This is a genomic window from Catellatospora tritici (assembly GCF_019083965.1).
Classification (GTDB): Bacteria; Actinomycetota; Actinomycetes; order Mycobacteriales; family Micromonosporaceae; genus Catellatospora; species Catellatospora tritici.
Window position 1 is genome coordinate 229,612 of record NZ_JAHRCY010000011.1, and the last position, 56,929, is coordinate 286,540.

Here is a 56,929-nt window from a genome sequence, read left to right on the forward strand (position 1 = left end):
AGGTGACCCGCGATCTCGCTGATCGCGATCTCCTGGGCGGCGTCGCGGTCGCGTTTCTGCTTCGGCGGCGTCGCGGGCTTGACCGGCTTGGTGGCGGCGCGGCTGGGCGTACGCGGCGCCGCCGGGGCGGCGTGCCGACCGGGCTGCTGCGGAGCGCCCGGCGACAGCGGGCGGCTGCTCAGCGGCACGGTGCTGACCGGCACCGAACTCACCGGCACCGAGCTGACCGGGCGCTGGCGCAGGTCCGGCGGCGGGCGCATCGGGATACCGCTGACGGGCACGCCGCTGACCGGCGCGGTCTGCGGCGTACCGGCGGGGCGGGGTGGTCCGGCGGGGCCGCCGATGCGCTGCCCGGCCGGGCCGGAGGCGGCGGGACGGCCGACGACCGGGCCGCTGGGCGGCTCGGCGCCGGGAGCGCGACCCGGTGCGGTGGGCTGGCCCTGCGGACGGCCCGGAGTGGCCGTGCGACCGGGGGCCGCGGCGCCCGACTGGGCGGTGCGGTTCGGGTCGGGCGGCAGCGGGACGAAGTTCGGGGCCGGATTCGGCGGTGGCGGCGGCACGGGCGGCTGCGCGGCGCGGGTCGGCGCGGTGCGGGGCACGGCGCCGCCGCGGTTCACCGAGCCGGGCTCGGCGGCCTCGGCGTCGAACAGCTCCAGGAACGGCGACTCGATGTCCGGGCCGATCGGCGGGGGTGGCGGCGGAGGCGGTGGTGGCTCGGCGTCGCGACGGGCGCTGGCGAGCCGTTCGCGCTGGGCCTGGGTGGCGCGGTCGGCGGCGGCGCGCAGCTCGGCGGCGCGGCGGTCGGCCGCGCTCTGCAGGTCGCTGCGCAGGTCGTTGCGTCCGCCTTCGGGGCGGTTGCCGTCGGCGCGGGCCTCGGGACGGCCGTCGCCGGTGGCGGTCTGCTCGGGTGCGGCCGGTTCGCGACGCCGGGGCGGCTGGAAGACGGCGACGGGGCCCTGCGCGGCAGAGCCTTCGACGGAGGGGACGACGTCGGAGACGGTGTCGTCCAGGTCGTACTCGGTATCGTGGCTGGTCATGTGATCGCCCGCCGCACGACGACCCGCCGCGCGACCAGGCGCGGGTCATGGTGTTCGGCGCCGGCCTCGCGGGTACGGCGCCAGTCGGTGAGCGCGGTCCGGATCACCATGCGGGCGGGCCGGTCCGGGTCGACGTGACGGAAGACGTACGACGTGCTGACGATCGCCAGCGCTATCTCCCAGGCCGGGAAGACCTCGATCTGCTGGCTGAACAGCCAGTGGATGCCCATGTAAAGCGGCACGAGCAGCACGAACAGGCCGTACTGCGCGTACGGCAGCTGCACCGGGAGGGTGTAGCCGGGCGGTCCGAGATAGACCAGGCGAGCCCGGTAGATGTCGTCGTCCGTACGCAACCGCATGGTTCCGCCTACTCGAACATGATCTTGACGAGGTTTTCCCCGACCAGCAGCAACGCACCGGCGCCGACGATGAATGCGATGCCGATGATGGCGATCGCGGAACTGGTGAGAACCTTCGAGACCTCGCCCTTGCTGGCGCGCCCGATGAAGATCACGCCCAGGATGGCGAGCAGGATCGGGGAGATCTTGGTCGCGAAGAAGGTCAGGATGTTCTGAGTCGCGATCTCGCCCTTGGGGTCGCCTGGGGCGGCCAGGACGGTGTCGGCGAGCGGGCTCAGCGTCGATGCGACGTGCGTCCACGCCGCCTGGGCGAGCTCCATGGCGATCATTCGTTACCTCCCCGCCGCGACCCGGCGCTGCATATTGCTTAAGCCTTACCGATGGGGGTGCTCATCGGTGGGATGCGCCGAGTAACACCCTGCTTCGTGTCGAGTAACTGGTAGTGAGCGCCGGGGATGTTTCGATGTCCTGGACCGGTGTCCGATCCATAGCAGAGAGTACGGTGCCCCCTGCGGCCCGACAAGCCGCGCAGCATGCGGGCGGTGTCGGATGTCCGCGCGTCACCTGCGCCCGGTCACCGTCACGCTCACATCGGCGAAGGACAGGGGGATCGGTGCCTGTGGCTTGTGGACGGTCACCGTGGTCCGCGCCACCCGGTCGTCCTCCATGCAGGCGGCGACCAGTCGCTCGGCCAGCGTCTCCAACAGGTTCACCGGCGGCCCCGCCACGATCACGGCCAGACGTGAGGCCAGCTCGCCGTAGTGCACCGTGTCGGACACGTCGTCGCTGGCGGCGGCCGGGGCCAGGTCCAGCTCCAGCTCCACGTCCACGACGAAGTCCTGGCCGTCGCGGCGCTCGAAGTCGAAGACGCCGTGGTGGCCGCGTACGCGCAGGCCGGTCAGCCGGATCAGACCCATGGTCACCAGCGTAGGCGGGGACTGCCCGTGGCACGCCACACCGCGATCGCGTCGGCGGTGCCGAGTACGTCGTGCACGCGTACCCCCCAGGCGCCCGCCGCCACCGCGAGCAGGCTCGTCGCGGTGGTGGCCGCGTCGCGCTCGGGCGCGGGCCGACCGTCGAGCAGCAGCCCCAGGTACGACTTGCGGCTGGCCGCGAAGAGCACCGGGAAGCCCAGCCCCACCAGCTCGTCCAGCCGCCGCGACAGCGCCCAGTTGTGCTCGGCGGTCTTGGCGAAGCCCAGCCCGGGGTCGAGGATCAACTGGTCGGGTCGGACCCCGGCGGCCAGCGCCTCGTCGACGCGTTCGGACAGCTCGGCCCGCACCTGGCCGACGACGTCGTGATAGGTCGCCAGCTCCTGCATCCGGTCGGAGTGTCCGCGCCAGTGCATGATCACGTATGGGCAGCCGGCCTCGGCCACCACGCGGCGGATGTCCGGGTCGGCCAGCCCGCCCGAGACGTCGTTGACCAGCACCGCCCCGGCCTTCAGTGCGGCGGCGGCGACGGCGGCGCGGGTGGTGTCCACACTGGTCGCCACACCCGCCTCGGCCAGCGCCCGGATCACCGGGACGACCCGGGCGGTCTCGGTCTCGGCGTCCACGCGCAGCGCGCCCGGCCGGGTCGACTCGCCGCCCACGTCCACCAGGTGCGCCCCCTGCTCACGCAGCTCGACCCCGTGGCGCACGGCGCTGTCGAGGTCGGTGTAGAGGCCGCCGTCGGAGAAGGAGTCCGGCGTCACGTTGAGAACGCCCATCACCACCGGCGGCGTCGCGCGCATCAGGTCGAGCACCACGCTGCGAGAATATCGGGCGTGACTTCCGTGGTCTTCTCGATCGGCAGCAACCTCGGCGACCGGGCCGAACACCTGCGCTTCGCGGTGCGCCGCCTGGCCGAATTCGGCGAGGTCGCCGCGGTCAGCGGGGTGTACGAGACGCCGCCCTGGGGCGACACCGAGCAGCCCGCCTACTACAACGCAGTCGTGCTGATGACCGGCGCGCACTCGGTCGAGGAGTGGCTGCTGCACGCCCACCAGATCGAGCACGAGGCGGGCCGGGTGCGCCACCAGGCGCGCCGCTACAGCCCGCGCACCCTCGACGTAGACCTGGTGGCGGCCTGGACCGACGAGGGCGGTCCCATCCTGCGGACCACACCGGAGTTGACCCTGCCACACCCGCACGCGCACCAGCGGGCATTCGTGCTGCGCCCGTGGCTGGAAGTCCAGCCGTACGCCCAGCTCCCGGGGCACGGCTGGGTCAACGATCTCGTGCTCGCCGATGCGATGGCGGCGGAGGTCGCCGCGATGACCGCCCTGCCCGAGGTCCGGCTCGAAGTAGAGTCGTAGACCGCGGGCGCGCCTGCCGCGAACGGAGAAGGGAAGCCGAGTGAGCCAGCAACCCACGCCGGAGCCGCGGCTGCAACCCACCAGCGCGGCCACCCTGGTGGTCGCGGCCCTCGTGTCGGCGGCGGTCGCCTGGCTGGTCATCAGCAACTGGTACGGCGTGATGCCGGATCTGCCCTGGCTGCCCGCGTTCACCCTGCTCGCTCTGGCGATCGTCGAGTTCACGCTGGCCCAGCAGACCCGTGCGCGCATCGAGCGCCGCCCTGGCCGACCGCCGGTGGAACCGCTGGCCGTCGCCCGGTACGTCGTGCTGGCGAAGGCGTCCTCGCTGGCCGGGGCGATCTTCGTGGGCTTCACGGCCGGCCTGGCGCTCTGGCTTCTCGTCGACGGGCATGGCATGCACGCTGAGCGTGACCTGCCGGTGGCCGTCGTCTCGATGGCCTGCTCGGCGGCGCTGGTCGGGGCGGCACTGTGGCTGGAGCGGGCCTGCCGGGTGCCCAAGCAGCCGGACCAGGACAACTCAGAGCAGCCCTGACGCAGCGCGACGGCGGCCGAACCCTCCGGAAGGGGCCGGTCGGGCAGCCGTTCGAACACACGCGCAAGACTCTGTCGCATTCACGTTTCAGCCGGTACGGTGCGTCGGGTAACCCGGTCGTACCCCGCGACCGGTGGTGAGCCGACTCGGGAGGCGCGAGTCATGGCCTACGACAGTGACGCGACCGAAACGACCGGGCAGCGGCGTTATCGTGGCGAACCCGGCTTCCATGAGGAGCCGGACTTCCGCGACGGCGGCGGTACCGGTCAGCACGCCATCGTGTCCAGCCGCGACAGCGGGTTCCACCGTGGCCGTCCGGCCGCCGGCGGCAACCTCGACGATGTCTTCGACGACCCCACACACGGTGCAGTCGGGCGGGACCGACTGGGTGTCCACTTCGCCTGGGAAGGCGTGCTCGCGCTCGGCATCGTGACCATCGGTTACCTGCTCTTCCGCAACCACGTGGACCAGTTGCGGGGCACCTCCTTCAAGGAGCTGCTCGTCTTCGTCTCGGTGCTGGGCCTGCTCGCCCTCGGCGCGTCCATGACGCTGCGGGTCGGCGCCGTCAACCTGGCCCTCGGCCCGGTCGCCGCGGCCGCGGCGGTCTTCTACGCCCAGAACGGCAACGACGGCATCGTCCCCACCGCCGGCGTGGCGGTCGCGCTGGCGGCCGGGCTCGGTGTGGTGATCGCCGTCGTGGTGGTCGGCTTCCACGTGCCCGGCTGGGCGGGCAGCCTCGGCGCGGCGCTGCTGGCCGTGGTGTGGATCCAGAAGCAGCCCACCACGGCGCTGACCGTCGCGGGTGAGTACAACCCGGTCCCGCACGCGTACTACCTGATCGGCGGCTTCGCCGCGCTGAGCCTGGTCGGCGGCCTGCTCGGCGCGATCCGCTCGCTGCGGCGCGGCATCGGCCGGTTCCGTCCCGTGGGCGACCCGGCCGAGCGCCGGGGCGGTCTGGCGGGGACGGTCGCGGCACTGGCCATCGTCGGCTCGACCATGCTCGCCGCGGTGTCCGGGGTGCTGCTGGCCGCCCTGTACGGCGCGCAGCAGCAGGTCGTCGTTCCGGTGCTCGGGTTCGATCTGACCGGCCTGGCCATCGGTGCCGCGCTGGTCGGCGGGGTCAGCGCCTTCGGCCGCCGCGGCGGCGTGTTCGGCACCCTGCTCGCGACGATCCTGCTCGGCCTGGTGATGTGGTACGCCGTCGCCGCCGACTGGAAGATGTCGCAGTACGCGCTGGCCGCCGGGGCGCTCGCGGTCGGTCTGGTGGTCACCCGCCTGGTGGAGACGTTCGGGCGTCCGCTGCCCGCCGACGATCCCGACGACTGGTCCGACGTCGGCGTGCCCGCGACCTCGTCGTGGTCCACCGGCAGCGGCGACACCTGGGCGAACCTGCCCGCGCAGCCGGCGCCGCCGCGCACCGACCAGTGGGGCGACGACGACCGCTGGTCGTCGCTGCGCTGACCTCACACTTTCGGGGGGTTGCCGCGCGGGCGCGCGGCAACCCGTGCCCAGCCCGTTCGCGCTCGTTAATCTCACGTGACGAATGTGCGGCGGTTACCGGCGCGACGGGCGTCGTTCTCCTGGTTCCACGGCCTGTTCCGGACGGGGCGGCGCAGGTCCTCCGGCAAAAGGCTCTCGCATTCACCGGCCGCGGAGCATTCCCCTGGGCGGCAACTGTCGGTAGCCTCTAGCACCATGCCGGATTCCGACACGCGAGACGATCAGCGGAGCGGGCGCCTGCTTCCCGTGCTCTTCTGGGCCGGCGTCGGTCTGGCCCCGATCGCCGCGTTGTTCCTGTTCATGGCCGATGGAAGCACCGCGCTGCGGGCCGCCATCGGAGTGATCATCCTATCGGTGATCTTGATTGGCCTGTCCATCACTCTGCGTCGCGATACTGAAACGGTACGCATAGAGCTTGAGGACATGATGTTGGACGAGGTGGACACTCTGCGCGCCGACGTGCGCGACGACATCTCCACCGCCGCCCACGCCACGCACCGGGCGTTCGCCGAGAAGTTCCAGTACCTGGTGGATCAGCTCGAAGCCACCCGGCATGAGCTCGACGGCACCCGTGCGCAGCTGGAGGCGATGCGCGCCGACCTGGCCCGCGTGGGCGCGCCCGCGCCCGCGGCCAACCGTCCCGGTGCCGCACCGGCGCCGCACCAGCCCGGCCCCGGGGCACGGCCGGGTGTGCCCGGCGGCGTCGTTCGGCACACCGAGACCGTCCAGGTAACCACGCGGCAGACCATCGTGGACCCGCACGCCGAGGACGCCCAGCGCGGCACCGTGTACGGCGGCTTCGACCGCGGCGGCCGCGCCGAGAACGACTACGCCACCCCGCCCCGCATCGAGGTGCAGCGCCCCCGGTCCGAGCGGCACCGCGAGCGCGAGCGCGACCGCGAGGAGTCCTGGACCGAGCAGCGCCTGCGCGAGCAGCTGGAACGGCGCCGCGACGCGGCCGAGCCGGTCTCTGCCGAGCGCTGGAGCAGCCGCGACGACCGCGACGACCGGGAAGACGACCGTCGCGGCAGCCGCGCCGAGTCCGGCCGCCGCTACGCCGACGACGATGACGATCGCCGCCCCGACCTCAGCGCGGGCGACCGCTGGGCCAGCATCCGCAGCGATGACCGGGGCCGCGAGCTGCGTATGGGCGAGCGCCGCGCCGACCTGCGCAGCGACGGCTCCGGCGGCACCGAACTGCGCATCGAGGACCGCTGGGCCGCCGTCCGCCGCGAGGCCGAACGGGGCGGCTTCCCGTTCGAAGACGACCGCCTGGACGAGCCCCGCAGCGGCTTCCCCTTCCGCGACCAGGACCGCCGCGAAACCCCCCGCGCCATCTCGTCCTCACCCGACCGCGAAGACCGCTGGTCCGACTACGAATCCCGCACCGACCGCGACCGAGAACGCGACAGAGACCGCGATCGAGACCGCTACCGCTGACCCGCACGCTCGCCGGCGGCGTCTGGACTGAGGAGCGTGACTGGGCCAAAGGCCCAGCAGCGACGAGGGAAGACGCCGCCTGAAAGGCGAGCGTGCCGCGCTCGCGGAGGCGGGCGCCAGCGGTGCAGTGAGCGTGCCGCGCTCGCGGAGGCGGGCGCCAGCAGCACAGCGGGCGCCAGGTTATTTGTCGATGTCGCCGACGACGAAGAACATCGAGCCGAGGATGGCGATCAGGTCGGGGACCAGGGTGCCGGGCAGCAGGGTGGACAGCGCCTGGACGTTGGCGTACGACGCCGTGCGCAGCTTCATCCGCCACGGCGTCTTGTCGCCCCGCGACACGAGGTAGTAGCCGTTCACGCCCAACGGGTTCTCGGTCCACGCGTACGTGTGCCCCTCGGGTGCCTTGACCACCTTCGGCAGCCGTACATTCACCGGTCCGGTGATCCGGTCCACCCGGTCCAGGCAGGCCCGGACGAGGCCCAGTGACGCGTACACCTGGTCCAGCAGCACCTCGAACCGCGCGTGGCAGTCCCCGGTGGTACGGGTGACCACCGGCACGTCCAGCTCCCCGTACGCCAGATACGGCTCGTCGCGGCGCAGGTCGAAGTCGAGCCCGCTGGCCCGTGCCACCGGCCCGGATGCGCCGTACGCGGCGGCGTCGGCGGCGCTGAGCACCCCGACCCCGACGGTGCGGGCCAGGAAGATGTCGTTGCGCCGGATCAGGTCGTCCAGCGCGGGCATGCGCGACTCGACGAGGTCGACCGCCTCGCGGGCGCGCCGGGTCCAGCCCGCCGGGACCTCCTCCTTGAGGCCGCCGACGCGGTTGAACATGTAGTGCATGCGCCCGCCGGTGGCCTCCTCCATCACCGCCTGCAGCACCTCGCGCTCGCGGAAGGCGTAGAACATCGGCGTGATCGCCCCGATCTCCAGCGGATACGACCCGAGGAACATCAGGTGGTTGAGGATCCGGTTCAGCTCGGCCATCGCCGTACGCAGCCAGATCGCCCGCTCCGGCACCTCCAGCCCCATCAGCCGCTCGACCGCCATCGCGGCCCCCAGCTCGTTGCTGAACGCGCTCAGCCAGTCGTGCCGGTTGGCCAGCACCAGGATCTGCCGGTAGTCGCGCACCTCGAACAGCTTCTCCGCGCCCCGGTGCATGTATCCGACGACCGGCTCGGCCGACAGCACCTTCTCGCCGTCGAGCACGAGCTTGAGCCGCAGCACGCCGTGCGTGGACGGGTGCTGCGGTCCGATGTTGAGGACCATGTCGGTACCGAGCTGCTGCGCACCCGCGCCCGCCCCGACCGTCAACTCGCGCGTACCGCCCGCTTCCGCCATGGCCGCAATCGTAAGCCAGCCCTCCGCCCCCCACCCCGTTAAGGAAGGGCCCTTCCTTCGCTCAGGGCAGGAGGGGGAGGGGGTGGGGGAGGGCGACGGGGTGGGCGAGCCACCAGTGGGCGCCGAGTCCGGCGGGGGCGGTCAGCTCGGCGCCGGCGCCGGCGGTGGACAGGGCGCGGACGTACGCGATGGGGTCGGTCGAGGCCAGAGTCAGTGGCGGACGGCGGCCGTCGACGCCGAGGCGGTGCAGGGCGTCGCGCTGGCGTAGCAGGACGTGGTCCGGACCGGCTGCCGCGGCGGCGGAGTCCATGGCGACGTGGCAGGTGATGTCGGTGCTGCCGTCGAAGGCGGGCGGGACCTCACGGCCGTGTCGGAAACCGGTGGCGGTCGACCGGGGCGGACGATGTTCGCGCAGGTGGCCGTAGTCGACGGCCAGGGCGAGCCCGGCCGACACGGCGGCGACCGCGTCGGCCCAGGCTTCGTCGCGGGTTCGCCCGATCTCGATCACCTCGTCCGGCCCGGCGGGCCACCACCGCTCTGCCCAGGCCGCGTCGGCGGGGGAGAGCGGGTCGCCCGGGTTGAGGCCGGTGTCGAGGTAGCGGCCGTCGCGGGCGAGGTCGAGGGGGATGTTGTCCAGCCACTCGGTGGCGAGCAGGACGCCGGTCAGGCCGCGCGGGAGGTCGGTGCGCCAGGAGATGCCGTCCCAGGACCGCATGGTGACCTCCACCCCGATGGGTCGGACCCGGGCGCGTACCGGCGGGGGAAGTTCGGCGAGCAGTGCCGTGAGCAGCTCGCCCCGGCCCGCGCCCACGTCGACGAGGTCGAGCGTGGCGGGTGCGCCCAGAGCCGTGTCGACCTGGCAGACCAGCCGGGCCAGGGCGGCGGCGAACAGCGGTGACGCGTGCGCGCTGGTGCGGAAGTGGTCGGCTGGGCGTTCGCGGACGAAGAAGCCGCCCGGCCCGTACAGCGCCCGCGCCATCGCCTCCCGCCACCGCATCAGCCGATGATGCCGTACGCCCGGTTTGTTAAGTCCGGGGGTCAGTGCGGTTTCGCACAGTTGCTGTCCGGTCAGTGGGACGCGGACGCATACTTGCGTCGACCGGTACCCCGACGCAGAGGACTGGATCAGAGCATGAGCGCAACGCGCGAGTTCACCGTGGGTGTGATCGGCGCCGGCCGGGTCGGCGCGGTCCTCGCGGCCGCCCTACGGGCCGCCGGGCACCACGTCGTCGCCGCATCTGGCGTCTCTGCCGCGGCCAAGCATCGCATCAGCACCCTGCTCCCGGGTGCCCAGAATCTTCCCGCCGACGACGTGGCCCGCGCCGCGGACGATCTGCTGCTCATCGCGGTACCCGATGACGCGCTCGCGGGCGTTGTCGCCGGGCTGGCCGCCACCGGCGCGCTGCGTCCCGGACAGATCGTGGCGCACACCTCCGGCGCGCACGGCCTGGCCGTGCTGGCGCCCGCCGCCGCGGTCGGCGCTCGGCCGCTGGCGCTGCACCCGGCGATGACCTTCACCGGCGGCGCCGGTGACCTGCGCCGCCTGCGCGGCATCTCGTACGGCGTGACCGCCCCCGACCCCACCGTCCGGGAGCTGGCCGCCGACCTCGTCGCCGACCTCGGCGGCACCCCGGAGTGGATCGGCGAGCAGCAGCGCGCCCTCTACCACGCGGGCCTGGCCCATGGCGCGAACCACCTGGTCACGCTAGTGAACGAGGCCGCCGACCGGCTGCGCGACGCGGGCGTGCTCGACCCGGCCAAGGTGCTCGGCCCGCTGCTGACCGCCGCGCTGGAGAACGCGCTGCGGATGGGCGACGCGGCGCTGACCGGCCCGGTGTCGCGCGGCGACGCGGGCACGGTGGCGCGGCACGTGCAGGTGATGCGGGAGACGGCGCCCGACTCGCTGCCCGCGTACGTGGCGCTGGCCCGGCGCACCGCCGACCGCGCCATCGCCAACGGCCGCCTGCGTCCCCGCGACGCCGAGCCGCTGCTCGGCGTGCTGGCCCAGTCCGCGACCGGAGCGGGGTACACAGAGATCGGCGAGACCGCCCGATGACTGGAGGTACGGCCGTGACGGATGTCGTAGGCACGCGGGCCGAACTGGCCGCGGCCCGCGCCGCGCTGCCCGGCACCGTGGCCGTGGTGATGACCATGGGCGCGCTGCACGAGGGGCACGCGATGCTGCTGCGCGAGGCCCGCAAGAGCGCCGACCACCTGCTCGCGACGGTCTTCGTGAACCCGCTGCAGTTCGGGCCGAACGAGGACTTCACCCGCTACCCGCGCACATTCGAGGCCGATCTGGCGGTGTGCGAGCGCGAGGGCGTGGACGTGCTGTTCGCGCCGACGCCTGAGGTCATGTATCCGCACGGCGACTCCGAGGTGACCGTGCACCCCGGGCCGCTGGGTGAGGTGCTGGAGGGCGCGGTGCGCCCCGGCCACTTCGCGGGCGTGCTGACCGTGGTGTGCAAACTGCTCCGGCTCACCGGCGCCGACCTGGCGTTCTTCGGGGAGAAGGACTATCAGCAGCTGACCCTGATCCGGGCCATGGTGCGCGATCTGGAGCTCGACGTGGAGATCGTCGGCGTGCCGACGGTACGGGAGCTCGACGGCCTGGCGCTGTCCAGCCGCAATCGGTACCTCGACGACGCGCAGCGCGAGACCGCGCTGGCCCTGTCGCGCGCGCTGCGCGCCGGTGCCGCCCAGCGCGGCGCGGCCGCCGTGCTGGCGGCGGCGCGGGCCGAGCTGGCCGGGTTGGAAGTGGACTACCTGGCGCTGCGCGGCGCCGACCTGAGTGAGGACCCGGGTGCAGGCCCGGCGCGGCTGCTGGTGGCGGCCCGTGTCGGTACGACCCGGCTGATCGACAACATCCCGGTGCACCTCGACGCACCGCACCCCCGGGAGAGCTGAACCGATGTTCCTGCGCACCATGTTCAAGTCCAAGATCCACCGGGCCGTGGTGACCCAGGCCGACCTGCACTACGTGGGTTCGGTGACGATCGACGAGGACCTGATGGACGCCGCTGACCTGCTGCCCGGCGAGCAGGTGGCGATCGTCGACATCACCAACGGCGCCCGGCTGGAGACCTACGTCATCCCCGGCGAACGGGGCACCGGCGTCATCGGCATCAACGGGGCGGCGGCGCACCTGGTGCAGCCGGGGGACCTGGTCATCCTCATCTCGTACGCCCAGATGGATGAGGCCACCTCGCGCGCCTACACCCCCAAGGTCGTCCACGTGGACGCCGACAACCGGGTCATCTCGCTGGGCGGCGACCCCGCCGAGGCGGTGGCGGGGATGGTCGGCGATCCGGTGCCCAGCCCGCTCGCGGTGGCACGGTAGCCCCCTCGGCCGGTTTTGCGGCGCACGCCGGTCCGTTAGGCTCCGGGCGGACTGGGCTCGGAAGGGGACGATGTCGATGAGGCGGTGGATCGCCGCCGGCACCGCCATGTGCGCGCTGCTGGCACCGGCGCTGGCCGGATGTACCGCGACAGTGGCCGGCACGGACGGCAAGCTCACCGACGACTGGTCCGCGCTGCCCGAGGCCCAGGTGTTCACGCCCGGTGCCGAGGTCTGCCACCCCAAGACGTACGAGCAGACCGGCCGCGCCACCGCATACCAGCCGGTGGACTGCGCCCAGTCCCACTTCGGCGAGACGGTGTACGTCGGCACCCTGACCGGTCCGGCCACCGAACTGGCCGCGCCGCCGGAGCCGAACACCGCCGCGGTGGCCGCCGCCTACGCCGAGTGCGACGAGCGCGCCACCGCGTACGTGGGCCGCCAGTGGCGCGACGCCCGCCTCACCCTCGATCTCACCCTGCCCTCGGCGGCGGCCTGGCAGGGCGGCGCCCGCTGGTACCGCTGCGAGCTCAACGAGCTGACCACGGTCACCGGCGACGCCGACTGGGTCGAGCGCAAGGGTTCCCTGCGCGGCGACCTGTCGGCGCCGCTGCTGCTGGGCTGCTTCAACGAGTCCGGCACCAACGGCGTGGACAAGATGGAAGCGGTCGACTGCGCGAAGTCGCACAACGCCGAATACGTCGGCTCGTTCGCCGCTGCGCGCACCCGCGCCTACCCGGCGAGCGAGAAGGACTGGGACTACTTCCACGACAACTGCCGCAAGGCGATCGCGGCGTACGTGGGCATCACCCAGAGCGCGACCACCCGCTACGGCGTCATCTCCTGGCCGTACAGCCGGGCCACCTGGGCCGGCGGCGACCGGGGCGTGCGCTGCTACCTGTGGCTGGAGCAGAAGAAGATGACCGGTTCGGCGAAGGACACCAAGGGCAAGGGGATCCCCTCCTGAGGTCTTGATCAGACCAGCCCCAGGCGGGACGCGGGAACTGGCGCGTATGAACTATGCTCGCCATTCACGTTGGCCTAGATCGGGGGAGGGCATCCCATGCGACGTGGGATGAGCCGGGTAGTCGCCGGACTGTTGCTCGGTGCGGTGACGTTGCTCGCCGCCACGGCCTGCACGCCGGAGCTGCCGAAGCACATCGACGGGAACCTGACCGACCAGTGGCCCGCCATGGCCGCGCCGAAGGGCTGGGAGCCCGACGCGGACATGTGTCTGAAGGTCCTGAACGACTACATGTCCCGCAGCATGTACGACCCGGTGGCCTGTGACCGTGGCCACAACTACGAGATCGTGGCGATCGGCCAGTTCACCGGTGCCGCCGCCGAGGCCGCCGAGGCCCCGCAGGCGGGTTCGGCCGCGATGCGCACCGCCTGGAGCGACTGCGACAAGAAGGCCACCGCGTTCGTCGGCGGCGACTGGCGCGGCGGCATGCTGTCGATCGGCCTCTCCCTGCCCGCCTCGATCAGCTGGACCGGCGGTTCCCGCTGGTACGTCTGCGTGCTCTCGGCCCTGGAGCGCCCGTACGGCGACCCGACCCTGCGCAGCATCTCGCTCAAGGGCGAGTTCACCAAGAACTCCTCGCTGAAGTACGGCTGCTACCAGTACGGCGACACCCTCGTCGCCATCGACTGCAAGAAGTCGCACAACACCGAGTTCGCGGGCATCTGGAACGCGGGCAGCCTTGCCTACGCGAAGCTGAACTCGTCCCAGGACAAGATCGCCAGCGAGTGCCGCAAGGTGATCGCCAAGTACGTGAAGGTCCCCGCCGACGGCAACATGAAGTACCGCACCGGCGTGGTGTGGGACTGGCCGTCGGAGGCCGACTGGAATGCCGGCGACCGCGGCGTGCGGTGCCACATCTGGCTGGACAAGAAGAAGGTCACCCGCTCGCTGAAGGGTGCCGGCAACGGCGGCCTCCCCATCAACTATGCGTGACCCCTGACTGAGTGGATCGCCGCTCCGGCCGTACTGGCCGGGGCGGCGATCTTCTTTTTCGCCTGGTGCAGGGCCGAGTGTTGGGCGTCACGGTCGGTTGGGGGTGAATGGAGGGCTGCGGCGCGGTTGACTGGGCGTGTGCGCGAGGCGTTGAACGTTCCGGTCGAACTTCCGGTGCTGCCGCGGGCGCTGCCCGCGCGGGCAGCGTCGTGGGCCGAGCCCACCGACGTGGTGGTGATCGGGTCGGGTATCGCCGGCCTGACCGCCGCGCTGCACCTGCGCGAGGCTGGCCTGCACGTCACGGTGGTCACCAAGGTCAACATTGACGACGGGTCCACCCGGTGGGCCCAGGGCGGCATCGCGGCCGTGCTCGACCCGCTCGACACCCCGGCCGCCCACGCCGAGGACACGCTGGTCGCCGGGGTCGGCCTGTGCGACCCGGAGGCCGTCGACGTACTGGTCACCGAGGGCCCGGCCCGGGTGCGCGAGCTGATCAAGATGGGTGCCGAGTTCGACCGCCACCCCGACGGCTCGCTGATGCTCACCCGCGAGGGCGGCCACCACGCCAACCGGATCATCCACGCGGGCGGCGACGCGACCGGCGCCGAGGTGCAGCGCGCCCTGCACGCCGCGGTGCGCCGCGACCCCTGGATCCGCCTGGTCGAGCACGCGCTCGTGCTGGACCTGCTGCGCGACGCCGACGGCCGGGCCTGCGGGGTCACCCTGCACGTGCTCGGCGAGGGCACCGAGGACGGCGTCGGCGCGGTGCTGGCCCGCGCGGTGGTGCTGGCGACCGGCGGCATGGGCCAGGTCTTCGCCTCCACCACCAACCCGATCGTCTCCACCGGCGACGGCGTGGCTTTGGCGCTGCGCGCGGGCGCGGCCGTGACCGACCTGGAGTTCGTGCAGTTCCATCCCACGTCGCTGTTCTTGCCGGGTAACCGCAGCGCGCAGCAGCCGCTGGTCAGCGAGGCGCTGCGGGGCGAGGGGGCGTACCTGGTCGACGGGGACGGCAAGCGGTTCATGGTCGGGCAGCACGAGCTGGCCGAGCTGGCGCCGCGCGACGTGGTCGCCAAGGGCATCCACCGGCAGCTGCTGGCGTCGGGCACCGACCACGTCTACCTCGACGCCCGGCACGTGCGCGACGTGACCCACCGCTTCCCGACCATCACCGCGTACTGCCTGGCGGCCGGGGTGGACCCGGTGCACGACCTGATCCCCGTGGCCCCGGCGGCTCACTTCGCCTCCGGCGGCGTGCGCACCGACCTGCACGGCCGAACCAGCATCCCCGGCCTGTACGCCTGCGGTGAGGTCGCCTGCACCGGCGTGCACGGCGCCAACCGCCTGGCCTCGAACTCGCTGCTGGAGGGTCTGGTCTTCGCCCGGCGCATCGCGGTGGACATCGCCCGCGAGCTGCCGCCGCAGGGCCCGATCGAGCTGGACAAGGTCGCCATGATCGGCGGGCTGCCCGCGGCCGACGCCGTCGCCGACACCGCCGAGGCTGTCGTCACCGACACCGCCGCGCGCCGGGCCCGGCTGCAGCGGGCGATGACCCGGGGCGCGGGCGTGCTGCGCAACGCCGAGACGCTGGCCGGGACGGCCGCGGTGCTGACCGAGGTCGGCGCGCCGCCGCTGCCGGGCCGTACCGCCGGGTGGGAGTTCGCGAACCTGCTGACCGTGGCGTCGGCGCTGGTCGCCGCGGCGTCGCTGCGCGCCGAGACGCGCGGCTGCCACTGGCGCGAGGATCATCCGGAGGCGAGCGCGGCATGGCGCGGGCACCTGTTCCCGCAGCCGGACGCCGCGGGTGGTCTCACGGCTAGGTGGGAGGAGATGGCGTGAAAGAGTCGACGCGGATCAGTTTGGACAAGGCGGGCCTGGACCCCGACGAGGTACGGCGGATCGTCGAGAACGCGCTGCGCGAGGACCTGGGCCCCGACCGCCTGGACGTGACCGGCGTGGCGACGATCCCGGCCGATCAGGTCGACACGGCCGAGCTGATCGCCCGCGAGGCCGGGGTGGTGGCCGGGCTGGCCGTGGCGGAGCTGGTGTTCGAGCTGGCCGGGCCGGGTGCCGAGGTGACCGTGCAGGCGACCGATGGTGACACGGTGGCCCGGGGCGACGTGCTCGCCACGATCACCGGTCCGACGCGGACGCTGCTGGCGGCCGAGCGGACCGCGCTGAACCTGCTGTGCCGGATGTCGGGCGTGGCCACCCACACCCGCCGCTGGGTCGAGCAGCTCACCGGGACGAAGGCGCTGGTGCTGGACACCCGCAAGACCACCCCGGGGCTGCGCCCGTTGGAGAAGTACGCCGTGCGCGCCGCGGGCGGCACGAACAAGCGCATGGGTCTCTACGACGTCGCCATGATCAAGGACAACCACAAGCTCGCCGCGGGCTCCATCACCGCCGCGTACGAGCTGGTCCGCGCGACGTTCCCGGACCTGCTCGTGCAGGTGGAGGTGACCACGCTGGCCGAGGCGAAGGAGGCGGTCGCCGCGGGCGCGACTTTCCTGCTCTGCGACAACATGTCCCCGGACCTGCTGCGCGAGGTCGTCACCGCGGTCGGCGACCGCGCCGAGCTGGAGGCGACCGGCGGCCTCACCCTGGCCGTCGCCGCCGAGTACGCCGCCACCGGGGTCGACTACCTGTCGGTGGGGGCGCTCACCCACTCGTCGCCTATCGTGGACATCGCCTTGGACCTCCGACCGCGGAAGTGACGGCACGTGCTGCTCTGCATCGACATCGGTAACACCAACACGGTGCTCGCCACCTTCGAGGGCGACAAGATCGTGCACTCGTGGCGGGTGAAGACCGATGCCCGCAACACCGCCGACGAGCTGGGCCTGATGTTCCGTGGCCTGCTGGCCGGGGACAACGTCGAGATCACCGGCGTGGCGGCCTGTTCGACCGTCCCGGCGGCGCTGCGCTCACTGCGTACGATGCTCGGCCGCTACTACCCGGGGGTGCCCGCAGTGGTGGTCGAGCCCGGGGTCAAGACCGGGGTCCAGCTGGCCATCGACAACCCCAAGGAGGTCGGCGCCGACCGTGTGGTCAACACGCTGGCCGCGCACGCCCTCTACGGCGGCCCGGCGATCGTGGTCGACTTCGGCACCTCCACCAACTTCGACGCCATCAGCGCCCGGGGCGAGTTCCTCGGCGGCGTGCTGGCCCCCGGCATCGAGATCTCGGTGGAGGCGCTGGCTTCCCGCGCCGCGCAGCTGCGCAAGGTCGAGCTGGTCAAACCGGCCCGGGTGATCGGCAAGAACACGGTCGAGTGCCTGCAGTCGGGCGTGGTGTTCGGCTTCGCCGGGCAGGTCGACGGCGTGGTCAACCGCATGATCGAGGAGCTGGGTGGGGTGACGGCGGTGATCGGCACCGGCGGGCTGGCGCCCGTGGTGATCGGCGAGTGCCGCACCATCACCCACCACGAGCCGATGATCACCCTCATCGGCCTGCGCATGGTGTACGAGCGCAACGTCTAACGCCGCCGCAGGCGGTAGGCGACCGTCGTGTACGGCAGCTCGAAGCTGTCGCGTCCGGCCAGGTCCGGATGGGTGGCGCAGAGCGTGCGCACCTGGTCCAGGATCTGCCGCTGCTCCTCGGGCGCGGCGGTCAGGTACCACGACCGCGACTGGACCAGGTCCAGCAGCCCCGCTGCCGTCTGCCGCACGCTGTGCGGGAACTCGGCCACCTCGGCCTGCTCGAACAGCGAGCTGGGCCGCAGCGTGTCCAGGCCCGCCAGGTGCTGCCGGGCGGGCGTGATGATCTCTTCCAGGCGGCGAGTCCAGTCCAGGCTGAGGTCGCGGTTGTTCCACATGGGCGCCAGCACGCCGCCGGGTCGCAGCACCCGCGCGATCTCCGTGTCCGCCGCGACGGGGTCGAACCAGTGGAAGGCCGTGCCGACCACCACGGCGTCGGCGCTGCCGTCGGCCAGCGGGATCGCCTCGGCCGACCCGGCCAGGCAGTCGACGCCGGGGGTGGTCCGGGTGAGCTGGGCTCGCATCTCGGGGTCGGGTTCCACCGCCACCACGTCGTGACCGGCGGCGAGCACCACCCGGGTGAGCTGGCCGGTGCCTGCGGCCAGGTCCACCACGCGCAGCGGCGCCTTTCCGGGGACGGAGTCGAGGGCCCAGTCCAGCGCCTCGAGCGGGTAGGTGGGGCGGGCGCCCGCATAGGTCTGGGCGGCCGCTCCGAACGAAAGGCGATGCTGTTCGAGTCGCGTCATGTCGTACCCCCGATTTCAAGCGATCTTGGTCGCACACTGTAGCGTCTCGCCGCGTGATGCGCCGATACGGGGCGGCGGCGATAGGCGGCGGATCGCAGCGCACAGCGATTGCGCGACTGCCCCCGGTAGCGCGAATCCAGCGGCCCGAATCGTGCCCGGAAGCCCACGAGCCGCCGGCTCGCCCGTGGCGCCACTCAGGGGCCGCCCAAACGCGCGGCTGGTGCCGACTCCGGCCGCCCCGTTCCCGTGCGGTACGGGGTGGTGCCCACGACACCGCGGCCATTGCCGACGGTCGCGGAATTAGGCCCGATCGCGCCCTTTGAAGGTGGTCCGGGGTCGGCGTGGTCTGGTCGCCGACCGGCCGGTGGCACCGCCCACTGTTTTGCTCACCCGCCGTCACGACTCAATTGCCGGGGGCGATCCGAGGCGATGTTTGAACCCGTGCGGTGTCCTGGAATCTGGTCGTCGGCGGGTCGGTGCCGGGTACGACCGTGGTTACCGGCGATGCTCCGTCGGAGCGTTCCCAATTGACAGGGCATTCTATTTCCCCTCGTCAGGGGCGCGGACCTTCGATTTTGCTCGGCGGGTGGCCTAGGATGACATGTAACGCATTTCGCGGGACGCGCAATAATGGCGACGCAGAATTGATCGGCGCGCGATGTGCAAGCTATCCTGTCGGCGTTCCCGTAGTTGAATTCGGCGCCTCGACTGACGGGGAGGCCAGGGGCGGCGAGAAAGGAAGTAAGGCATGGCCAGGCGCGAGATTGTGGTGCTGGCGGACGACCTCGATGGTTCCGAGGGCGACGTCCGCAGCGTGAAGTTCGGGTTCGAAGGAAACAGCTACGAGATCGACCTGGGCCCGTCGAACCACGACAAGCTGGCGCTGGCGCTGGCGCCGTTCGTGGCCGCCGCGCGCAAGGAGTCGAGCCGCCGGGGTCCGGCGGTCGCGGCGAAGGCGAAGGCACCGACCGCTGCCGAGCAGCGCGCCTTCAACCAGCGCGTGCGCGAGTGGGCCAAGGGTCAGGGTGAAGAGGTCAACGACCGGGGCCGCGTGCCGGCGAAGCTGATCGAGAAGTACTTCGCGGCGGGCCTGCGCTGATCTCATCCGGTGCGGACCCGGGCCGGGGTCACGTGCCGTCCGTAACTGCCAGAGCGGTACACGTGGAAGGTTCTGACGACCTTTCGTGTTGTACCGCTTTGTGCTGTCCGCCCCCGGCTCGGGTGGCCGCGGGCTCCGGCAGCGATCCGGATATTTCGCTGTGCGCGTAGCGCCCGTGGATGCGGAACAGCGCCGGGGCGGGCATGGTTGGCTCAGATGTCTTCCCCAACGGCGATATAGCGGGCAGTTTGCCCGCGAATATCCGAATTTCGACCGACGGTGAGCGACGTTACGGTTACCCAACGGTGACCCGACGACCGTTTTCGGTGGGCCGACACCGTCGGGGTCTGGCGTTAGAGTGAGTGAAACAGCTTCGCCGCCCCGCACCTCCAGGTGGAGGTCGAGGAACTGAGGCGTAGGTGAGGAGCGGGAATGTTCGAGCGGTTCACCGACCGGGCGCGTCGGGTGGTCGTCCTGGCCCAAGAAGAGGCCCGGATGCTCAACCACAACTACATCGGCACGGAGCACATCCTGCTCGGCCTCATCCACGAGGGTGAGGGCGTCGCGGCGAAGGCGCTGGAGAGTCTCGGCATCTCGCTCGAAGGTGTGCGCCAGCAGGTAGAGGAGATCATCGGCCAGGGCCAGCAGGCGCCGAGCGGGCACATCCCGTTCACGCCGCGGGCCAAGAAGGTGCTGGAGCTGTCGCTGCGTGAGGCGCTGCAGCTCGGCCACAACTACATCGGCACCGAGCACATCCTGCTCGGCCTCATCCGCGAGGGTGAGGGTGTCGCCGCCCAGGTGCTGGTGAAGCTCGGCGCCGACCTCAACCGCGTGCGCCAGCAGGTGATCCAGCTGCTCTCGGGCTACCAGGGCGGCAAGGAGCCGGCTGCCGCGGGCACCGCCACCGGCGAGGCGGCCCCGTCCACCAGCCTGGTGCTGGACCAGTTCGGTCGCAACCTGACCCAGTCGGCACGGGAGGGCAAGCTCGACCCCGTGATCGGCCGGGAGAAGGAGATCGAGCGGGTCATGCAGGTGCTGTCCCGCCGCACCAAGAACAACCCGGTGCTGATCGGCGAGCCCGGCGTCGGCAAGACGACCGTCGTCGAGGGCCTGGCCCAGAAGATCGTCAAGGGCGAGGTGCCGGAGACGCTGAAGGACAAGCAGCTGTACACGCTTGACCTCGGCGCCCTGGTGGCCGGTTCGCGCTACCGCGGTGACTTCGAGGAGCGTCTGAAGAAGGTGCTCAAGGAGATCCGCACCCGCGGCGACATCATCCTCTTCATCGACGAGATCCACACTCTGGTCGGCGCGGGCGCCGCCGAGGGCGCGATCGACGCCGCCAGCATCCTCAAGCCGATGCTGGCCCGCGGCGAGCTGCAGACCATCGGCGCGACCACGCTCGACGAATACCGCAAGCACCTGGAGAAGGACGCGGCGCTGGAGCGGCGCTTCCAGCCGATCCAGGTCGGCGAGCCCTCGGTGGCGCACACCATCGAGATGCTCAAGGGTCTGCGTGACCGCTACGAGGCGCACCACCGGGTCACCATCACCGACGCGGCCCTGGTCGCGGCGGCGAACCTGGCCGACCGGTACATCTCCGACCGCTTCCTGCCGGACAAGGCGATCGACCTGATCGACGAGGCCGGTGCCCGGATGCGCATCCGCCGGATGACCGCGCCGCCGGACCTGCGCGACTTCGACGAGAAGATCGCCCAGGTGCGCCGCGACAAGGAGTCCGCGATCGACGCGCAGGACTTCGAGCGCGCCGCGCAGCTGCGCGACAAGGAGAAGCAGCTGCTCGGCCAGAAGGGCGAGCGGGAGAAGCAGTGGAAGGCCGGTGACCTGGACGTCGTCAGCGAGGTCGACGACGAGCAGATCGCCGAGGTCCTGGCCAACTGGACCGGCATCCCGGTGTACAAGCTGACCGAGGAGGAGACCTCCCGCCTGCTGCGCATGGAGGACGAGCTGCACAAGCGGGTCGTCGGCCAGATCGACGCGGTCAAGGCCGTCTCCAAGGCGATCCGCCGTACGCGGGCCGGTCTGAAGGACCCCAAGCGCCCCTCGGGCTCGTTCATCTTCGCCGGTCCCTCGGGTATCGGTAAGACCGAGCTGTCCAAGGCGCTGGCAGAGTTCCTGTTCGGCAGCGAGGACGCGCTGATCCAGCTCGACATGTCCGAGTTCCACGACCGGTACACGGTGTCCCGCCTCGTCGGTGCCCCGCCCGGGTACGTCGGTTACGACGAGGGCGGCCAGCTCACCGAGAAGGTGCGCCGTCGGCCGTTCTCCGTGGTGCTCTTCGACGAGATCGAGAAGGCCCACCCGGACGTGTTCAACACGCTGCTGCAGATCCTGGAGGACGGTCGCCTGACCGACGGCCAGGGCCGCATCGTGGACTTCAAGAACACGGTGATCATCCTGACCACCAACCTGGGCACCCGTGACGTGGCCAAGGCCGTGTCGCTGGGCTTCCAGAAGTCCGAGGACGCCGAGTCGAACTACGAGCGGATGAAGGTCAAGGTCAACGACGAGCTGAAGCAGCACTTCCGCCCGGAGTTCCTGAACCGTATCGACGACACCATCGTCTTCCACCAGCTGACCGAGGTGGAGATCCTCTCGATCGTCGACATCATGATCAAGCGGATCGAGACCCAGCTGCGCAACAAGGACATGGGCCTGGAGCTGACCGACAACGCCAAGCGTTACCTGGCGAAGAAGGGCTTCGACCCGGTCCTGGGTGCCCGGCCGCTGCGCCGGACCATCCAGCGCGAGCTGGAGGACACGCTGAGCGAGCGCATCCTGTTCCAGGAGCTCAAGCCGGGCCAGCACGTGCTGGTCGACTGCGAGGGCGACCCGGAGCAGGTGGAGACCGCGAAGCTGACCTTCGTCGCGTCGCAGCGGGCCGTTCCGGCCGAGGCGGCGCCCGAGGCTCCGGCAGAGCCCGCCGCAGCCGCGTGACGTAGTCAAAGAAGAGGGGCACCGCGCGAGCGGTGCCCCTCTTCTCGTATGTGTCAGCGGGCGTCGAAGTCGACGTAGTCCTCCAGCAGCGCCGGGGTCAGCCCGGACCGGTAGATCGCCTTCAGCGCCGCCAGCAGGTCGTCCATCAGCGCCGGGCGGAAGTGCATGAGCAGCACGTCACCGGGCTTCACCACCTTCTGGGCGGTCTGGTAGCGCACGATGCCCTTGTCGACGGTCTGCGTCCAGTAGAACGAGGCGTGCATGCCGCAGTCCTGCGCGGCCCGCAGCGTGGTCTTGTCGCGCTCGCCGAAGGGCGGCCGGAACAGCGTCGGGCGCTTGCCGAACAGCTGCTCCAACTTGTCGGCCGACCCACAGATCTCGTGCTTCTGGAAGTCGTACGACTTCCCCTTGAGCGAGGTGTGCGTGATCGTGTGGTTCTCCACCACGCCGCCCGCGTCCTCGATCGCCTTGAAGTAGTCGGTGTACCTCGTCGCGGCGGGCGAGTTCAGGAACATGGTGACCGGGATGCCCGCCTGCCGGATGAACTCCGGCACCATCGACGGCCGCGACAGCGCCCCGTCGTCGATGGTGATGAAGGCGACCTTCTGCTCGGTCGGCACCCGGAACCAGAACACCGACGAGCTGCTCTCCGTCACGTGGACCCGCTTCGGCTCGGGCGCGTCCGGGAAGTGCGGCACCTGGGACATGTACCAGTCCAGGGTCTTCGGCCCCTTCGGGCTGACGACCGGCTTCGGCGACGGGGTCGGCGAGGGCGTGACCGAGGGGGTGGGCGAGGCCATGTCCGAAGGGCTCGCGCTGGGCGTGGCCGGTCCGGCGAAGGTCGGCGGGTCGGCTTTGTCGCAGGCGTTCAGTGTGAGCACAGCCAGTAACGGGAGCACGGCAAGGACGCGGCGAGCGGGGGTGGATGCCACGCCCGGACTCTATCCAGCGAACGCCGAGAAACAACCCCCCGCTGGTGGCGGGATAGCGGCAAGATCCGGTCAGATATCGGCGGATCCGGCGGGCAGGGCGTAGCGCTCGCGCCGCCGGACCACCAGACCGTCGGTGAGCAGGCTGGCCAGGGCGCGTTCGCGCTGCTCGTCGTGGGGCCATACCGCGTCGAGGTCCGGCCGGGGCACCGGACCGGCGCTGCCGCGCAGCACCGCCAGCAGCAGGCCGCGCACCTGACGGTCGGTTCCCGCGTATCGCTGCGGCTTGCGCGACGGGCCCTCCGGCAGCGGCAGGCCGGTCCGGCGCCAGGCGCAGAGCTCGCGCAGCGGGCAGTCGCCGCAGCGGGGGGTACGGGCGGTGCACAGCACCGCCCCCAGCTCCATCAGCGCGGCACTGGCCCGAGCCGCCGCCGGAGCCTCGGGCGGCAGCAGCGTCTCCACCAGACTCAGGTCCGCCGGGGTGGTGGCCGCTCCGGCGTCGGCCCTACCGAGCACCGCGCGTGCCGCCACCCGGCGCACGTTGGTGTCCACCACCGGATGCCGCTGCCCGTACGCGAACGCCAACACCGCGCGGGCGGTGTAGTCGCCCACCCCGGGCAGGGCGAGCATCTGGTCCAGCCGCTGCGGGACCACGCCGCCGTGGCGCTGCACCAGTGCGCCGGCGCACGCGTGCAGCCGCATCGCCCGGCGCGGGTAGCCCAACCGGCCCCAGGCCCGGATCGCCGCACCGGCTTCGTCGGCGGCCAGGTCGGCCGGGGCGGGCCAGCGCGCCACCCACTCGTGCCACACGGGCAGCACCCGTACCACGGGGGTCTGCTGGAGCATGACCTCGCTGATCAGGATGGGCCAGGCTCCCACATCCGGGGCGCGCCAGGGCAGGTCACGCGCGTTGGCGTCGTACCAAGCTGTGGTCAGCGCGGCGACTTCGGACATGACGCTCACCCTACTGCGGCACAATCACGGCATGAGTGGGCGCAGTGAGCGAATCATGTTGCAGGTAGTTCCGGTGCCTGGCGGTGTCGGCTCGCGCAGGGGCGCCGGCCGCGTGGAGCGCGGGGAGGCGGCGGCATGAACGGCTCCGGAGTGGAACTCGCCGTCACCGTGATCGGGCCGGATCGCACCGGGATCGTCGCCGACGTCGCGGAGGCGCTGGCGAAGCTCGGCGCCAACCTCACCGACTCGACCATGACCCGGCTGCGCGGGCACTTCGCGATGACGCTGATCTGCACCGCGCCGGCGCCGGCCGAACAGGTCGAAGCGGCGCTGAGCCATCTGTCCGCCGACGGCCAGCTGCTGGTGACGGTGCGCGACGTCGGTCCGGACGAGGCCACCACCAACGGCGGCCTGCCCTACCTGCTCAGCGTGCACGGCGCCGACCGGCTCGGCATCGTCGCCGCGGTGACCCGGGTCGTCGCGGACGCGGGCGGCAACGTCACCGATCTGTCCACCCGCCTGGTCGGTCCGCTGTACCTGCTCGTGGCCGAGGTGGACCTGCCCGTGGGCGTGCCCGGACCGCTGACCGAGCAGCTGGCGCAGGTCGCCGACGAGCTCGGGGTCGAGGTCAATCTCCGCCCGGCGGGGGCGGACGTCTTATGAGCGAGCAGGACCAGCGCGTCAGCGCCGCCATCGAGGGCTGGGATCTGGCATCCCTGGGTGAGGGCCGGGTGCTGCCCGTCGTCACCGCTCCCGCCCCGGTGCTCAGCCGGCCGGGGCCGCAGGTCGACCCGACCGCGCCCGAGATCGTCGCGCTCGCGGCCGACCTGGTCGCCACCATGCGGATCTCGCCGGGCTGCGTCGGCCTGGCCGCACCGCAGGTCGGCGTGAGCGCGCAGCTGTTCGCCCTGGACGTCACCACGCACCCGAAGACGATCACCACGCACGGCGTGTTCGTGCTGGCCAATGCCGTGATCGTGGAGGCCAGCCGGTGGCGGCCGGGGCGGGAGGGCTGCATGTCCGTGCCCGACCTCACCGGTGATGTGAAGCGGGCCGGGCGGATCGTGGTCACCGGCGAGCTCCCCGGCACCGGGCGCAAGGTCACCATCACCACGGACGCGTTCGAGGCGCGGGCGCTGCAGCACGAGATCGACCACTGCGACGGACTGCTGTTTTTGGACAAGGTGAGCGGCGCGCACGCGATCTACCAGCGCAAAACCTATCTGTGACGCGGCCAGGCGTGTCGCGCAGGGCGTGTCGTGATCGAGGGCGCTAGCGTGAGCACATCATGAGACTGATAGTGGGTCCTCTGCCCGCCGCCGTCTACTGGCGTCGCCGAGCGATAGTGCTCGGCGCGGTGCTCCTCGCCGTCCTCATGATCTCGCTGGTGGTGCGCGGCACCAGCAGCGGCGGCGCGCAGAACAACGCCGCCGCGACCGTCTCACCCGAGCCGAGCCTCGCGCAGTCGCCCAGCCCCGAGCCGTCGCCCAGCCCGACCGACGACACCATCGTGCCCGCGTCGGAGCTGTCGCCCAGCCCGTCGCCCTCGCTCGTGACCGACCCGGGGCAGTGCGGCGACGACGAGATCAAGGTGACGGCGAAGCCCGCGCAGACCTCGCTCAAGCGCGGTGCGGAGCTGTACATCACCCTGCTGATCAAGAATGTGGGCAAGCGCACCTGCCTGCGCGATGTCGGCGCCGACCTGCAGGAGCTGCGCATCCTCGACGGGACGACCAAGGTCTGGTCCTCCGACGACTGCGGCGGCCCGCGCGGGCACGAGGTGCGACAGTTCCCGCCCAACCACGAGCGGGCGTACACGGTGATCTGGAACGGACACGCCAGCACCGCCTGTGCCAAGACCATGAAGCGCACGCCGGACGGCCCGGTCCCCGACGCCGGGGACTACCAGCTGTTCGGCCGGGTCGGCACCGCCATCAGCCACGCGGTCACGCTCAAGCTGAGCTGACCGTGTTCCTGGGTCGCTTTGCTCTCGCGGCCTTAATCGGCGGCATCCTCCGCTGCGCTGCGGAAGCCACCGAGCGGCCGCTACCGCAAAGCTGACCGTGTTCCTGGGTCGCTTTGCTCTCGCGGCCTTAATCGGCGGCATCCTCCGCTGCGCTGCGGATACCACCGAGCGGCGCTACCGCAAAGCTGACCGTGTTCCTGGGTCGCTTTGCTGTCGCGGCCTTAATCGGCGGCATCCTCCGCTGCGCTGCGGAAGCCACCGAGCGGCCGCTATCGCAAAGCTCCTAGACGTAGCGTTCCAGGATCGAGGTCTCGGCCAGCCGGGACAGCCCCTCGCGTACGCCGCGGGCGCGGGCGTCGCCGACGCCGTCCACGGCCTGCAGGTCCTCCACGGTCGCTCCGAGCAGCCGCTGCAGGCTGCCGAAGTGGTCGACCAGCCGGTCCACTATCGCGCCGGGCAGGCGCGGCACCCGGGCCAGTAGCCGGAACCCGCGCGGGCTGACCGCGGCGTCCAGAGCCTCGGTGGTGGCCGGGTAGCCCATCGACTTGGCCACCGAGACCAGGTCGATCAGCTCGCTGGCCGACAGCATGTCCAGCTCGACCAGGGCCTCGTCGACGGTGCGGGCTCGGCGTGCCTGGGGCAGGTAGTCGCGGATGACCAGGGTGCGGTCGGCGTCGACCCCGGCCATCATCTCGTCGAGCTGCAGTGACAGCAGGCGGCCGTCGGTGCCCAGCTCCACGACGTAGCCGGCGATCTCGTCGGAGATGCGGCGCACCATCTCCAGCCGCTGCACCACCGCCAGCGCATCGCGCACGGTGACCAGGTCCTCGATCTCCAGCGCGGACAGGGTGCCGCTGACCTCGTCCAGGCGCAGCTTGTATCGCTCCAGCGTGGCCAGGGCCTGGTTGGCCCGGGACAGGATCTGCCCGGAGTCGTCCAGCGCGTGCCGCTGCCCGGCGACGTAGACGCCGATGATGTGCATCGACTGGCTGACCGAGATCACCGGGTAGCCGGTCTGCTTGGAAACCCGCTCGGCGGTGCGGTGGCGGGTGCCCGACTCCTCGGTCGGGATGGACGCGTCCGGCATCAGGTGCACGGCGGCGCGCAGGATGCGGGCGCCGTCGGCCGACAGCACGACCGCCCCGTCCATCTTGCACAGCTCACGCAGGCGCGTCGCGGAGAACTCGACGTCGAGCGGGAAGCCGCCCGTGCACACGGTCTCCACGACCTTGTCGTATCCGAGGACGATGAGAGCTCCGGTGCGGCCCCGCAGGATGCGCTCCAGGCTGTCGCGCAGCGGCGTGCCGGGGGCGACCCGTGCCAGGGTGGCGCGCAATGGATCACCGCCGACGGCGGCGGTGTTCCAGGTGTTGTCGCGATCGATCGGCACGGGCACAGTCTAGTGGGGTCCTGCGGGAACGCTTGGCGGCCCGTGGTGCCACCGTCACTCAGCGGACATCCGGGCAGCCCAATGCAGTGCCGTACGCAGATCGGACACCTCTTCGACCCGGATGCCCGGCGCCGCCACGCCGGTGGCGACGGGACCGCAGCCGGGCGGCACCAACGCGTACTGGAACCCCAGCCGGGCCGCCTCGGCCAGCCGCCGGGGCACCGCGCCGATGCGACGCACCTCGCCGGTCAGCCCCACCTCGCCGATCGCGACCAGCCGGGGCGCCAACGCCAAGTTCAACCCGGCCGAGGCCACCGCCAGCGCCACGGCGAGGTCGGCCGCGGGCTCGATCACCCGGATGCCGCCGACCGTGGCCGCGAAGACCTCCTTGTCGTGCAGCGACATCCGCTCGGTACGCCGCTCCAGCACCGCCAGCACCATGGCCAGCCGGGCGGAGTCGAGGCCGGACACGGTGCGCCGGGGCGAACCGGCCATGGTCGCCCCGATCAGGGCCTGCACCTCGGTGACCAGGGCCCGGCGGCCCTCCATGGCGACGGTGACGCAGGTGCCGGGCACCGGCTCGGCATACCGGGTCAGGAACAGCCCGGACGGGTCGGGCAGGGAGGAGATGCCGCTCTCGGTCATCTCGAAACAGCCGACCTCGTCGGCCGCGCCGAACCGATTCTTCAGACCGCGCACCAGCCGCAGCGACGAGTGCTTGTCGCCCTCGAAGTGCAGCACCACGTCGACCAGGTGCTCCAGCACGCGCGGGCCCGCCACGTTGCCGTCCTTGGTGACGTGCCCCACCAGGACGGTGGCGATGTTGCGCTCCTTGGCCACCGCGATGATCGCGGCGGTGACCGCGCGGACCTGGGTGACGCCGCCGGGCACGCCGTCGCTGCCCGGCATCGCGATGGTCTGCACCGAGTCGAGCACCAGCAGACCCGGCTTGACCGCGTCCAGGTGGCCGAGCACCGCCCCGAGGTCGGTCTCGGCGGCCAGGTACAGCCGCTCGTGCAGGGTGTTCATGCGCTCGGCGCGCAGCCGGACCTGGGAGACCGACTCCTCGCCGCTGACGATCAGTGAGTTGCTGCCCGCGCCGGCGGCCCATTGCTGGGCCACGTCGAGCAGCAGGGTCGACTTGCCCACGCCGGGCTCGCCCGCGAGCAGCACCACCGCGCCGGGGACCAGGCCGCCGCCGAGCACACGGTCGAGTTCGCCGACGCCGGTGGCGACGGCACGGGCCGGTTCGGCGCTGATGGTGGCGATGGGCCGGGCGGGTTCACCGGGAGAACGGGGCGCGACGGTACGCATGGCGCCCAGCGCCGGCCCGACGGAAGACTCCACGACGGAGCCCCACTCGCCGCACTCGGGGCAGCGGCCGACCCATTTGGGCGGCTGATGCCCGCACGCGTCGCATTCGTACCCGGGGCGTGCGGGCTTGGCCGTCTTCGTCGTGGTGCTGCGCGCAGTCACGCCGATGAACCTACCGGGTGGCTGCGACAGGGTGCTGTCAGTGGCCTTCGCCGGGGGTCACGACCTCCCCCTCGCCCTCGGGCAGGGGGATCGGGCTGCGCGGCATCGGGTCCAGCGGGGTGGCCACCGGCACGGCCGGGATGACGATGGACTGCCCGTTGGACAGCTTGATCGTCAGTGGCACCGACGCCCCGTTGGCCAGCGCGGCCTTCAGGCCCTTCAGCACGAAGAACTGCTTGCCCGTGGGGATCAGCTCGACGTAGCCGAACGGCGCGATGGTGATCTTCTCGGTCGACGCCGGAGCGGCCGGGCTCGGGCTGGGGCTCGGCGAGGCGGCGGCCGAAGCCGACGCGGAAGCCGAGGGCTTGGCGGACGCCGAAGCCGACGCGGCCGCCGAGGGCGAGGCCTCGGCGCTCGGCGTGGTCTTCCCGGCACCGGCCGAGGTCAGCTCGACCGAGGTCGCGGCGGCCGACTCGACGCCGGTGACCGTGATCGGGTCCTTGGTGTTGTTGAAGATGCGCAGCTGCAGCGGCGCGTCCGCCCCGGCCTTGTATCCCGGCAGACCGGGGTAGGCGACCATCGCGTCGCGCACCACGACGTTGCCGGCGCCGGGCGAGGTCTCGATGGAGCCGCCGGCCGCACCGGGCACGGCCGCCACCTGGTCGGCGGTCTGCGACTGCATGCCGGCGCTGCAGCCGGTCAGAGCCAGGGCGGCGGCGGTGGCCCCGCCTGCGAGGAGCATGGTGATCGAGCGCGTCACGGGCGTCAGCGTAATCTCCGCCGCCCGGTGGGCTGGAGCCGACCCGCCGCTGTTCACAGCACCCCCGCGACGACCAGCACCAGCACGTCCACCAGGGCGAGGCCGAGTAGCGCGCGGAAGGCGGCGCGCGGGGCGGCGTACCGGCCGATGGGAATCATCGCGACGGCCGTGACCGAAACCACCAGCGCGGCCCACAGCGGCGGGCGCGCCCCGGCGATCAGGACGACCATGGTGGCGATCAGCAGCACGGTTGCCAGCAGCAGGCTGCGCCGGGCGCCGAGGCGCTGCGGCAGGCCGCGCACCCCGGTGGCCGCGTCGTCGGCCAGGTCGGGCACCGCGTTGAGCAGGTGCGCGGCGCCGGTGAGCAGCGCCGCCGCCAGCACCAGCCAACCCGGCGCGCCCGGTGATCCAGGCCCGGCCGCCCCGATGAAGGCGATCAGCGCGGCGAAGGAGACCAGGTACGGCACGATCGAGGTCGGGGTGCCCTTGAGGGGCCAGTTGTACAGCTGGGCCGAGACCAGGGCGAGCAGGAACCAGCCCGAGGCGGGCCAGCCCCAGGCCAGGGCGGCGGCGATGGTCACGGCCGTGGCCAGCACGGCCGCGATCGCGACGGTACGGCGCCCGCCCGGCTCGACCGCCAGTGGCTTGTCGGCCCGCCCCACGGCCTGGTCCCGTCCGGCATCGATGGCGTCGTTGGCCCAGCCCACCGCGAGCTGGCTCAGCCCGACGGTGCCCACGATCAGGACGGCGTCGCGGACGGAGTGGCCCATCCCGACGGCGAGCAGCCCGCTGACCGCGGTGACGGCGAGGGCGGGCAGCGGATGGCAGGCGCGCAGCAACCGCAGCGGTGACATCTGGCCAGTGTGGCGCGTCATCGGTAATCTCGCCGCATATGGAGCCCCGCCGCGTACCGACCGTAGCCTATGTCCTGGTGACGGCGATCCTGCTCGGGGCAGGCGGCTACTGGTGGCACCGCGGCGCCCCGGCGCCGGTGCCGAGCGCCGCACACCTGCCTGCGCCGTCCACACCGCCGATGACGCCCGAGATGCGCGACGCGCTGCAGACGCTGCCCGAAGTGCTCGCCGAGGGACAGGCCGGTGAGGTGGCGGGGGTCCTGGACCCGATGCTCGTCGATGGCGAGGGCCAGCCGGACGAGCGGATGGCCGAGCTGCCTCAGGGGGCCTACGAACTGCGCCTGGCCTGCGTGGCGCCCGGCGGGAGGCTGCGCCTGACGCTGCGTTCGCAGACGGGCGAGGCCCCGTCGGACGAGGTGCTGCAGTGCTCCAGCGACCTCGGCTGGCAGCGGCGCACGCTGATCATTCCGCACGACTTGGGGCTCGCCACCGTGGTCACGCTGGTGGAGAACGCCGATTCCGCCGTCGTGGCCTGGCGGATCATCCCGCACCAGCCGCCCGGCCCGGCGGAGGAGTGGGACGACCAGGTCCTGGCGCTGCTGCCGGACAGGATGGGCCTACGGTCGACCGGCTTCGAACTGGTCTCGGGACAGTCCCGGCGGCACCGCTTCGACCTGCCGGAGGGCGCATACAGCCTGCGGATGGCCTGCGCCGGGGACACGGTGGTGCGGGTGAGCGTCACGGGGCAGGGCGGGCAGGCCGTGGACATGTTCTGCGACGCCGACAGCACGTACCTGATGGACCTGATGGGTGGGAAGGTGGGCGGGACCTTCGCCTTCGAGGCCTTGGGCGGCTCGGGGTCGGCGTACGTACGCGCGATCGTCGTGGACCGGATCCCGTTGTACTGACCAGGCTCAGCTCGGCGCCGTGGCGCCCGGGGTGGTCGAGCCCGGGGTGGTGGAGGCCGGGGTGGTGGAGGCCGGGGTGGAGATGCCGGGCACCGGTGGGCCGGGCTGGGGCTGCTGGGGCGTCTGCCGGGTCAGTCCGGGCCACGCGATGAGCAGCAGGCTGAGCAGAGTGATCACGACGGCGATGCAGAGCACGATCAGCGGTAGGGCGAGTGACGGAGCCTCGGGGTCGTCGATGCGTTCGGGCAGGTGCAAGCGTCTGCGCCAGTTGGCGCGCCGGGCTGCCCGCCGTCGGGCCCGTGCTTCCCGCTTGAGTTCCGCGCGCACCTTGACGGCCTCTTCGGCCAGCTCGGCGGGATCATCGGGAATGACGACCTCGCCCCACTCGGGCGGCAGGTCAGGCAGTCCGTTCCCCAGCGTGCCCATCGCCGGCTCCTCGCGTGTATCACCGCGTCCCTCTACTGTCGCGCGTCCGAACCGATCACGCCAGTGGCAACATCGAGGGGAGATCGAGTCTCGTTGACGAGACGGACAACGGACATCAGTCGCACCAATGAGTGGATAAGCGGTCACTGAGCGTAGTGCACCGAAGTCCCGGCCGCTGTGTCAAGCAGAAGAAATACGGCTCACAACGGGGGTGAGCTGCGCTAACTGTGCAAGACGGGCTGGGACTGCACGGCACGTCCGTGTTACCCTAGACACAGCGAAAGGGGTTTCGTACCTATGGATTTCAGTGTCGGCGAGACCGTTGTCTACCCCCACCACGGGGCCGCACTCATCGAGGCTATCGAGACCCGCACCATCAAGGGCGAGGAAAAGCTGTACCTCGTCCTTCGGGTTGCTCAGGGTGACCTGACGGTGCGGGTGCCCGCCGAGAACGCCGAGATCGTCGGCGTGCGAGAGGTGGTTGGCGAAGAGGGCCTGTCCAAGGTTTTCGACGTCCTCCGCGCTCCGCACACCGAGGAGCCGACCAACTGGTCGCGGCGTTACAAGGCGAATCTCGAGAAGCTCGCCTCGGGTAACCCGCTCAAGGTGGCTGAGGTGGTGCGTGACCTCTGGCGCCGCGAGCGGGAGCGCGGTCTGTCTGCGGGGGAGAAGCGGATGCTTGCCAAGGCTCGGGACATCCTTGTCGGCGAGGTCGCGCTCGCTGAGAAGAGCACCAAGGACGGGGCTGAGGTTCTCCTGGACAAGGTGCTCGCCGAGGCGTGACCGTTCCATCGACAATGTCCTCACACATCGAAGACCGCGACGTTCCGCACCATCGGGACGTCGCGGTTCTCGTTCCCGCCGCCGGGCAGGGTCTGCGCCTGGGTGGCGGGGTCCCCAAGGCCCTTCGTGAGCTGGCCGGGCAGCCGCTGCTGGTGCATGCCTGCGCGCGGCTGGCCCAGGCTCCCTCGGTGGCGCTGATCGTCGTGGCTGCCCCGGCCGACCAGGTCGACGCCGTGCGTGAACTGCTGCCGAATGCCACTGTGGTGGCCGGTGGCGCCACCCGGCAGCAGTCGGTGGCGAACGCCCTGGCGGCGGTGCCTGCCGGGCTCGACATCGTGCTGGTGCACGACGCCGCCCGCGCCCTCACCCCGCCCGAGCTGGTGGAGTCCGTCGCGGCGGCGGTGCGGGCGGGTCACGACGCGGTCATCCCGGTGCTGCCCGTGGTCGACACGGTAAAGCGGGTCGACGCGACCGACACCGTGCTGGAGACCGTCGACCGGGCCGCCCTGCGAGTGGTGCAGACCCCGCAGGGGTTCCGCCGTGCCGTGCTGGCCAAGGCCCATGCGGAGGCGGCCTCGGAGCACACCGACGACGCCGGCATGGTCGAGCGGCTGGGCCTGCCGGTCCACTGCGTCCCCGGATCCGACCACGCCCTCAAGATCACCCGCCCCCTCGACCTGGCCATCGCCGCCGCCCTCCTCTCCACCTGACCTACCCCGCGCGACCCCGCGCCGCGCACCCCCGGGTGCGATCGCGCAGTTTCGGGGAAAGTGCGCGAATCATGGGGCGAATTCGTGCACTCTCCCCGAAACTGCGGGAACCGCCCCGGGCGCCCACCCGGGCGCCCACCCGGGCACCCGCCCGGGGGCGGCTGGGGCGGACGCCGAGGGCGGGCGATGTTCTAGGGTGCGGGGGTGAGAGTCGGTATCGGTACGGACGTGCACGCCTTCGACCCCGAGCGCCCCTGCTGGGTCGCCGGGCTGCACTGGCCGGACACGCCGGGCCTGGCCGGGCACTCCGACGCCGACGTGGCCGCCCACGCCGCCTGCGACGCGCTGTTCAGTGCGGCAGGCCTGGGCGACCTCGGTGCCAACTTCGGCACCGACCGGCCCGAATGGTCCGGCACCGCCGGAGTGGTGTTGCTCGCCGAGGCGGCTCGCCGGGTGCGTGCGGCCGGCTTCACCGTCGGCAACATCTCCATCCAGGTGATCGGCGTGGCCCCGAAGATCGGCAAGCGGCGGGACGAGGCGCAGCGGGTGCTCTCGGAGGCCGCGGGCGCGCCGGTGACCGTCTCCGGCACCACCACCGACGGCCTGGGTCTGACCGGGCGGGGCGAGGGTCTGGCCGCGATCGCGGTCGCGCTGGTGCAAGCGCTCTGATAACTTCTGCAGGAAATCACTGCTTCATCCGTGAGTCCGATCGGTGTCACATCCGAATTGGGGGGTGAAACGGCGATCGACGTCCTGTCGACACTCCTGTCAAGAAGCGTCGTCCAACGGGTCGTGTCGCGGTGTCGATGACCGCGTCGGCGATTGTTTGGTCGGCGGTGCCAAGCCGCGTGACCTCGGCCGACGGGTGGTGTGCACCCGACGCCGTGCCGGTGTGTGTGGCTCGGCCGAACAGACAGACTGCCAGTTCACCCCTTGCCTGCGGCACCTCGGTCACGGAAGCTTCAGGTTTAGTGTTCAGCCCCGCGCGCGTCGTCGCGTATGGGCGATGGTTGGCCCACGCCGACCCCTTCTCTATGTGCTGGGTGGGAGAAAACTGTGCGAAGGCTTAGTCGCACCTCGGTGGCTGGGCTGTCCGCCCTTGCCATCACGCTACTCGGCATCGGTCCAGCGCAGGCGGTTCAGCCGGTTTACACCAGCCTGCCGTCCGCTGTCCCGTCCACCGCGACGCCGAACATCAACGACGGCACCGTGAACTCCATCGTCAAGGTGGGGAACAAGGTGATCGTCGGCGGCACGTTCACGGGTGTGACCGACCGAGGCCCCGGAACCAACTACCCGAAGGCGAACCTGTTCGCCTTCGACGCCACCACGGGTCTGGTGGACCCCGCGTTCAGCCCGATCATCAACGCCGAGGTCTCTCAGGTGATGCCGGGTCCGATCGCGAACACGGTCTACGTCGCCGGCCGGTTCACCGCCGTGAACAACACCACCGGTGGCGGCTACGCCAAGCTGGTGCTGCTCAACACCGCCGACGGTTCGCTGGTCACCACGTTCAAGGCTCCGGCCTTCAACGGTGCGGTGAACACGGTGAAGCAGTTCGGCAGCCGGCTGCTGGTCGGTGGCTTCTTCACCACGGTGACCACGGGCACCACGGTCGTCACCCGCAAGGGTCTGGCGACGCTGAACGCCACCACGGGCGCGTTCGACGCGTACATGAACATTCCGCTGGCGGGACACCACAACTACAACGGCACGGGGACGAGCTCCTCGGTCGGCGCGACCGACCTGGACATCACCCCCGACGGCACCAGGGCCGTCGTCATCGGCAACTTCAAGACGGCGAACGGCGGTGACTACGACCAGGTCGTCCAGATCAACCTGGGCGCGACCGCCACGATCGCATGGTGGCACACCAACCGCTTCGACGACGTGTGCAAGCGCGAGGCGTTCGACAAGTGGGTGCGCGACGTCGACTACTCGCCGGACGGCAAGTACTTCGTCGTGGTCACCACCGGTTCGCCGTTCGGCGTGACCTCGCTGTGCGACAGTGTGTCGCGCTGGGAGACCGCCCCGAACGCCAGCTTCCTCCAGCCGACGTGGGTCGACTGGACCGGCGGCGACACGCTGCTGTCGGTGGCGGTCACGGGCACGTCGGTCTTCGTCGGCGGGCACGAGCGCTGGCTGAACAACAGCGACGGTGCCGACAAGGCGATGCAGGGCGCGGTGGCTCGTCCGGGTCTGGCCGCGCTGGAGCCGCTGAACGGTGTGCCGCAGGCGTGGAACCCGGGTCGTCACCCGCGCGGCATCGGCGCCTCGGCGCTGTACGCCACCGCTGAGGGCCTCTACGTCGGCTCGGACACCGAGTACGTCGGCAACTTCGAGTACAAGCGCGGCCGGATCGCGTTCTTCCCGCTGGCGGGTGGCTACACGCCGCCGGCCGGGGTGGTGGGCGACCTGCCGACCGACGTGTTCTTCCCGAACAACACCGTCACCCTGCCGGGCAACCAGGTGCTGTACCGCGTGAACGCGGGCGGTCCCGAGGTGGCCGCGACCGACGGCGGTCTGCCGTGGGCCGTGGACACCGCGGCGTCGCCGAGCCCGTACCACAACACGGGCAGCTCGGTGGTCTCGGTCAACTCGAACACGATCACGCTGGACCCGTCGGTGTCGGCGAGCACCCCGCTCGCCGTCTTCAACGACCAGCGGTTCGACGGCACGGCCGCGCCGGAGATGAGCTGGGCGTTCCCGGTTCAGTCCGGGGCTCAGGTCGAGGTGCGCCTGTCCTTCGTCGCGCGGGACTACGCCTACCACGTCGCCGGTGACCGGACGTTCGACATCAGCATCGACGGCGTCCTGAAGGCCGACGACTACGACACGGTGGCCCAGGTGGGCTACAAGATCGGGCACACGCTGTCCTTCCCGGTGACCAGTGACGGCACGGTCAACATCGACTTCACCCACGTGTTGCAGAACCCGGGGATCGAAGCGATCGAGATCATCCGTACCAGTGCCGCCACGGGCAGCGGTGTGTCGAAGCGGTCGTACACCGGCACCAGCACCGCCGGTGCGCTGACCGCGGTCGGCGGGGTGGACGGCACCGTGTGGGCGAACCTGCGCGGCGCCTTCCTGGTGGACAACAAGCTGTTCTACGGCATGTCGGACGGCAACATGTACGTCCGTTCCTTCGACGGCACCACCTTCGGTCCGGCCGCGGTGCTCAACCCGCACTCGGACCCCCGGTGGGACTCGGTCCACGTGGACGAGAAGGACACGACGAGCGTGACCTACGCCGGCGTGAAGAGCGGCCTGTACACCGACCTGCCGAACGTGCGCAGCATGTTCTACAGCAACGGGAAGCTGTTCTACACCATCGCCGGGCAGAACAAGCTGTTCTGGCGCTGGTTCAGCCCGGACAGCGGCATCGCCGGGTCGCAGCGCTTCGAGATCGCGGGCGGCGGCACGGCTTCCACCGCGCTGGAGTGGCTGGCCGACACCTCCGGAGTGCTGTTCCTCTCCGGCGGGAACCTGTACTGGTCGCGTGGCGGCACCGACGGTCGCCTGATCAAGCGGGCGTTCAACGGCACCGCCTTCAGTGGCACCGCGGTCGCGGTCAGCGGCCCGTCACTCGGTGGCGTCGACTGGCGTTCGCCGGGCGCGTTCATCCGCGGCTGACGAGATACCGAACGCAGTAACCGGACCGGCCACCTTCTGGTGGCCGGTCCGGCACGTTTCGGCGCCTGACCGGTTCGGCGAAACCGGTCCGTCCGGCCGACTTTCGACACCTGGTGTCGGATCTGGTCCGATTTGGTACGTCAATTCGCACTCCTAATCCCTTTTGGCGGCAATAGTTACGGCCGTCCACGGGTCGGTTCGGCGACAGCCTTAACATCTGTGAACTGGCAGCATCCGAACCATGTCTGGGTTCTCACTGGTACGCCCCAGGAGGCGGCGACGTATCGTGCTCGCCGCGCTCACCTCGGCGGCGACGCTGGTCGCGGTCGCCCTGGGCGCCTCCGCCTCGGCTGTGTCGGCGCAACACACCAGGCTGGTCGGGCTGGACCCGGTCAACTGGACGCCACACGCCCTCGACGGCACGGCGTACAAGGTGCTCGCCATCGGAAACCGCGTCTACGTCGGCGGCTCGTTCACGCGCGTGCGGCCGTACAACTCGACCACGGCGACGGCCCAGCCGCGCCTGTTCGCCTTCAACGCCACCACCGGTGCGCTCGACACCACGTTCCGGCCGGTCGTCGACGGTGCGGTGCGGGCGCTGGTCGCCGCGCCGGACGGGCAGTCGCTCTACCTGGCCGGGGACTTCACCAACGTCAACGGCGTGCGCTCGCGCGGCGTGGAGCGGATCAACGCCGCCACCGGCGCCTCCTGGGCGGGCTTCACCGTGCCCGACATCGCGGGCGGGGTCGACGACATGAAGCTGTCGGGCAACCGGCTCATCATCGGCGGCCGGTTCCAGACCGTGGGTGGAGTCACCCGGCGCGCGCTGGCCGCGCTGAACGCCACCACCGGCGCCCGGGACGACTTCCTCAACGTCAACGTCGACGTCGCCCGGGTCACCACCGCCGGGGTCACCTCGGCGATCAAGGTGACCGGCCTGGACGTGACGCCCGACGGCACCCGGTTGGTCATCATCGGCAACTTCAGCCGGGTCTCCGGCCAGCTGCGCGAGCAGATCGCGGTGGTGAACCTCACCGGCGCGGCCGCGACGCTGTCGCCGTGGACCACCATCCGCTACCGCGAGCAGTGCCTGGACACGTTCCCGACGTACATGCGCGGCGTCGACATCTCCGCCGACGGCAGCTGGTTCGCCGTGGTGACCAGCGGCGGCGGCCGCACCGGCGCGCTGTGCGACACCGCGGCCCGGTGGGACTTCGGCACCGCCACCTCGGGCAAGCAGCCGACCTGGGTCAACTACACCGGCCGGGACACGCTGCTGTCGGTCTCGGTCGCCGGCGCCGCCGTGTACGTGGGCGGCCACCAGCGCTGGCTGGACAACCCCCAGGGGCACAACGACGCCGGGCCGGGCGCGGTGCCCGCCGAGGGCGTCGGCGCGATCAACCCCGTGACCGGCAAGGCGCTGGCCTGGAACCCGGGCAAGGACCGGGGCGTGGGCACCGAGGACATCTACCCCACGGCGGCCGGACTGTGGATAGCCAGCGACACCGATACAGTTCATGGCGAGTTCCATGGAAGGATAGCTTTCTTCCCATTGCCGTAAGCCTGGTCGGAATCGCGATTCTGATCAACGGTCACGAATGTGTGATCGACATTCGGTGGTGAACTGTGCGGCGCGCTGCGGGTGATCACCCGCGGTGGCGCCGCACAAGGCTGCCGTGCGCCATCCCTCGAAAGCGGTCGCGTACCGCTGGACATGCTCGGAGTCTGAACAGTGACCTATACAGAACGGACCCGACGTCGCGTACCCCCGCCGCGGGACTTACGTCGGCCGCCGAGACGCCCGGCCGCGGGATTGTTCCGCGGTCGGATGCTCGTGGCGGCCATCGCGGCGACCGTCGTCGGCGCGGCCCTCATCGGCACCGCGGTGGTGCTGGCGAGCGGGGACGACCCGCCCGCCACGACGACGCTGAAGATCAAAGTCAGTGAGGACACCTACGTCGTACGGGAGCAGCCCGACAGCGCCTTCGGCGCCGAGGACAAGCTGGTCGCCGTCTCCAAGCCCGACTACTACGCCGTGACCTACCTCAAGTTCGACGTGCCCATCCCGACCGGCTACCGCATCGCCGCGATGTCGCTGCTGGTGCAGGCGCAGGACAAGCCGCCGAGCCACGTCAAGGCACGCTCGGTGCTGTCCAGCGACTGGACCCAGAAGGACCTCGCCTACGCGCACCGGCCCGGTCTGGGCGACGTGCTCAACGAGGCCCCGGCCGTCTCCGACTCGAACCTGATCACCTTCAACGTCGACAACGCGATCCAGCCCCTCACGCAGCCGATGCCGACCGCGAGCCAGTACTCCTTCGCCGTCACCAACGCCAGCGACAGCAAGCCGCTCACCCTGTACGCCGGGGAGCACGGCGAGGGTCGGGCGGTGCTGGAGGTGACCTACATCGAGGCGACCGCGACCGATTCGGAGATGCGGGAGGCGATCCAGGGGCGGGAGAGTCCCGACCCGAGCCGCAAGCCCTCGGGCACGCCGTCACCGGGGGCGTCCGCGTCCGGCACGCCGGATCCGGGTGCCAGCCCGTCCACCGGTGCCTCCACGGGCCCGCCGCCGAACCTGCCGACCGGCTCCACGCTGTGCGGCGCCTCCTTCTACCAGGAGAACGGCGAGTCGTACACGCAGGCGCTGGCGCGCGAGGACGGCTACTTCGGCGGTATGGAGGCGGCGCGGGTGTTCTACCCGGGCGCACCGGCCAACTGGCCCGGCAGCGCGGGCAACGCCAAGCGGACCGTGATCGTGTCGTTCAAGTACAACCCCAAGGAGATCCTGAACGGCTCGCGCGACTCGTACCTGCGCGGCTGGTTCGCCGGCGCGCCGCGTGACCGCGACGTGTACTGGGTCTACTACCACGAGCCCGAGGACAACATCGAGTCCGGCGTCTTCACCGCGGCCGACTACCGGGCCGCCTGGCGGCGCCTGGCGGGCCTGGCCGACCAGGCGGGCAACCCGAAGCTGCACGCCACCCTGGTGTTGATGGACTGGACCCTGATGTCGCAGTCGGGCCGCAAGTGGCGCGACTACTACCCGGGCGCCGACGTCATCGACGTGCTCGGCTGGGACGTCTACAACTGGGACAAGAACAAGTACACCAGCGCCGACGACCTGGTCGGTCGGGTGCAGGCGATCTCCAACGGTGAGAACAAGCCGTGGGGCATCGCCGAGATGGGCAGTGCGAAGATCAGCACCGACTCGTCCGGCAGCGGGCGGGCTGGCTGGCTGACCTCGATGGCGAACAAGGCGATCACGGGCAAGGCGCTGTGGATCACGTACTTCGACATCAACTGGTCGACGGCCGACTTCCGTCTGCGGGACTCGGTCTCGCAGCGGGCCTGGCGCGACTTCTGCGACCGGTGACCTGAAGAAACGGGCGGGGCCGGGGATCAGCTCCCGGCCCCGCCCGTTTGTTGGCTCAGATGCCGCGGCCGCGCTTGTGCAGCTTGCGCAGCACCGAGTCGGCCGAGACCAGGCGCGTGGCCACCGCCAGCGCCAGGTACGAGCGCGCCTCGCGCGGGCTGTGCCGGATCGTCTTGCGTACCCACCGGATGGCGTCCTTGCGGTGCCCACCCGCCGCCTGCGCGAACGCGATCTGCCCGGTGATCCGGGCGTGCCCGCGCGGCGCGGTGTCGAACTCCGGGTACCGCTCCAGCAGCCACTGCAGCGCCTCGGCGATGGTCGCCCAGCGCGCGGTGAAGTACGACTGCCGGTGCCAGCGCACCCGCACCCCCACGCCCGGCGCGTTGGCGATCGGCGCCCGCCGCGCGGCCCGCAGCAGCAGCTCGTAGTCCTCGGCGTAGCTGCCCGGGATGTTCTCGTCGACCAGACCGATCCCGTTCACCAGGGCGTCGCGGCGGAACAGGAACGTCGACGGGTGCAGCTCGGTGAGCCGGTCGCGCAGCAGATCCGGCAGCGTGATGCTGTCCTTGCCCAGGGTGCGGTCGACGTCGCGGCCGTCGTAGTCGATGACCACGCCGACGCAGCACAGCTCCGACTCCGGCCGGGCGTCCAGCAGCGCCACCTGCGCGGCCAGTTTGCCGGGCAGCCACTCGTCGTCGTCGTCGCAGAACGCGACCAGCTCGCCGGTGGCCGCGCCGATGCCGGTGTTGCGGCCGCCGGCCAGGCCCTGGGTGCGCGCGTTGGTGATGACCCGGACCTGGCGGTGCGGGTCGTCGCGGCGCAGCGACAGGTCGGGCTCGCTCTGGTCGAAGACCACGATCACCTCGATCGGGCCGGGGTACTCCTGCCCGAGGATGGCGTCGAGCGCCTTGGCCAGCAGTTCGGGCCGGTTGCGGGTGGGCACCACCACCGAGACCTTCGCGGTCACTTCTTTCTCCAGTCCAGGTAGCCGTAGCGGGCGCGGAGCGGCCACGTGATCAGGCTGAGCACGCGGCGCTTGCGGGCGGCGAGCTTGGCCCGCCAGGCGGCGTCGAGCCGCAGGGTCAGCGCGCCGGTGGTGAAGCGCATCGGGTTGCCGGCGACCGTGTGCGTCGCGGCCAACTGCGCCGTCGGCAGACCGTCGGCGGTGGCGGCGGGGCGGTCGAGCAGGTCCATCTTCCCGGTGGGCAGGTCGCTGAAGCCGCGGATGCGGCGCAGGCTGTCGGCGGGGGCGGCGACGAAGTCCTCGTACCGCATCCGCAGCACCGGCGTGCCCACCCAGTCGAGCAGGTGGAACAGCGCGTTGTGCACCAACCAGAGCAGGCCCGAGCTGACCGTCGAGTACGTCGGCATGTACACCTCGGCGTCGACGATCTCCGGCCGCAGCACCTCGCGGCTCCACGAGTACGCCACCGCGCGCCCGTCGCGCACCAGGTGCAGCACCCGGAAGTCGATGCCGCGGGCGTGCCGCAGCGCGAACGCCAGCGAGGCGTGCTTGCTGGAGTCGACCACCACCGACGCCCCGGACACCTCGGCCACCGCCTGGTAGAGCTTGCGGTGCAGTTCGCCGTACGTGCGCAGGTCGTTCTTGCGGCGGGTGGCCCAGAACGGCAGCGCCAGCCGCGCCACGAACCGCATCCGGTCGACCCGGTGCTTGAGCGCGAGGACCTGCTCGACGTCGAGGGTGTCCCAGCCGCCGTAGGCGACCTTGCCGACCCTGCCCCAGAAGTCGCAGTCGCGGAACCGTACGCCGCAGCCACAGCGCTCGTTGTCGCGCAGCGCCCGCTCCCAGGTGTGGGTCACCTCGCCGACCGCGCACACGTCGGGCGCCTGCCCCAGCAGCCGGTCGGTCAGCGTGGAACCGCTGCGGCCCCAGCCGCCGATGAACAGCACCCGCACCTCTTCGTCGGCGTGCCGCGCCTTGGCCGAGGCCAGGGTGTCGATGAGGTCGCCCACGCGCCGCACCGCGGCGGCGGACTCCGCGCCCGCCTGGGCGGTGTCCAGTCGCAGCGCCTCCGGCTCGGCCAGGGCGGCGTCCAGCACGGCGCGCAGCGAGTCCTCGGTGCGGCACAGCCGCACCATGCCCGCCTCGCCCATGTGCGCGGCGAAGCGCTGCTGGTGGTCGTCGACGTGCTCGCCCCGGGTCGGGTCGCGGGGCACCACGACCGGGATGTGCCCGGCGCGTCGGGCCTCGGTGATGGTGGCCGGGCCGCCGTGGCAGACCACCAGCCCCGCCTCGCGCAGCCGTACGCCGAGGGTGGCGTGGTCGAAGAAGGCGGACGAGCCGGGCAGGTCGCGCGGAGTGGACGAACCGTACTGCATGACGCACGGCACCCCGTTCTCCTCCGCCCACCGCGCGGTCCAGTCCAGCAGCCGATCGAACGGGTGCACGTCGGTGCCGACCACGACGAGCAGTGGTGCGCGTCCGGTTTGGGAGGGTTCGTGGCGGCGTGGCGCCGGTACGGTCAGTTCGCGCTGGGTGTGGATCTCGGGCGCGGTCACAGCAGCGGCCCCACCAGTGTCGCTCCCTTGTAGAGGGAGAGCTGCTGGCTGAACTGCACCAGCATGCGCGAGGTGAACGGACGGCACAGCCGCGCGGTCAACGTCCGGGTCTCCAGCCGGTCGTACACCTCGATGTACACGGTCGGGATCCGGCGCAGTCTGGCCAGCACGAAGAAGGGCAGCGCGACCCCGGCGCCGGTGGTGATGACCGCGTCGGGTCGGGTTCGCCGCAGCACGCCGAAGGCGAGGAAGAAGTTGCGCACCAGGTTGGGAATGTTGCGAGTCGTCGGATAGTGGGCGTAGACGACATTCTCCTCAGCCAGCAGGCTGTGCGCGTCGGGTGTGGGGAAGGTGACCCAGGTACGGGCCCGGTCGGTCCACCACGGCTGCAACGCGTACAGCTGCGCGAGGTGGCCACCGGACGACCCCACGAGCAAGACATGGCGGGCGTGTTTTCGTTCGGCCATCCCAGTTCCTCTCAGAGACGACCGCAGCTTAACGGCACCTTTTAACATTTCGCTTCGGTGTACTGTCGGTAGCCCGACAACGAACACCTTCTGCCAGTACGTATTTCGGGCACACGGGCACGACCTGCGGGTTAACCGACGGCCGATCCGTTCGGATGAGGGCGAAATCCGCCGTGTTTCCCGACACGGCGACGTCCAATAACTCCGGTCTGAACAGAAGTGGCCGTTTGGCTGACCGGGGGATGCAAGCCGGTGACTAGCGTGAAACCCTGTCTACCTAGGATGACCGCCTGCGTGTGGCCACTGACCGGTCGGGCCGGGTATCTGCCCAGCCGAGCGCCAGCCGAGCCGAGTGTCAACAGGTTGTGAACAAGGGGAGCACATGGCAACTAATTCACCCTCGGTGCAGACGGCATCCATCGGTGACTACGTGGGCTGGTTGGTACGCCGGTGGTGGCTGGTCGCCTTCACCGTGTTCCTTGGCGGCGTGGGCGGCCTCGTGGTCGCCGCCGTGCAGGAGAAGGTCTACATCTCGGAGACCAAGGTCCTGGTGATGCAGGTCGGTCTCGACACCAGCGTCAAGGTCAACCTCGACACCGAGTCGCAGGTTGTGAGCTCGACCACCGTCGCCGAGTCCGCCCAGCACTTGCTGGCCAGCTCGACGCCGGTCAACGAGCTGGTGGAGCGGGTGTCGGTGACCGTGCCGGCCAACACCTCGGTGCTGGCGATCGCGTTCGAGGCGCCGACCGCCGAGGAGGCGCAGGCGGGCTCGCAGGCGTTCGCGCAGGCGTACCTGGACCAGCGGGCGGCCGATGCGAACAAGAGCCTCGATGTGCAGATCGCCTCGCTCAAGGATGAGATCTCCACTGCCACCAAGAGCCTGAACGAGGTCGCGGGCCGGATCGCCGCGCTGGCCGGCAACTCGGTCGACAAGCAGCAGGCGATTCAGCAGCAGCAGATCCTGACGCAGCAGATCAGCACGCTGAACAACCGCTTGATCCCACTGCTGGCCGCGGTGGTCAAACCGGGCAGCATTCTCTCTGCCGCCACCAAGCCGGACTCTCCGGCCAAACCGGACATGAAGCTGTACCTGATCAGCGGCATCGGTATCGGCCTGCTGCTCGGCCTGGCCGGCGCGCTGGTGGTCGACCGCCTCGACAGCCGGATCTACAACAGCCGCCAGCTGCCCTACCGCGTCGACGTGCCGATCCTGATGGAGCTGCAGCGCGGCCGGGACAAGATCGCCGTCGCCGACGCGGCCAGCCATCTCGGCCGTGAGTTCAGCCTGCTGCGCAACACGCTGCGCGTCGCCGCGGGCACCGCGCGCGGTGGCCGTCCGTCGCCGACCGACGCACTGCTCATCTGCGGTGCCGCCCGTGGCGGCGCGGTCGAGTTCGTCGTGGCGAACCTGGCGGCCGCGTTCGCCCGCTCCGGCGAGCGCGTGGTCGTGGTGTCGACCGACCCCCAGTCCTTCCTCCCCGGGATGCTGGGCGTCAACGCCTCCGTCGGCCTCGGCGACGTTATCGCCGGCACCGCCGACCTGGACCGGGCGCTGACCAAGGTGCCCACGATGCACAACGTCACGCTGCTCACCCCGGGCCACCTCGACCCGCGCGTGGAGCTGCCGGTCGCGGTCGTCTCGCAGCTGCTCGTCGAGCTGCAGGAGCGGGCCGACCGGGTGCTGCTGGCCACCGCGCCGCCGAGCAGCGCGGTCGACGCGCAGGCGATGAGTGAGATCGCCGCGGCGGTGCTGCTGGTGGTCGAGACCCGCGCCGCGCGGATGGAGGACGTCGAGTCCTCGATCGAGCAGATCTCGCGGGTGCAGGGTGCCCTGGCCGGCCTGCTGGTCGTGCGCAACCCGCGCGCGGCACGCAACAGCCGCAAGTTCCGTCAGCCCGCGCCGGTCCCGGCCCAGCTGACCGCACCGGCGGCCGTCAAGCTGCCGACCGTGCGTGACCACGACATGACGATGGTCATGGACCGGGTGCCCGCCGCCTCCGAGGAGTTCGAGCCGATCGCCTTCTGGCAGCCCGGTGCGGACGAGTCCGACACGCAGGCGGTCGGCAACAGCCGCAGCGGTACGGGTCAGTCCTCGGCCGACGCGCGATGAGCCGGACGCTGCGGGCGTACACCGGGGCGCTGGCCGCTGTCGCGCTGCTGGCCTCGGGCTGCTCGATCGACGATCCGGCCAAGTCCACCGGCGCCCCCAGCGCCCAGCCCACCTTCACCCTGCCCTCGCCTTCCCCGCTCCTGCCTCGGGCTCCGTTGACCGGGGTGGAGACCGACGAGGTGGCGGCCGCCCGGACGTCGGTGCTGGTGCCGATCGAGGTCGGCACCGGCGCCGCCGCGCCAGTCGGTCTGGACAAGGCCGACCTCGTCGGCCTGGAGTTCGCCGAGGGCAGCCTGCTGCGGGCGACCGCGGTGTTCCAGTCGCAGGCCGCCGCCAAGGTCGGCCCGGTCGCGGCGGTGCGTCCGACCGACCTGAAGCTGTTCAACCAGTTGCGTCCGTTCGTGGCACACAACCACACCGAGGCACAGGGCTGGCTGGACACCCTGAAGTCGACGAACCTGCCCTCAGGCACCCCGAGTACCCGCAAGGCCGGGTTCACCACGGTCTCCGGCCGCGCGTACGCGAACGCGGCGAGCCTGCAGGCCCCGACCGCGTCTGCCAACGCACTGCCGTCGGCGCTGTTCCAGTACGCCCAGCGCGGTGAGTCGCTGGCGGCGACCGGTCTCGACCCGGCCGCGGCGGTCACCGTGCAGGTGGCCGGGCACACCACGCTGACCTGGCGCTTCGACGAGGCCACCAAGCGCTGGCAGACCACGGTCGGCGGAGTGCCGGTCGCGGCGGCCAACCTGGTGCTGCTGACGGTGCCGTACAAGAAGAAGCAGGTGAGCGCGCTGCACCGGACCGTATCGCTGGCCGACCTCGGCGGGACCGGGGCTGCTCGCGTGTTCGGCGCCGGACAGGGCGTCACCAGCACCTGGAGCAAGATCGGCGGGCTCGACTCCGCACTCAACCTGCTCGGCCCGTCGCAGTCCCTGGTGCGGCTGGCCACCGGCCCGACCTGGGTGCTGCTGCTGCCCACCACCGCCAAGGTGACCGTGTCGTGACCACCGCCGTACCTGCCCGCTCGCCCGAGCCGGAGCCGTCAGTCCGCGCTGTCGCCGCGGCACCGCCGCGCGCGCTGGCCGCCCCGCCACTGCTGGGCCACCGTGCCCGGCAGCGCGATCCGATGCCGCTGCGCGAGTGGGCCCTGTTCGCGATGATCGTGCTGTACCCGGTCGGCTGGCTGCTCGGGCTCACCCTGGTCTGGATTCCGCTGCTGGCGGTCCCGATGGCGCTGGAGCTGTTCCGGCGCGGCCGGGTGAAGCTGCCCGCCCCGTTCGCGCTGTGGGCGCTGCTGATCTTCCTGGGGCTGGTCAGCTCGGTCATGCTCGGCACCACGGTGCCCGGCGCGCTGCCGCCGGAGATGAGCATCGGCCGCATCCTGGCGTACGTCCAGCGTATGTCCGACCTGGCCGCGGCCGGGGTGGTGCTGCTGTACATCGGCAACCTCACCGAGCGGGAGCTGCCCACCAAGCGCGTGGTGAAGATGCTCGCCGGGCTGTTTGTGGTGCTGGTCATCGGCGGCCTGGCGGGCATGGTGCTGCCGCGCTTCACCATCACCACCCCGCTGGCCGAGGTGCTGCCGAAGTTCCTGATCAGCAACGGCTTCGTCCGCTCGTCGGTGAAGATCGAGCTGTCGCAGTGGCAGAGCATCCTGGAGGAGGCGCCACGGCCGCGTCCGGCGGCGCCGTTCCAGTACACCAACACCTGGGGTCAGTGCCTGGTGCTGCTGCTGCCCTGGTTCCTCATCGCGACGCTGCACAACACCAAGTCGCTGTGGCGGCGCTTCTGGGCGATCGGCGTGCTGGCGCTGGCGATGGTGCCGACCGTGTTCTCACTCAACCGGGGCATGTGGCTGGGGCTGGGGCTCGCGGTGGCCTACCTGACCGTGCGGCTGGCGATCCGGGGCAGCGTGCTACCCGTCGTCGGCGTCATGGTCGGCGTCGCGTTGGTCGGCATCATCACGCTGACCACTCCACTCGGCGCCACCGTGATGGAACGGATCAACACCCCGCACTCCAACGAGGGCCGGGCCTCGCTGAACGGCGCTGCGGTGACGGCCGCGATGGGCTCGCCCATCATCGGGTACGGCGGGCAGTCGGAGACCATCGGCAGCGAGCGTTCGATCGCCATCGGCCAGAGCGCCAGCTGCGAGCAGTGCGGCAACCGCGACATCGGCAGCGACGGCCAGCTCTGGGCGCTGCTGATCACGCAGGGCTTCGTCGGCGCGGGCCTCTACATCCTGTTCTTCCTGTGGATGGGCTGGCGGTTCCGGCGCGAGCACTCGTGGATCGGCATCGCGGGCGGCCTGGTCGTCCCGCTGGCGCTGTGGTTCATGACGATCTACAACTCCGGCGGCATGACGCTGGTGATCATGATGGCCGGGTTGGGCCTGATGTGGCGCAACGCGACGACGAAGGCATACCGGTGAGCAGCTACCTGCACGAACTCGGCCGCCTGCTCGGCGGCGACGGTGCGTCCGGCGAGGTCTTCGTCGGCCGCGGCGCGCCCGGCGCCGCCGAGACCTACACCGTGGTGCCGAACGCGGCCTCGCCCCGGCTGCTGGTGCCGCACGGCGACCGCCGCGCCGCGAGCGCCGCGATCAGCCACACCAGCGCGCCGCGTTCGGTCAAGGACCGGCTGCGCCAGCGCGTCCTGTCCGGCGTCTTCGCCACCGGGGTCGGCGGTCTGGTCTTCCGGGACCAGGTCGCGGTGCGCCGCGGCGGCACCCTGGCCGAGCACCTGAGCGAGGTGGTCGGCACGTCGGTGCGGATGAGCGTCCGGTTCGGGCCGCCCCGCGCCAACCGCAAGCCGGTGCTCCAGCTCATCGACGCGAAAGCGCGCACCGTCGGGTACGCCAAGGTCGGCGTCAACGAGCTGACCACCACGCTCATCCGCGCCGAGCACGCGGCCCTGGCCGACCTGGCCGACCGTGACCTCGCCCCCGCGCGCATCCCCGAGCTGCTGCACTTCGGCCCCTGGGGTGACGCGCAGCTGCTGGTCATGAAGGCGCTGCCGGTATGGCGCCAGGCCGGCGGCCCGCAGCTCGACCCGGCGGAGGGCACCATCGCCGCGATGCGTTCGCTGGCCCGGGTGCACGGCGTCAGCACCGGCCGGTTCAGCGGCGGCTCCTACGCGGAGCGGCTGTCCGCACAGGTCGACGCGCTGGGTGACCGCCCGGCCGCGCACCTGATGCGGGGCGTGCTCGCCGCCTGCGCCGACGCCGAGCTGTCGTACGGCTGCTGGCACGGCGACTGGAACGGCGGCAACATGTCGATCCGCGGCGGCGAGGTGCTGCTGTGGGACTTCGAGCGGTTCACCGCCGACGTGCCGGTCGGTTACGACGTGCTGCACTTCGAGCTGCACGAGGCGGTGACCGTGCACGGCGCGGTCCCGGCGATCGCCGCGGCCGACGTGGCGGCCCGCGCGGCCGCGCTGCTGGCGCCGTTCGGGGTTGACGCCGACGTCGCCCCCGCGGTGGCGGCGCTGTACTTCACCGAGATCGGCAGCCGCTACCTCGGTGACCGGCAGGACGGCTTCGGCACGCCGATGGGCCGGGTGGACGAGTGGATCGGGCCGGCGCTGGCCGGGCTCGGAAAAGACTGGGCGGCTCTGGCGGGGAAGAGCCAGGTGGGGGAGGAAAACGATGGCGAGTAGCCGGGTCCGGAAGATCCTGTCGCATCAGGCAGGTGTGTTGGCCCGCTCGGCGGGACGGTTGACGGCGGACCGGCGGATGACCCCGTCGTTCCTGATCGTCGGCACTCAGCGGGGCGGCACCACCTCGCTGCACAAGGCGCTGGCGCAGCACCCGTCGTTCCTGCCCGCGCGCTTCCGCAAGGGCGTGCACTACTTCGACATGGACTACCAGCGCGGGCACCGCTGGTTCCTGGGGCACTTCCCGAGCCGGGCGAAGGCGGTCCGGCTGGCGCAGGCCTCCGGGCACCCGGTGATCACCGGCGAGGCCAGCCCGTACTACATGTGGCACCCGCTGGCGCCCGAGCGCATCGCCCGGGACCTGCCCGGCGTGAAGCTCATCGTGCTGTTGCGCGACCCGGTGGGCCGCGCCTACTCCGGCTGGTCGCACGAGTACGCCCGCGGTTTCGAGACCGAGACCTTCGAGCGCGCGGTCGAGCTCGAGCCGCAGCGGATGGCCGGTGAGCGAGAGCGGATGAAGGCCGACCCGAGCTACCACAGCCACGCCGTACGGCACCTGGCCCACCTCGGCCGGGGCGAGTACATCGACCAGCTGCTGCACCTGGAGGCGCTGGTCGGCCGCGAGCGGCTGCTGGTGATCGACAGTGAGGACTACTTCGCCCAGCCGCAGGCGGTCTTCGCCGACGTGTGCCGGTTCCTGGACATCCCCGACGTGGCCGGGATCGTGCACGACCAGCACAACGCCCGCTCGCGCACCCCGATGTCGGACGAGCTGAAGCAGCGCCTGGAGGAGCACTTCGCGCCGTACGACGAGCGGCTGGCCGCCTGGCTCGGCCGCACGCCCAGCTGGCGCCGATGAGCACCGAGGCCCCCGCCCATCAGGGGACGTACGGCGTGGACCGCGGGCGCATCATGCGCACCGGCATCTTCAACCTGGTCGGCGCGGGCGTCTCCGCGGTGGCCGGGTTGGCGCTGACGGTCGTGGTGACCCGCGGCTTCGCCGCCGACGTCGCCGGGGTGCTGTTCAGCCTCACCTCGGTCTTCCTGATCCTGTCCGCCGCGGCCGTGCTCGGCGCGGAGACGGGTGTGGTGTACCTGCTCGCCCAGCAGCGGGTGACCGGCGCGACCGACCGGATCGGGGCCACGGTGCGGGTGGCCGCCACCCCGGTGGCCGCGGCGAGCATCGTGCTGGCGGCGGGGCTGTGGCTCGCCGCGCCCTGGTTCGTCGAGTCGACGCTGCCCGACGCCCCGTCCGGGACGGTCGCGGCGGTCCGGGTGTTCGCGCTGTTCCTGCCCGCCTCCGCGTTGACCTCGGTGTTCCTGGCTGTTGGCCGTGGCCTGGGCACTACGCGCCCGCTTGTGCTGGTGGACCGGGTGCTGCGCCCCGGGCTGCAGCTGGTCGGCGCGGCCGCGGTGCTCGCGGCGGGGCTGACCGGTTCGGTGGGTCTGGCCCTGTCCTGGGTCCTGCCGTACGCCCTCGGCGTCGTCATCGCCCTGGCCTGGTCGATCCGCCTGCAGCGCGGCGCGGCACGCGGCGGTCCGCGCCCGCAGCCGCCGGTCCGGGAGGACTGGACGCGCTTCTGGCGCTACAGCACCCCGCGCGCGGGCACCGGCCTGGCCCAGCTCGCGCTGCAGCGACTGGACGTGGTCCTGATCGCCGCGCTGCGCGGCCCGGTCGAGGCCGCCCTCTACACCGCGGCCACCCGGTTCCTCGTGATCGGGCAGCTGGGTGGGCAGTCGCTGGCGACGGCGGTGCAGCACCGGTTCTCCGGGCTGCTCGCGCAGGACCGCCACGACGAGGCCAACCAGATGTACAAGATGACGACCACCTGGCTGATCACGCTGATGTGGCCGTTCTACCTGCTCTGGGCGATCTTCGGCGCGCAGCTGATGGCGGTCTTCGGCGACGACTACGCCGCCGGGGCCACCGCCGGTCAGGTCGGCGTGGTGCTGTCGCTGGCGATGCTGGTCGCCACGGCCTGCGGCATGGTCTCCACGGTGCAGGAGATGGCGGGCAACACCGGGGTCGCGTTCTTCCAGACCCTGCTCGCGCTCGCCGTGAACGTGGCGCTGGACCTGATCCTGATCCCGCGGCTGGGCATCCTCGGCGCCGCGCTCGGCTGGGCCGCGGCGCTGCTGCTGAAGAACCTGCTGCCGTTGGTGCAGCTGCAGGTGCGGCACCAGCTGTCGCCGCTGTGCCGGGCCGGGTTCATCGCCATGGGTTCGGCCGTGGGCTGCTTCGCCGGGATCCCGCTCGCGGCGCGGGCGGTGCTCGGCGCACACGTGCTGGTCGACCTGGCGTCGGTGTTCGTCGCCGTGGTCGCGTACGCGGCACTGGTCTGGTACAACCGGCAGACGCTGCAGCTGGCCGGGCTGCGTGGACTGCGCCGCCGTGGTGGAAAAGCGGCGCGGACGACGGAACCCGAGCCGGAGCCGGAGAGTCTGTCGCTGGGGGATTCAGCGGTTTCCGGGGAGAAGACACTGCGATGAGGAAAGTGATTCCGGCGGTCGGGCTGACCCTGGCCCTGACCGCGGGCGTCGGCGCGTGCGCGCCGAAGGGTGACAACGATGTCCCGTCGCGGACGGCCCGTCCGCGAAGCACCGCCAATGCGATGCCACCGCCGTCCAGCGGGCCGTTCGCGACCACCGGTCGCGGCCCGGAGCTGCCCGACGACGGCGCCTGGTTCGGCGCGTACGTCGACGCGCCGCAGCGCACCGGCGACCGCCTCGACGCGATCAGCGCGTTCGAGCAGGCGATCGGCCGTGAACTGACGATCGCCCACTCGTTCCACCCGTGGCGGGAGGACTTCCCGTCGACGTACGACTACGAGCTGGTGCACCGGGGCAAGCTGCTGCTGCTGTCGTGGGCGGGCACCGATACCCGCTCCCTGCTGACCGGGGTGTACGACGACGAGATCCGTCGCCGCGCCGAGGCGGTGCTGGCGTTTCGGGCACCGATCCTGCTGCGCTACCGGTGGGAGATGGACCGGCCGAACCTGCAACCGGTGGTGCACTCGCCGGAGGACTTCGTGGCCGCGTGGAAGCACGTGCGGCAGATCTTCACCGAGGTCGGCGCGACCAACGCGGGCTGGGTCTGGTGCCCGCACGCCGACGGTTTCGTCGACGGCCGCGCCCTGCCCTACTACCCGGGCGACGACCAGGTCGACTGGCTCTGCGCCGACGTCTACCCGGACGAGACGATGCCCAACTTCACGCAGATGATGGCGCCGGTGATGGATTTCGCCCGCCAGCACCCCCGGCCGCTGATCATCGGCGAGTTCGGCGTGGAGAAGGAGGGCGAGGGCGAGCGGGCGGGGTGGTTCGACGAGATGCGCCAGGTCCTGCACGAGCAGCCGCAGATCAAGGCTGTCGTCTACTTCCACGGGCGCACCGACAAGAAGCCGTTCTACGACACCACCTTCGAGGGCGAGCCGTCGGCGCTGGAGGCGTTCCGCAAGCTGGCGGACGATGACTACCTGTCGAGCAACCCGTTCAACTGAGGCTGGAAACGCTGAGGGCGTCCGGGGCATGCCCCGGACGCCCTCAGCGTTTTGGTCGTGTCAGTAGGCGCCGGAGGAGCGCAGCACCGCGGTGCAGGTGCGCAGCAGGATGACCAGGTCCAGCGTCAGCGACCAGTTCTCCACGTAGCGCAGGTCCAGGCGCATCGACTCGTCCCAGGACAGGTCGGCGCGGCCGGACACCTGCCACAGGCCGGTCAGGCCCGGCTTGACCACCAGCCGCCGGTGCATGTCGGCGGGGTAGCTGGCCACCTCGCTCGGCAGCGGCGGGCGCGGCCCGACCAGCGACATCTCGCCGCGCAGCACGTTGATGAGCTGGGGGAGCTCGTCCACCGAGAAGCGGCGCAGGAACCGGCCGATCGGGGTGACGCGCGGGTCGTTGCGCATCTTGAACAGCACGCCGTCGCTGCTCTCGTTCAGGTGCGTCAGCTGGGCCAGCCGCGACTCGGCGTCGACGTACATCGAGCGCAGCTTGAAGATGGGGAACTCCTTGCCGTTCTGGCCCACCCGGATCTGCTTGAAGAAGACCGGGCCGCGGCCGTCGCGCGGCAGCCGGATGGCCAGGGCGCAGAACAGCAGCAGCGGCGAGAAGGCGAGCAGCAGCAGGGCCGCACCGACCCGGTCGACCATGTCCTTGACCAGGTGCCGGGTGCCGGAGAAGCGCGGGTGGTCCAGGTGCAGCATGGGCAGGCCGTCGGCGGGGCGGATGGTGGTCCGGCTGTTGGCCACGTCGATCAGGGCACTGGCCACCATGAGGTCCACCTTGGACTGCTCCAGCCGCCAGGCCAGGCGGCGCAGCTCGGCGCCGGCCAGCTCGGGGCAGGTCAGCACCACCACGGTGTCGGCGCCGGCGTCGCGCACCACGGCCGGGACCTCGCGGATGGTGTTGTAGACCCGGATGCCCATGTCGGCCAGCGGGGTGCCCGGCCGCAGCACCGGCACGCACGCGGCCACCACGCCGAGGCCGTGGTAGCGCTCGTGGCGCAGCTGGCGGGTCAGTTCGATGACCGAGCTCTCGTGGCCCACCACCACCACGCGGCGCAGGCACTTGCCGTCGGCCCACGCCCGGTGCAGGCGGCGGCGCAGCAGGTAGCGGCTGACCAGGCCCAGGAATGTCACGATCGGCACGGCGATGACCACGTAGCCACGGGCCACGCCCAGGTCCAGCGCGTACGACCCGAGGCCGATGGCGGCGGCCAGGATGAGGCCGCTGCGCAGCACCCGCTGGTACTCGTCGTTACCCACGAACAGATAGCGACGGTCATAAGCCCGCGAGCAGAACAGGGTCACGATCCAGGTGACCGGGACGGAGAGGCTGAAGTAGAGGTATTCCTCCAGCGCCGTACGCCCGAAGATGAGCCGCAGCGCCACCAGCGCCGCGACGAGGCCGACCGTGGCGTCACCGACCACCAGACTCTTGACGTACCTGGACTCCCATCCTGAGCGGGCGCTCACCTGCGGCTTCACCGAGGCGGTCCCCACGGCGGCCTTGCGCGCGGGCGCAGTCGCCGTCGACGGCGTCTTCGCTCCGACTTGGACGGTAGTCACTGTCAGCTCCCCACTGAGAGTGCCGGTCTTGCGGATACACGTCTATGAACTGGCGACATGTGCGGCCGAATTCATCTTCGAGTCGTCATGATGCTACTTAACATCTATGTCTGGAACATTAAAAGTAAGGCTTTGTCACTTACCAGACGGGCGGCCGAGGGGGTGGGTAGTCCCTTCGGTGGAATGGCACTAGGGCGTTAGACGGGTCCGAATAGTACGAACCGTCCAACGCCCTAAACGTCAGTGACGCGGTCTGTCAGTCAGCGCGTCACGCCGGTGGCCGACCCGACCACGTCCAGGCATACCCGGGATCTTCGCAGGAAAGCCCCGGCTCGCACAGGTCCAATGGGCGGAACGTGTCCACCATGACAGCCAGTTCGTCGAACCGCTCGGCGCCGAGCGATCGTTCGGCCGCCCCGGGCTGAGGTCCATGGGTGAACCCTGACGGATGCAACGACAGAGAACCCTGGGAGATACCGGATCCGCGCCGGGCCTCGTAGTCGCCGCCGGTGTAGAAGAGGACCTCGTCGGAGTCGACGTTGTGATGGTTGTAGGGCACCGGAATCGCCAGTGGGTGGTAATCCACCTTTCGCGGCACGAACGAGCAGATCACGAAGTTCGGCCCCTGGAACGTCTGGTGCACCGGCGGCGGCTGGTGCAACCGGCCGGTGATCGGCTCGAAGTCGTGGATCGAGAACGCCCACGGGTAGAGGCAGCCGTCCCAACCCACCACGTCGAACGGGTGCTGGGCGTACACGTGCCGGGTCCAGCCGCGGCGGTGCTGCACCAGCACCTCCACGTCGGTGCCGTCGACCAGCAGCGGCTCGCTCGGCCCGCGCAGGTCCCGCTCGCAGTACGGCGAGTGCTCCAGGAACTGCCCGCGCACCGAAAGGTAGCGCTTGGGTGGTCCAATGTGGCCGGTCGCCTCGATGGCCAGCAGTCGAACCGGACCCTGCGGCACCAATCGGTGCACCACCGAGGTCGGAATGATCACGTAATCGCCCGCGACCGCGTCGAGCACACCGAAAACCGATTCGACCCGAAGCGTGCCCTCCTCGACGTACAGGCACTCGTCACCGACCGCGTTGCGGTACAGCGGAGAGGGAGCGTCGGCCAGCACGTACGAGATGCGGACGTCTTCGTTGGCGAGCAGGTGCTGGCGCCCGAGCACCGGGTCGGCACCCGTGCTGTCCAGCTTGTGCGGCTGCAGGTGCCGCGGCTTGAGCGGGCGGTTGGGCAGCCGGGTCCAGGACGGCGGGTCGAACTCGTCGGCCGCCACGATCGCGGTGGGCGCGTGGCGGTGGTAGAGGAGCGAGGAATCGGACGAGAAGCCCTCCTGCCCCATCAGCTCCTCGGCATAGAGGCCACCCTCCGGGGTACGGAACTGGGTGTGCCGTTTCCGCGGTACCTCGCCCACGCTGCGGTAGTACGGCATGACGACCTCCTGGTGTCGCTTTTAGGAGCGGTGTCCACTTTACGAATTGATCCGTCCGATAATCGGACGCACTTGTCCGCTCTATGTAGCGTCCATTAGATTGACTGATCATGTCAACGCCACCGTTGCTGGCTCAGCTGCTCGACGATGCCGCGGTCTTCCCGCCCGGCAGCGCCACGCTGCCCGACGCGGTGTCAGCGCACCGCGTCCACCGCACCGCCTGGTACGCGGGCCTGGTCGGCCCGCTGCTCGTGCCCGCCTCGCAACTGGGCCAGCTCGCCCCGCTCCTGTCGAAGGGCGAAGCGCTGGCGGTCGGCGTCATCGGCGACGGACCGCTGGCCGACTGCTTCGCCGTGCCCCCGGCCGGGGTGCGCGTGGTGCAGGTGGAGGCGGCGATGGCCCGCCGGGGCGAGGACCCGCTGCCCACCCTGGCCGCGTTCACCGCGCTGCTGCGCGAGCACGACCTGCGCGGCTTCGCCGAGATCCCGCTCGCCTGGGGGCTGCTGGCCGCACTCGACGCGCTCGCCGAGGCCCGCGCCGGCGGCCTGGACGTGTCCGCCAAGTTCCGCACCGGCGGCCTGGCCGCCGAGCTGTTCCCCACCCCCATGGAACTCGCCGCGGTCATCATCGCGTGCCACGAGCGGCAACTGCCGTTCAAGCTCACCGCCGGGCTGCACCACGCCATCCGGCATACCGATCCCGAGACCGGCTTCACCCACCACGGCTTCCTCAACGTGCTCGCCGCGGCCTGCGCCGCCGCGGACGGGATGGAGGTCGCGGAGGTCGCCGGGCTGCTCGCCACCACGCAACCGCTGACGCTCATCGAGGCCGTGCGCACCCGCCGGTCCCGACCGCGGCCGCTGTGGTGCGGGTTCGGCACCTGCAGCATTCCCGAACCCCTCGCCGACCTGCAAAAACTCGGACTACTGGACGGAAGCGCATGACCTGGGTGCCCGGAGCCGCCGGCAGCGGATTCGATCTCGACCATCTCCCGTACGGCGTGATCGTGCCCGCCGACGGGCGGCCCCGCTGTGCCGTACGCATCGGCGAGCTGGCGTTCGACCTCGACGCGGCCGAGGCCGCGGAGCTGGTGCTGGCCGCCGGCAGCCTGCGCGAGCCCAACCTCGACGCCTTCCTCGCGCTCGGACCCGCCCACTGGGCGGCCGTGCGTGAGCGGGTGACCGAGCTGCTCGGCGACCCGGCGCACCGCACCGCGGTGGAGTCGATGCTCATTCCGCTCGACCAGGTCACCAACGTGCTGCCCTGGACCGTCGCCGACTACGTCGACTTCTACTCCTCGGAGCACCACGCGGCCAACGTCGGCCACATCTTCCGGCCCGGCCAGCCGCCGCTGCTGCCCAACTGGAAACACCTGCCCATCGGCTATCACGGTCGCGCGGGCACCGTCGTGGTCAGCCAGACTCCGGTGGTACG

53 protein-coding genes (2 of these 53 running past the window's edge) are annotated in these 56,929 nt (G+C 71.2%); 33 read left to right on the plus strand and 20 right to left on the minus strand.

Annotated elements, in window-relative coordinates; all coding sequences use genetic code 11:
* From KUA19_RS25190 to folP, 5 genes are all read right to left on the minus strand, one after another.
* On the minus strand, positions 1-1,037 hold the 5' portion of the coding sequence (locus tag KUA19_RS25190) for an ATP-binding protein (protein ID WP_254550056.1). 2,482 nt of this gene lie to the left of the window's left edge; only the first 1,037 of its 3,519 coding nucleotides appear in the window; its start codon is at positions 1,035-1,037; the stop codon falls past the left edge of the window.
* On the minus strand, positions 1,034-1,396 hold the full coding sequence (locus tag KUA19_RS25195) for a hypothetical protein (RefSeq protein ID WP_217399626.1): 363 nt from the start codon (positions 1,394-1,396) through the stop codon (positions 1,034-1,036). Before KUA19_RS25195 ends, KUA19_RS25190 begins: the two co-directional genes overlap by 4 nt.
* 8 nt (positions 1,397-1,404) lie before the next feature.
* Complete coding sequence (locus KUA19_RS25200; RefSeq protein WP_217399628.1) at positions 1,405-1,725, minus strand: hypothetical protein; 321 nt, start codon at positions 1,723-1,725, stop codon at positions 1,405-1,407.
* A 231-nt stretch (positions 1,726-1,956) separates the two neighbouring features.
* A complete protein-coding gene (gene folB, locus KUA19_RS25205) occupies positions 1,957-2,313 on the minus strand; it encodes a dihydroneopterin aldolase (RefSeq protein ID WP_217399630.1) in 357 nt (118 codons plus the stop codon).
* A 2-nt stretch (positions 2,314-2,315) separates the two neighbouring features.
* Entirely contained in the window at positions 2,316-3,143 is an 828-nt protein-coding gene (gene folP / locus KUA19_RS25210) for a dihydropteroate synthase (RefSeq protein ID WP_217399738.1), read from the minus strand.
* A gap of 21 nt (positions 3,144-3,164) precedes the next feature.
* On the opposite strand from folP, the gene folK reads away from it, so the two are divergent.
* From folK to KUA19_RS25230, 4 genes are all read left to right on the plus strand, one after another.
* Positions 3,165-3,695 (plus strand): 2-amino-4-hydroxy-6-hydroxymethyldihydropteridine diphosphokinase, encoded by a 531-nt coding sequence (gene folK, locus KUA19_RS25215; protein ID WP_217399632.1) that lies wholly within the window; start codon positions 3,165-3,167, stop codon positions 3,693-3,695.
* A gap of 40 nt (positions 3,696-3,735) precedes the next feature.
* Entirely contained in the window at positions 3,736-4,227 is a 492-nt protein-coding gene (locus tag KUA19_RS25220) for a DUF3180 domain-containing protein (protein ID WP_308167624.1), read from the plus strand.
* Between the two features lie 162 nt (positions 4,228-4,389).
* Positions 4,390-5,688, plus strand: a complete 1,299-nt coding sequence (locus KUA19_RS25225) for an ABC transporter permease (protein WP_217399634.1) — start codon at positions 4,390-4,392, stop codon at positions 5,686-5,688.
* Between the two features lie 462 nt (positions 5,689-6,150).
* A complete protein-coding gene (locus KUA19_RS25230; RefSeq protein ID WP_217399636.1) occupies positions 6,151-7,167 on the plus strand; it encodes a hypothetical protein in 1,017 nt (338 codons plus the stop codon).
* 180 nt (positions 7,168-7,347) lie between these two features.
* Here the strand turns inward: KUA19_RS25230 and KUA19_RS25235 are convergent, their stop codons facing one another.
* Both KUA19_RS25235 and KUA19_RS25240 read right to left on the minus strand, forming a co-directional pair.
* On the minus strand, positions 7,348-8,505 hold the full coding sequence (locus KUA19_RS25235; RefSeq protein WP_217399637.1) for an NADH-quinone oxidoreductase subunit D: 1,158 nt from the start codon (positions 8,503-8,505) through the stop codon (positions 7,348-7,350).
* A gap of 61 nt (positions 8,506-8,566) precedes the next feature.
* Entirely contained in the window at positions 8,567-9,502 is a 936-nt protein-coding gene (locus tag KUA19_RS25240; RefSeq protein ID WP_254550057.1) for an SAM-dependent methyltransferase, read from the minus strand.
* Between the two features lie 135 nt (positions 9,503-9,637).
* Between KUA19_RS25240 and KUA19_RS25245 the strand changes: the two genes are divergently transcribed.
* The 8 genes from KUA19_RS25245 (at position 9,638) to KUA19_RS25280 (ending at position 17,281) form a co-directional block, all read left to right on the plus strand.
* Positions 9,638-10,561, plus strand: coding sequence for a Rossmann-like and DUF2520 domain-containing protein (locus KUA19_RS25245; protein WP_254550058.1), 924 nt, complete (start codon positions 9,638-9,640; stop codon positions 10,559-10,561).
* Positions 10,562-10,575: 14 nt separating this feature from the next.
* Entirely contained in the window at positions 10,576-11,412 is an 837-nt protein-coding gene (gene panC, locus KUA19_RS25250) for a pantoate--beta-alanine ligase (protein ID WP_217399638.1), read from the plus strand.
* A 4-nt stretch (positions 11,413-11,416) separates the two neighbouring features.
* Positions 11,417-11,845: an aspartate 1-decarboxylase gene (panD, locus tag KUA19_RS25255; RefSeq protein ID WP_217399639.1), complete on the plus strand. Its 429-nt coding sequence runs from the start codon at positions 11,417-11,419 to the stop codon at positions 11,843-11,845.
* Between the two features lie 76 nt (positions 11,846-11,921).
* Positions 11,922-12,809, plus strand: coding sequence for a septum formation family protein (locus KUA19_RS25260; protein WP_217399640.1), 888 nt, complete (start codon positions 11,922-11,924; stop codon positions 12,807-12,809).
* 108 nt (positions 12,810-12,917) lie between these two features.
* Entirely contained in the window at positions 12,918-13,799 is an 882-nt protein-coding gene (locus KUA19_RS25265) for a septum formation family protein (protein WP_217399641.1), read from the plus strand.
* Positions 13,800-13,949: 150 nt separating this feature from the next.
* Complete coding sequence (locus KUA19_RS25270; RefSeq protein WP_217399746.1) at positions 13,950-15,638, plus strand: L-aspartate oxidase; 1,689 nt, start codon at positions 13,950-13,952, stop codon at positions 15,636-15,638.
* Positions 15,635-16,516, plus strand: a complete 882-nt coding sequence (nadC, locus tag KUA19_RS25275; protein ID WP_217399642.1) for a carboxylating nicotinate-nucleotide diphosphorylase — start codon at positions 15,635-15,637, stop codon at positions 16,514-16,516. Before KUA19_RS25270 ends, nadC begins: the two co-directional genes overlap by 4 nt.
* Before the next feature lie 6 nt (positions 16,517-16,522).
* Entirely contained in the window at positions 16,523-17,281 is a 759-nt protein-coding gene (locus tag KUA19_RS25280; RefSeq protein WP_217399644.1) for a type III pantothenate kinase, read from the plus strand.
* On the opposite strand, the gene KUA19_RS25285 is transcribed toward KUA19_RS25280, so the two are convergent.
* Complete coding sequence (locus KUA19_RS25285) at positions 17,278-18,024, minus strand: class I SAM-dependent methyltransferase (protein WP_217399646.1); 747 nt, start codon at positions 18,022-18,024, stop codon at positions 17,278-17,280. The two genes, KUA19_RS25280 and KUA19_RS25285, sit on opposite strands and share 4 nt — an antisense overlap.
* Positions 18,025-18,772: 748 nt before the next feature.
* On the opposite strand from KUA19_RS25285, the gene KUA19_RS25290 reads away from it, so the two are divergent.
* Both KUA19_RS25290 and KUA19_RS25295 read left to right on the plus strand, forming a co-directional pair.
* Positions 18,773-19,123, plus strand: a complete 351-nt coding sequence (locus KUA19_RS25290) for a histone-like nucleoid-structuring protein Lsr2 (protein WP_217399648.1) — start codon at positions 18,773-18,775, stop codon at positions 19,121-19,123.
* Positions 19,124-19,555: 432 nt separating this feature from the next.
* Positions 19,556-22,078 (plus strand): ATP-dependent Clp protease ATP-binding subunit, encoded by a 2,523-nt coding sequence (locus KUA19_RS25295; protein WP_217399650.1) that lies wholly within the window; start codon positions 19,556-19,558, stop codon positions 22,076-22,078.
* Between the two features lie 53 nt (positions 22,079-22,131).
* On the opposite strand, the gene KUA19_RS25300 is transcribed toward KUA19_RS25295, so the two are convergent.
* Positions 22,132-23,010, minus strand: a complete 879-nt coding sequence (locus KUA19_RS25300) for a polysaccharide deacetylase family protein (protein ID WP_217399652.1) — start codon at positions 23,008-23,010, stop codon at positions 22,132-22,134.
* Between the two features lie 69 nt (positions 23,011-23,079).
* A complete protein-coding gene (locus KUA19_RS25305; protein ID WP_217399653.1) occupies positions 23,080-23,961 on the minus strand; it encodes an iron-sulfur binding domain-containing protein in 882 nt (293 codons plus the stop codon).
* Positions 23,962-24,096: 135 nt separating this feature from the next.
* Here KUA19_RS25305 and KUA19_RS25310 point away from each other — a divergent pair, with 135 nt between their 5' ends.
* The 3 genes from KUA19_RS25310 to KUA19_RS25320 are packed head-to-tail and all read left to right on the plus strand — an operon-like array spanning position 24,097 to position 25,927.
* The gene (locus KUA19_RS25310; RefSeq protein ID WP_217399655.1) at positions 24,097-24,624 is read left to right on the plus strand and encodes a glycine cleavage system transcriptional repressor; all 528 of its coding nucleotides are present in this window, start codon (positions 24,097-24,099) and stop codon (positions 24,622-24,624) included.
* Entirely contained in the window at positions 24,621-25,190 is a 570-nt protein-coding gene (locus KUA19_RS25315; protein WP_217399657.1) for a peptide deformylase, read from the plus strand. Before KUA19_RS25310 ends, KUA19_RS25315 begins: the two co-directional genes overlap by 4 nt.
* A gap of 59 nt (positions 25,191-25,249) precedes the next feature.
* Positions 25,250-25,927, plus strand: coding sequence for a hypothetical protein (locus KUA19_RS25320; RefSeq protein ID WP_217399659.1), 678 nt, complete (start codon positions 25,250-25,252; stop codon positions 25,925-25,927).
* A gap of 283 nt (positions 25,928-26,210) precedes the next feature.
* Here the strand turns inward: KUA19_RS25320 and disA are convergent, their stop codons facing one another.
* Genes disA through KUA19_RS25340 form a run of 4 tightly spaced genes read right to left on the minus strand, consistent with a single transcriptional unit; the run spans position 26,211 to position 30,407 of the window.
* The gene (disA, locus tag KUA19_RS25325) at positions 26,211-27,323 is read right to left on the minus strand and encodes a DNA integrity scanning diadenylate cyclase DisA (RefSeq protein WP_217399661.1); all 1,113 of its coding nucleotides are present in this window, start codon (positions 27,321-27,323) and stop codon (positions 26,211-26,213) included.
* 48 nt (positions 27,324-27,371) lie between these two features.
* A complete protein-coding gene (gene radA, locus KUA19_RS25330) occupies positions 27,372-28,793 on the minus strand; it encodes a DNA repair protein RadA (RefSeq protein ID WP_308167625.1) in 1,422 nt (473 codons plus the stop codon).
* Positions 28,794-28,830: 37 nt separating this feature from the next.
* On the minus strand, positions 28,831-29,553 hold the full coding sequence (locus KUA19_RS25335) for a copper chaperone PCu(A)C (protein WP_217399663.1): 723 nt from the start codon (positions 29,551-29,553) through the stop codon (positions 28,831-28,833).
* A 53-nt stretch (positions 29,554-29,606) separates the two neighbouring features.
* On the minus strand, positions 29,607-30,407 hold the full coding sequence (locus KUA19_RS25340; RefSeq protein WP_217399665.1) for a UbiA family prenyltransferase: 801 nt from the start codon (positions 30,405-30,407) through the stop codon (positions 29,607-29,609).
* 77 nt (positions 30,408-30,484) lie between these two features.
* Between KUA19_RS25340 and KUA19_RS25345 the strand changes: the two genes are divergently transcribed.
* Positions 30,485-31,315, plus strand: a complete 831-nt coding sequence (locus KUA19_RS25345) for a DUF6023 family protein (RefSeq protein ID WP_217399667.1) — start codon at positions 30,485-30,487, stop codon at positions 31,313-31,315.
* 6 nt (positions 31,316-31,321) lie between these two features.
* Here the strand turns inward: KUA19_RS25345 and KUA19_RS25350 are convergent, their stop codons facing one another.
* The gene (locus tag KUA19_RS25350; RefSeq protein ID WP_217399669.1) at positions 31,322-31,741 is read right to left on the minus strand and encodes a hypothetical protein; all 420 of its coding nucleotides are present in this window, start codon (positions 31,739-31,741) and stop codon (positions 31,322-31,324) included.
* A 297-nt stretch (positions 31,742-32,038) separates the two neighbouring features.
* Between KUA19_RS25350 and KUA19_RS25355 the strand changes: the two genes are divergently transcribed.
* From KUA19_RS25355 to KUA19_RS25380, 6 genes are all read left to right on the plus strand, one after another.
* Complete coding sequence (locus tag KUA19_RS25355) at positions 32,039-32,524, plus strand: CarD family transcriptional regulator (protein ID WP_120317389.1); 486 nt, start codon at positions 32,039-32,041, stop codon at positions 32,522-32,524.
* Between the two features lie 14 nt (positions 32,525-32,538).
* Positions 32,539-33,234, plus strand: a complete 696-nt coding sequence (ispD, locus tag KUA19_RS25360; RefSeq protein WP_217399671.1) for a 2-C-methyl-D-erythritol 4-phosphate cytidylyltransferase — start codon at positions 32,539-32,541, stop codon at positions 33,232-33,234.
* Between the two features lie 204 nt (positions 33,235-33,438).
* On the plus strand, positions 33,439-33,903 hold the full coding sequence (gene ispF, locus KUA19_RS25365) for a 2-C-methyl-D-erythritol 2,4-cyclodiphosphate synthase (protein ID WP_217399673.1): 465 nt from the start codon (positions 33,439-33,441) through the stop codon (positions 33,901-33,903).
* Positions 33,904-34,290: 387 nt separating this feature from the next.
* Complete coding sequence (locus KUA19_RS44640; protein ID WP_217399675.1) at positions 34,291-36,867, plus strand: malectin domain-containing carbohydrate-binding protein; 2,577 nt, start codon at positions 34,291-34,293, stop codon at positions 36,865-36,867.
* Positions 36,868-37,108: 241 nt separating this feature from the next.
* Complete coding sequence (locus tag KUA19_RS25375; RefSeq protein ID WP_254550060.1) at positions 37,109-38,428, plus strand: hypothetical protein; 1,320 nt, start codon at positions 37,109-37,111, stop codon at positions 38,426-38,428.
* Between the two features lie 273 nt (positions 38,429-38,701).
* Complete coding sequence (locus KUA19_RS25380) at positions 38,702-40,243, plus strand: CBM96 family carbohydrate-binding protein (RefSeq protein WP_217399678.1); 1,542 nt, start codon at positions 38,702-38,704, stop codon at positions 40,241-40,243.
* A gap of 55 nt (positions 40,244-40,298) precedes the next feature.
* Here the strand turns inward: KUA19_RS25380 and KUA19_RS25385 are convergent, their stop codons facing one another.
* Genes KUA19_RS25385 through KUA19_RS25400 form a run of 3 tightly spaced genes read right to left on the minus strand, consistent with a single transcriptional unit; the run spans position 40,299 to position 43,230 of the window.
* On the minus strand, positions 40,299-41,210 hold the full coding sequence (locus KUA19_RS25385) for a glycosyltransferase family 2 protein (RefSeq protein ID WP_308167626.1): 912 nt from the start codon (positions 41,208-41,210) through the stop codon (positions 40,299-40,301).
* A complete protein-coding gene (locus KUA19_RS25390) occupies positions 41,207-42,763 on the minus strand; it encodes a glycosyltransferase (protein WP_308167627.1) in 1,557 nt (518 codons plus the stop codon). Before KUA19_RS25390 ends, KUA19_RS25385 begins: the two co-directional genes overlap by 4 nt.
* A complete protein-coding gene (locus tag KUA19_RS25400) occupies positions 42,760-43,230 on the minus strand; it encodes a glycosyltransferase family 28 protein (protein ID WP_217399682.1) in 471 nt (156 codons plus the stop codon). Before KUA19_RS25400 ends, KUA19_RS25390 begins: the two co-directional genes overlap by 4 nt.
* A gap of 382 nt (positions 43,231-43,612) precedes the next feature.
* On the opposite strand from KUA19_RS25400, the gene KUA19_RS25405 reads away from it, so the two are divergent.
* From KUA19_RS25405 to KUA19_RS25435, 7 genes are read left to right on the plus strand one after another with little or no spacing between them, the layout of a single operon-like run.
* Positions 43,613-45,340 (plus strand): Wzz/FepE/Etk N-terminal domain-containing protein, encoded by a 1,728-nt coding sequence (locus KUA19_RS25405; RefSeq protein ID WP_217399684.1) that lies wholly within the window; start codon positions 43,613-43,615, stop codon positions 45,338-45,340.
* Positions 45,337-46,344, plus strand: coding sequence for a DUF3048 domain-containing protein (locus tag KUA19_RS25410; protein WP_217399686.1), 1,008 nt, complete (start codon positions 45,337-45,339; stop codon positions 46,342-46,344). Before KUA19_RS25405 ends, KUA19_RS25410 begins: the two co-directional genes overlap by 4 nt.
* The gene (locus KUA19_RS25415) at positions 46,341-47,771 is read left to right on the plus strand and encodes an O-antigen ligase family protein (RefSeq protein WP_217399688.1); all 1,431 of its coding nucleotides are present in this window, start codon (positions 46,341-46,343) and stop codon (positions 47,769-47,771) included. Before KUA19_RS25410 ends, KUA19_RS25415 begins: the two co-directional genes overlap by 4 nt.
* Complete coding sequence (locus KUA19_RS25420) at positions 47,768-48,997, plus strand: hypothetical protein (protein ID WP_217399690.1); 1,230 nt, start codon at positions 47,768-47,770, stop codon at positions 48,995-48,997. Before KUA19_RS25415 ends, KUA19_RS25420 begins: the two co-directional genes overlap by 4 nt.
* Complete coding sequence (locus KUA19_RS25425; RefSeq protein ID WP_217399692.1) at positions 48,987-49,853, plus strand: sulfotransferase domain-containing protein; 867 nt, start codon at positions 48,987-48,989, stop codon at positions 49,851-49,853. The genes KUA19_RS25420 and KUA19_RS25425 overlap by 11 nt, the downstream gene beginning before the upstream one ends.
* Complete coding sequence (locus tag KUA19_RS25430) at positions 49,850-51,484, plus strand: lipopolysaccharide biosynthesis protein (RefSeq protein WP_217399694.1); 1,635 nt, start codon at positions 49,850-49,852, stop codon at positions 51,482-51,484. Before KUA19_RS25425 ends, KUA19_RS25430 begins: the two co-directional genes overlap by 4 nt.
* The gene (locus KUA19_RS25435) at positions 51,481-52,494 is read left to right on the plus strand and encodes a glycoside hydrolase family 26 protein (RefSeq protein ID WP_217399696.1); all 1,014 of its coding nucleotides are present in this window, start codon (positions 51,481-51,483) and stop codon (positions 52,492-52,494) included. The genes KUA19_RS25430 and KUA19_RS25435 overlap by 4 nt, the downstream gene beginning before the upstream one ends.
* A 60-nt stretch (positions 52,495-52,554) precedes the next feature.
* Here the strand turns inward: KUA19_RS25435 and KUA19_RS25440 are convergent, their stop codons facing one another.
* On the minus strand, positions 52,555-54,060 hold the full coding sequence (locus KUA19_RS25440) for a sugar transferase (RefSeq protein ID WP_308167628.1): 1,506 nt from the start codon (positions 54,058-54,060) through the stop codon (positions 52,555-52,557).
* A 268-nt stretch (positions 54,061-54,328) separates the two neighbouring features.
* On the minus strand, positions 54,329-55,495 hold the full coding sequence (locus KUA19_RS25445; protein ID WP_217399698.1) for a homogentisate 1,2-dioxygenase: 1,167 nt from the start codon (positions 55,493-55,495) through the stop codon (positions 54,329-54,331).
* A gap of 110 nt (positions 55,496-55,605) precedes the next feature.
* Between KUA19_RS25445 and KUA19_RS25450 the strand changes: the two genes are divergently transcribed.
* A complete protein-coding gene (locus KUA19_RS25450) occupies positions 55,606-56,439 on the plus strand; it encodes a hypothetical protein (RefSeq protein WP_217399700.1) in 834 nt (277 codons plus the stop codon).
* Positions 56,436-56,929, plus strand: the start of a protein-coding gene (gene fahA / locus KUA19_RS25455) for a fumarylacetoacetase (RefSeq protein WP_217399702.1). The gene runs 682 nt beyond the window's last position; 494 of the gene's 1,176 nt are visible here — the first part of the coding sequence; its start codon is at positions 56,436-56,438; its stop codon lies off the right edge, out of view. The genes KUA19_RS25450 and fahA overlap by 4 nt, the downstream gene beginning before the upstream one ends.

Bases quoted from the DNA above. Each gene is read 5' to 3' on its own strand.
- KUA19_RS25235 (WP_217399637.1), bottom strand. From the start codon at position 8,505: ATGGCGGAAGCGGGCGGTACGCGCGAGTTGACGGTCGGGGCGGGCGCG.
- KUA19_RS25230 (WP_217399636.1), top strand. From the start codon at position 6,151: ATGATGTTGGACGAGGTGGACACTCTGCGCGCCGACGTGCGCGACGAC.
- KUA19_RS25450 (WP_217399700.1), top strand. From the start codon at position 55,606: ATGTCAACGCCACCGTTGCTGGCTCAGCTGCTCGACGATGCCGCGGTC.
- KUA19_RS25425 (WP_217399692.1), top strand. From the start codon at position 48,987: ATGGCGAGTAGCCGGGTCCGGAAGATCCTGTCGCATCAGGCAGGTGTG.
- KUA19_RS25310 (WP_217399655.1), top strand. From the start codon at position 24,097: ATGAACGGCTCCGGAGTGGAACTCGCCGTCACCGTGATCGGGCCGGAT.
- KUA19_RS25340 (WP_217399665.1), bottom strand. From the start codon at position 30,407: ATGTCACCGCTGCGGTTGCTGCGCGCCTGCCATCCGCTGCCCGCCCTC.
- KUA19_RS25260 (WP_217399640.1), top strand. From the start codon at position 11,922: ATGAGGCGGTGGATCGCCGCCGGCACCGCCATGTGCGCGCTGCTGGCA.
- KUA19_RS25430 (WP_217399694.1), top strand. From the start codon at position 49,850: ATGAGCACCGAGGCCCCCGCCCATCAGGGGACGTACGGCGTGGACCGC.
- KUA19_RS25320 (WP_217399659.1), top strand. From the start codon at position 25,250: ATGAGACTGATAGTGGGTCCTCTGCCCGCCGCCGTCTACTGGCGTCGC.
- KUA19_RS25355 (WP_120317389.1), top strand. From the start codon at position 32,039: ATGGATTTCAGTGTCGGCGAGACCGTTGTCTACCCCCACCACGGGGCC.
- panD (WP_217399639.1), top strand. From the start codon at position 11,417: ATGTTCCTGCGCACCATGTTCAAGTCCAAGATCCACCGGGCCGTGGTG.
- KUA19_RS25225 (WP_217399634.1), top strand. From the start codon at position 4,390: ATGGCCTACGACAGTGACGCGACCGAAACGACCGGGCAGCGGCGTTAT.
- ispD (WP_217399671.1), top strand. From the start codon at position 32,539: ATGTCCTCACACATCGAAGACCGCGACGTTCCGCACCATCGGGACGTC.
- KUA19_RS25295 (WP_217399650.1), top strand. From the start codon at position 19,556: ATGTTCGAGCGGTTCACCGACCGGGCGCGTCGGGTGGTCGTCCTGGCC.
- KUA19_RS25200 (WP_217399628.1), bottom strand. From the start codon at position 1,725: ATGATCGCCATGGAGCTCGCCCAGGCGGCGTGGACGCACGTCGCATCG.
- KUA19_RS25195 (WP_217399626.1), bottom strand. From the start codon at position 1,396: ATGCGGTTGCGTACGGACGACGACATCTACCGGGCTCGCCTGGTCTAT.
- KUA19_RS25445 (WP_217399698.1), bottom strand. From the start codon at position 55,495: ATGCCGTACTACCGCAGCGTGGGCGAGGTACCGCGGAAACGGCACACC.
- KUA19_RS25350 (WP_217399669.1), bottom strand. From the start codon at position 31,741: ATGGGCACGCTGGGGAACGGACTGCCTGACCTGCCGCCCGAGTGGGGC.
- KUA19_RS25285 (WP_217399646.1), bottom strand. From the start codon at position 18,024: ATGACGCGACTCGAACAGCATCGCCTTTCGTTCGGAGCGGCCGCCCAG.
- KUA19_RS25265 (WP_217399641.1), top strand. From the start codon at position 12,918: ATGAGCCGGGTAGTCGCCGGACTGTTGCTCGGTGCGGTGACGTTGCTC.
- KUA19_RS25315 (WP_217399657.1), top strand. From the start codon at position 24,621: ATGAGCGAGCAGGACCAGCGCGTCAGCGCCGCCATCGAGGGCTGGGAT.
- KUA19_RS25400 (WP_217399682.1), bottom strand. From the start codon at position 43,230: ATGGCCGAACGAAAACACGCCCGCCATGTCTTGCTCGTGGGGTCGTCC.
- KUA19_RS25245 (WP_254550058.1), top strand. From the start codon at position 9,638: ATGAGCGCAACGCGCGAGTTCACCGTGGGTGTGATCGGCGCCGGCCGG.
- KUA19_RS25375 (WP_254550060.1), top strand. From the start codon at position 37,109: ATGTCTGGGTTCTCACTGGTACGCCCCAGGAGGCGGCGACGTATCGTG.
- KUA19_RS25290 (WP_217399648.1), top strand. From the start codon at position 18,773: ATGGCCAGGCGCGAGATTGTGGTGCTGGCGGACGACCTCGATGGTTCC.
- KUA19_RS25305 (WP_217399653.1), bottom strand. From the start codon at position 23,961: ATGTCCGAAGTCGCCGCGCTGACCACAGCTTGGTACGACGCCAACGCG.
- KUA19_RS25410 (WP_217399686.1), top strand. From the start codon at position 45,337: ATGAGCCGGACGCTGCGGGCGTACACCGGGGCGCTGGCCGCTGTCGCG.
- KUA19_RS25435 (WP_217399696.1), top strand. From the start codon at position 51,481: ATGAGGAAAGTGATTCCGGCGGTCGGGCTGACCCTGGCCCTGACCGCG.
- KUA19_RS25240 (WP_254550057.1), bottom strand. From the start codon at position 9,502: ATGCGGTGGCGGGAGGCGATGGCGCGGGCGCTGTACGGGCCGGGCGGC.
- folB (WP_217399630.1), bottom strand. From the start codon at position 2,313: ATGGGTCTGATCCGGCTGACCGGCCTGCGCGTACGCGGCCACCACGGC.
- KUA19_RS25405 (WP_217399684.1), top strand. From the start codon at position 43,613: ATGGCAACTAATTCACCCTCGGTGCAGACGGCATCCATCGGTGACTAC.